The 57,671-nt window shown below is 74.5% G+C and carries 30 protein-coding genes and 1 pseudogene (1 of these 31 running past the window's edge); 6 read left to right on the top strand and 25 right to left on the bottom strand.

Annotation, left to right across the window (positions count from 1 at the left end):
* Nucleotides 1-572 precede the first annotated feature (572 nt).
* Both ACFWP2_RS25465 and ACFWP2_RS25470 read left to right on the top strand, forming a co-directional pair.
* Nucleotides 573-4,643, top strand: a complete 4,071-nt coding sequence (locus tag ACFWP2_RS25465; RefSeq protein WP_380455294.1) for a polymorphic toxin-type HINT domain-containing protein — start codon at nucleotides 573-575, stop codon at nucleotides 4,641-4,643.
* A 78-nt stretch (nucleotides 4,644-4,721) separates the two neighbouring features.
* Nucleotides 4,722-5,141, top strand: a complete 420-nt coding sequence (locus ACFWP2_RS25470; RefSeq protein WP_380455296.1) for a hypothetical protein — start codon at nucleotides 4,722-4,724, stop codon at nucleotides 5,139-5,141.
* 221 nt (nucleotides 5,142-5,362) lie between these two features.
* Here ACFWP2_RS25470 and ACFWP2_RS25475 read toward each other — a convergent pair whose 3' ends face one another.
* From ACFWP2_RS25475 to ACFWP2_RS25570, 20 genes and pseudogenes are all read right to left on the bottom strand, one after another.
* Nucleotides 5,363-6,265 (bottom strand): phosphotransferase family protein, encoded by a 903-nt coding sequence (locus ACFWP2_RS25475; protein WP_380455298.1) that lies wholly within the window; start codon nucleotides 6,263-6,265, stop codon nucleotides 5,363-5,365.
* Nucleotides 6,262-7,572 carry an MFS transporter gene (locus ACFWP2_RS25480; protein WP_380455300.1) on the bottom strand — a complete coding sequence of 437 codons (1,311 nt, stop codon included), beginning with the start codon at nucleotides 7,570-7,572 and terminating at the stop codon, nucleotides 6,262-6,264. The genes ACFWP2_RS25475 and ACFWP2_RS25480 overlap by 4 nt, the downstream gene beginning before the upstream one ends.
* Nucleotides 7,569-10,220, bottom strand: coding sequence for a lantibiotic dehydratase (locus ACFWP2_RS25485; RefSeq protein WP_380455303.1), 2,652 nt, complete (start codon nucleotides 10,218-10,220; stop codon nucleotides 7,569-7,571). Before ACFWP2_RS25485 ends, ACFWP2_RS25480 begins: the two co-directional genes overlap by 4 nt.
* A complete protein-coding gene (locus tag ACFWP2_RS25490) occupies nucleotides 10,217-11,161 on the bottom strand; it encodes a PHP domain-containing protein (RefSeq protein ID WP_380455305.1) in 945 nt (314 codons plus the stop codon). Before ACFWP2_RS25490 ends, ACFWP2_RS25485 begins: the two co-directional genes overlap by 4 nt.
* Nucleotides 11,161-12,213: a hypothetical protein gene (locus ACFWP2_RS25495; protein WP_380455307.1), complete on the bottom strand. Its 1,053-nt coding sequence runs from the start codon at nucleotides 12,211-12,213 to the stop codon at nucleotides 11,161-11,163. The genes ACFWP2_RS25490 and ACFWP2_RS25495 overlap by 1 nt, the downstream gene beginning before the upstream one ends.
* Nucleotides 12,210-13,307: an arginase family protein gene (locus ACFWP2_RS25500; RefSeq protein WP_380455309.1), complete on the bottom strand. Its 1,098-nt coding sequence runs from the start codon at nucleotides 13,305-13,307 to the stop codon at nucleotides 12,210-12,212. Before ACFWP2_RS25500 ends, ACFWP2_RS25495 begins: the two co-directional genes overlap by 4 nt.
* Nucleotide 13,308: 1 nt before the next feature.
* Nucleotides 13,309-14,649, bottom strand: a complete 1,341-nt coding sequence (locus ACFWP2_RS25505; RefSeq protein ID WP_380455311.1) for a B12-binding domain-containing radical SAM protein — start codon at nucleotides 14,647-14,649, stop codon at nucleotides 13,309-13,311.
* A gap of 49 nt (nucleotides 14,650-14,698) precedes the next feature.
* Nucleotides 14,699-17,299 (bottom strand): lantibiotic dehydratase, encoded by a 2,601-nt coding sequence (locus ACFWP2_RS25510; RefSeq protein ID WP_380455314.1) that lies wholly within the window; start codon nucleotides 17,297-17,299, stop codon nucleotides 14,699-14,701.
* Between the two features lie 203 nt (nucleotides 17,300-17,502).
* On the bottom strand, nucleotides 17,503-18,558 hold the full coding sequence (locus tag ACFWP2_RS25515; protein ID WP_380455316.1) for a methyltransferase: 1,056 nt from the start codon (nucleotides 18,556-18,558) through the stop codon (nucleotides 17,503-17,505).
* Nucleotides 18,559-18,728: 170 nt separating this feature from the next.
* Nucleotides 18,729-19,958, bottom strand: coding sequence for an aminotransferase class I/II-fold pyridoxal phosphate-dependent enzyme (locus tag ACFWP2_RS25520; protein ID WP_380455451.1), 1,230 nt, complete (start codon nucleotides 19,956-19,958; stop codon nucleotides 18,729-18,731).
* 65 nt (nucleotides 19,959-20,023) lie between these two features.
* Nucleotides 20,024-21,175, bottom strand: coding sequence for an alpha-hydroxy acid oxidase (locus ACFWP2_RS25525; protein ID WP_380455318.1), 1,152 nt, complete (start codon nucleotides 21,173-21,175; stop codon nucleotides 20,024-20,026).
* Nucleotides 21,172-22,269, bottom strand: a complete 1,098-nt coding sequence (hppD, locus tag ACFWP2_RS25530) for a 4-hydroxyphenylpyruvate dioxygenase (protein ID WP_380455320.1) — start codon at nucleotides 22,267-22,269, stop codon at nucleotides 21,172-21,174. The genes ACFWP2_RS25525 and hppD overlap by 4 nt, the downstream gene beginning before the upstream one ends.
* 160 nt (nucleotides 22,270-22,429) lie before the next feature.
* Nucleotides 22,430-23,695: an MFS transporter gene (locus tag ACFWP2_RS25535; RefSeq protein ID WP_380455322.1), complete on the bottom strand. Its 1,266-nt coding sequence runs from the start codon at nucleotides 23,693-23,695 to the stop codon at nucleotides 22,430-22,432.
* Between the two features lie 210 nt (nucleotides 23,696-23,905).
* A complete protein-coding gene (locus tag ACFWP2_RS25540; protein WP_380455325.1) occupies nucleotides 23,906-24,937 on the bottom strand; it encodes a pyridoxal phosphate-dependent aminotransferase in 1,032 nt (343 codons plus the stop codon).
* Complete coding sequence (locus ACFWP2_RS25545; protein ID WP_380455327.1) at nucleotides 24,937-25,983, bottom strand: SAM-dependent methyltransferase; 1,047 nt, start codon at nucleotides 25,981-25,983, stop codon at nucleotides 24,937-24,939. Before ACFWP2_RS25545 ends, ACFWP2_RS25540 begins: the two co-directional genes overlap by 1 nt.
* Nucleotides 25,984-26,089: 106 nt before the next feature.
* Nucleotides 26,090-33,160: pseudogene (locus tag ACFWP2_RS25550) on the bottom strand (amino acid adenylation domain-containing protein); the annotation flags it as partial.
* 139 nt (nucleotides 33,161-33,299) lie between these two features.
* Entirely contained in the window at nucleotides 33,300-43,061 is a 9,762-nt protein-coding gene (locus ACFWP2_RS25555; RefSeq protein ID WP_380455329.1) for an amino acid adenylation domain-containing protein, read from the bottom strand.
* Nucleotides 43,062-43,780: 719 nt separating this feature from the next.
* Nucleotides 43,781-43,993, bottom strand: a complete 213-nt coding sequence (locus ACFWP2_RS25560) for an MbtH family protein (protein ID WP_360353986.1) — start codon at nucleotides 43,991-43,993, stop codon at nucleotides 43,781-43,783.
* Nucleotides 43,994-44,092: 99 nt separating this feature from the next.
* Nucleotides 44,093-44,251, bottom strand: a complete 159-nt coding sequence (locus ACFWP2_RS25565; RefSeq protein WP_380455331.1) for a hypothetical protein — start codon at nucleotides 44,249-44,251, stop codon at nucleotides 44,093-44,095.
* 180 nt (nucleotides 44,252-44,431) lie between these two features.
* Nucleotides 44,432-45,745 (bottom strand): IS256 family transposase, encoded by a 1,314-nt coding sequence (locus tag ACFWP2_RS25570; RefSeq protein WP_380455333.1) that lies wholly within the window; start codon nucleotides 45,743-45,745, stop codon nucleotides 44,432-44,434.
* A 337-nt stretch (nucleotides 45,746-46,082) separates the two neighbouring features.
* On the opposite strand from ACFWP2_RS25570, the gene ACFWP2_RS25575 reads away from it, so the two are divergent.
* From ACFWP2_RS25575 to ACFWP2_RS25585, 3 genes are all read left to right on the top strand, one after another.
* Nucleotides 46,083-47,066 carry a LuxR C-terminal-related transcriptional regulator gene (locus ACFWP2_RS25575; protein ID WP_380455335.1) on the top strand — a complete coding sequence of 328 codons (984 nt, stop codon included), beginning with the start codon at nucleotides 46,083-46,085 and terminating at the stop codon, nucleotides 47,064-47,066.
* 346 nt (nucleotides 47,067-47,412) lie between these two features.
* Nucleotides 47,413-48,840 (top strand): APC family permease, encoded by a 1,428-nt coding sequence (locus ACFWP2_RS25580; RefSeq protein WP_380455338.1) that lies wholly within the window; start codon nucleotides 47,413-47,415, stop codon nucleotides 48,838-48,840.
* Between the two features lie 52 nt (nucleotides 48,841-48,892).
* Nucleotides 48,893-50,530 (top strand): amidohydrolase, encoded by a 1,638-nt coding sequence (locus ACFWP2_RS25585; protein ID WP_380455340.1) that lies wholly within the window; start codon nucleotides 48,893-48,895, stop codon nucleotides 50,528-50,530.
* Nucleotides 50,531-50,642: 112 nt separating this feature from the next.
* Here ACFWP2_RS25585 and ACFWP2_RS25590 read toward each other — a convergent pair whose 3' ends face one another.
* From ACFWP2_RS25590 to ACFWP2_RS25600, 3 genes are all read right to left on the bottom strand, one after another.
* Complete coding sequence (locus ACFWP2_RS25590; RefSeq protein WP_380455342.1) at nucleotides 50,643-51,368, bottom strand: TetR/AcrR family transcriptional regulator; 726 nt, start codon at nucleotides 51,366-51,368, stop codon at nucleotides 50,643-50,645.
* Between the two features lie 74 nt (nucleotides 51,369-51,442).
* Complete coding sequence (locus ACFWP2_RS25595) at nucleotides 51,443-52,822, bottom strand: helix-turn-helix domain-containing protein (RefSeq protein ID WP_380455344.1); 1,380 nt, start codon at nucleotides 52,820-52,822, stop codon at nucleotides 51,443-51,445.
* Nucleotides 52,823-52,930: 108 nt separating this feature from the next.
* On the bottom strand, nucleotides 52,931-53,695 hold the full coding sequence (locus tag ACFWP2_RS25600) for a hypothetical protein (RefSeq protein ID WP_380455346.1): 765 nt from the start codon (nucleotides 53,693-53,695) through the stop codon (nucleotides 52,931-52,933).
* A gap of 316 nt (nucleotides 53,696-54,011) precedes the next feature.
* On the opposite strand from ACFWP2_RS25600, the gene ACFWP2_RS25605 reads away from it, so the two are divergent.
* The gene (locus tag ACFWP2_RS25605) at nucleotides 54,012-54,434 is read left to right on the top strand and encodes an ArsR/SmtB family transcription factor (RefSeq protein WP_380455348.1); all 423 of its coding nucleotides are present in this window, start codon (nucleotides 54,012-54,014) and stop codon (nucleotides 54,432-54,434) included.
* A 196-nt stretch (nucleotides 54,435-54,630) separates the two neighbouring features.
* Here ACFWP2_RS25605 and ACFWP2_RS25610 read toward each other — a convergent pair whose 3' ends face one another.
* Both ACFWP2_RS25610 and ACFWP2_RS25615 read right to left on the bottom strand, forming a co-directional pair.
* A complete protein-coding gene (locus ACFWP2_RS25610) occupies nucleotides 54,631-56,034 on the bottom strand; it encodes a nitrate/sulfonate/bicarbonate ABC transporter ATP-binding protein (protein WP_380455350.1) in 1,404 nt (467 codons plus the stop codon).
* Nucleotides 56,035-56,048: 14 nt separating this feature from the next.
* On the bottom strand, nucleotides 56,049-57,671 hold the 3' portion of the coding sequence (locus tag ACFWP2_RS25615) for an ABC transporter permease (protein WP_380455352.1). 159 nt of this gene lie beyond the right edge of the window; the window shows 1,623 of its 1,782 coding nt (coding positions 160-1,782); its start codon lies beyond the right edge, outside the window; it ends in the stop codon at nucleotides 56,049-56,051.

A 57,671-nucleotide genomic window follows, 5' to 3' on the forward strand; every position in this document is an offset into this window, starting at 1 on the left:
GGGGTGCCGTCGGCGGAGGCGATCGCGGAGACGCCGAGCGTGGCGGCCGCGGCGACGGCGCCGCCAACGAGCCAGCGGGACATGCGCTTTGCCATGCCTAATCCTTTTCGTTCATCTGGTGTTGCCCTGATGGGCAGATCTTCGGAATCGGGTGACCGGCCTGAATGGCGGGCGAACCAACCGTCCGTGACATGGCGTCATTCCGCGTGCGAATGACCCGAAGTGACTGCACGGCAGACACCGATGTCGCGAGCCGGAATCCGGCCCATCGAACCAGATCGGCAGGTGTCCGGACAACCGCTTTCGGCTGCTGGCCAGGCAGGATGTCACGCTTTCAAGGTCATTGGGTGCTTGTTGGCGATGCGGCTGTTTTGCTTGGCTATGCTCGCCGTCGGGCGTTTCATTGCGTTTGCTTGGCCTGGCAACTTTCGGAATTCGTAGACGCTCTGATGTGACGTCACTTATCGTTGGGCCCCGCTACGGCCGGGATTCGGCCGATGTCGACAGTGGAGGTTCCGATGCGCCAACCGATATCCCGTTCACGACGGCGAGGGAGGGGAGGGCCGCCGCTGTTGGGCAGGCTCTCCCTGGGGCTGCTGCCCCTCGCCCTGACGGCCGGTCTGGTCGGGGCGGGCATTCCGAGCGCCGCTGCCGCCGGAACGGCTACCGTTCAGCCGCAGCTGAGCGCCCGCGACGTGGCGTTGCAGGCGTGGCTCAACAGCGGTCCCCGCACGCACGCTCTGGCCGAGACCGCGCTCGCGGGCTCCGACCAGGACGTGAAGCAGTTCGTCGACAACGTGCTCGCAGGGGCGCAGAGTGCGGACGATCTGCTCGCGGCCACGCAGATCTCCAGCGTGGGCGGGCCGAAGGTCCGGGAGGCCGCCGACAAGGCGATCGAGGGGACGGCCGCGGATCGGCGCGCCTTCCTGGAGAGTGGCTGGCAGGCGGCCCTCGACGCCGACCGGCGGCTGTGGATCACCCGGATCACCGACCCCGCGATGGGCGCCGGGCGGAATCTCCGGGCAGCGGGTGATGCCGCGCTGCGCAGCAACACCGGTGACGACCTGCAGCGGTTCCTGACGGAGACCCAGTTCACCGCGAAGGACAGCGACGACCGGGTCAAGCTGGTCCAGATCCTGAGTTCCGGTGGACCCAACGTCCAGGCGGCGGCGCGGATCGCGCTGAACGGGTCGATCCAGGACGTGCGGGACTTCCTCGCGACCGGCCAGTACATCGCGCAGAGCCGTGACCAGGAGCGCGCGAGCATCGCGCAGCTGGCGCAGCAGGCGAAGGACGCGAGCGCGCAGGCGGCCCAGGAGACGGCCGCGGCGATCGAGGCCAAGGACGCTGCGGTCCACAACTCGGAGCTGGCCAAGGCGGACGCCGCGCGGGCGGCGATCGAGACGCAGCAGGCCGGCAATGACACGGCCAAGGCCACCGAGGCCGCGAACAGGGCCGCCAGCGCGGCCGAGCGCGCGGGTGCGGCGGCACAGACCGCGATGACGGCCGCGCGTGCGGCCAACGCCTCCGCGCGGGCCGCCGCCGTCGCGGCGTCGAACGCGGCGGCCGCCGCGGCCGGTGCCCAGCGGGCCGCCGCCAACGCGCGGACGGCGGCCGCCGCGGCGGCCGGTGACGCGACCAAGGCGCACGAGGCGCGGGTGGCGGCGGACGCCGCCGACGCCGCAGCCAAGATCGCCGCGGACGCGAACGCCACGCTGGTGAAGGCCAACGAGGCCGCGGCGCGGAGCAAGGACGCGGCCGGTGCCGCGCTCAGCGCCAAGGGCAACGCCGACTCCGCGGCGGGTTCGGCCGAGCAGGCCGGCGCCTACGCGGACAGCGCGGGCGGTCAGTCGGCGAAGGCCAGGCAGGCCGCCGCGGCGACGCGTCGCTCGGCCGCCGAGGCCGGCCGTGCCGCCGCCGCCTCGCAGCAGCTGGCCGGCGAGGCCGCCACGCAGGCCGAGGCCGCCAAGACGCTGCTGGCGTCCGCGGCCTCCCACGCGGCGGCCGCGGCGCAGGCCGCCCGGGACGCCGCCGACCACGCCGGACAGAGCGCCAACGCCGCGCAGGAGTCGACCGACCACGCGAACGCCGCCTCCGGCTTCGCCACGGACGCCCAGACCGCGGTCGACAAGGCCAACGCCGTCCAGGACCTGACCCGTCGCACCGAGGCCGAGGACCTGGCCAACCGCACCGCCGCAGCCGTGGAGAAGGCCCGCAAGGCCAAGGCCGACCAGGCGGACAAGCAGGCGCAGACCGACCAGGCGGCCCAGGAGGTCCAGAAGGCGAAGTCCGAGGCCGACCGCCTCGCCGCCCTGGCCAACCAGCCCGGCGCCACCCCGGCACAGGTCGCCACCGACGGCCGCAAGCTCGCCCTCATCTCCCGCAAGATCTCCGGGGAATGGGGAGCCGCGGCAGCTGAAGCCGCTCTCACGGGCTCGGACACGGCCGTCTTCTCCTATCTCAAGACCAGCCGACAGCACGCTGAGGAACAGGACGCCCGCGCCCACGCCACCGCGGTCTACACGAACACGGAAAACGGCGCGGTCCGCGACGCTGCCTACACGGCGCTCCAGGGCGGCGGCGCGCAGATCAGCGCCTTCCTGGTCAGCGGTCAGGACGATGCTCAGGCGCCGGACAACCGGCTGACGATCACCCGTATCAGCGACACTGCCGGCCCGGCCGTCAAGGCCGCCGCGGATGCCGCGCTGCGGACCAACACCCCCGCCGCGCTGCGGGACTTCCTCGGCAAGGGCCTGTCGGACGCGCAGGCGGCCGACGACCGGCTGACCGCGGTCCGGCTGGAGGACGCCCAGGACACCGAGCCCGAGCTCAAGGCCGCGGCGAAGGTCGCCCTCGAAGGCCCCGTACAGGACCTGCGTGCCTTCGTGGCCGAGGGCCAGTACACCGCGCAGCAGCGCGACCGGCTCACCGCTGTCCACGTCGCCGACGTCAAGGGCCTGATCGCCGAGGCCACCGCCGCCGCCGCGACCGCGCAGAAGAACGCGGCCACCGCCCAGGCCGCCGCCGCCATCGCCCGCAGTGCCGCCGAGGAGGCCAAGGGCTACGAGGCCTCCGCCCAGGCCTCGGCCAACACCGCCGCCGACCAGGTCGCCAAGGCCCAGGCCGCCGCCGACGCCGCCCAGGCCTCCGCCACCAAGGCAGCCGCCTCGGCGAAGAGCGCCAACGCCGCCAAGGCCTCCGCCAACCGCGACGCAGCCAGCGCTGTTTACTCCGCCAACCGGGCCGAGCGGTCCGCGCGGGAGGCGCGGTGGGCAGCAAGCGACGCCAACAACTCCGCTGCCGAGGCCCGCGCTTCCGCAGAGGCGGCTGGTAAGGACGCGACTGCCGCGCAGGCGGCCTCTGACGATGCCCATGCGAACTACCAGGCCAAGTACGAGGCCGAGGAGAAGGCCCGGGTCGCCCAGGTCGAGGCAGATCGCGTGGCAGCTCAGAAGGAGTTGGAGGAGCAAGCCGCGAAGGCGAAGCAGGATGCGATCGCGGCCATGGAAGAGGAGATCAAGAAGCAGAAGGCGGACAACGACAACGCCAACGCCTTCTACCACATCATTTCCGAGAGCATCCACTTCACGCTCGACATCATCGGTGGTGCCGGCGGGGTCATAGCCCCCGGACTCGCCGACATCGCCGACCTCGTCAACTGCGCCTACTACGCCGTCGAGGGCCGCACCACCGACGCAGTCACCTCCTGCATCGGCGCGATCCCGTTCATCGGTGATGGCGCTGCGGTGGCCAAGTTCGCCCAGTGGGCCAAGAAGTTCGGTTCCTGGGGCGAGAAGGCCGTTGAGTTCATCAAGAAGCTCGTCGGGCGTCTCCCGTCGTCGTGCCCGGGTCTGAACAGCTTCCCGGCCGGCACCCGCGTCCTGATGTCCGACGGCTCTACTCGGGCGATCGAGACCGTGCGGATCGGTGACGAGGTCCTCGCCACCGACCCCACCACCGGAGTGACCGGCCCTCGCAAGGTCTCGGCCACCATCTACACGCCGGATGACCGTGATTTCACGGACATCTCCCTGGGCGCCGGGCAGTCCGTGACCAGCACGGATCACCACCCCTTCTGGTCCGAGAGCCGGCAGCAGTGGGTCGACGCCGCCGACCTCCAGACGGGCGACGAACTGCGCAACTCGACCGGACAGCCCCAGCGCATCGCCGGCGTCCGGCACTGGAACACCCTCCAGCCCGCCTACAACCTCACCGTCGACGACCTCCACACGTACTATGTACTGGCCGGCTCGACCCCGGTCCTGGTCCACAATGCCAGTGGATGCGGAACGGGAACGGTCTGGGATCAGATCAAGGCCACTCAGCCCAATTATGTGGGAAGTCAGCTCCCCCGGTCGTTCGAGTTCTCCGCGGGTGACGTTCAGGTGTGGGTGCATGGAAATGCGACAGAGCACATTGCGGAGTACCTCTCCGGGATGGCCGGGCGTGGTGCGACGAAGGCTCAGATAGACATGGCTGCGCAGGCCCAGCTTGCGAGCCTGCAGTCTGCGGTGCGTGAGGCGGGGAAGGGAGGACTCCCCTACGAGACCCTGGTGGTTGTGGGGGGTTGGGAGCTGAAATTCAGCGCACCGCGCCAATCTGGGCAGCTTCCCGCTCTGATTCATGCCCTCTATACGGAGTGATTGGTAAGTCGTGTGATATCTGTACTTGGCGCAGCAGGCTGCGAAGGTGCGTATTTCGAGAGCGATCCTTGGATCGCCATGAAGGTTGCCTGGGAGCCTAGGATTCAGGGGCGGCCTTTGTATCTCAGGGTTTCTGGGATCAACGGCGGCGAGGTCGAGATGAAGATCGACCCGGTTTCCGGAATGCTCGGCCAAGTGGTCGTCATCGATGTCCCTCCGCGGGTCGAAGTGAAAAATAGGATCCCCCTCGATGGCGTGGATCAGAATCTGACCCCGATTCTTGACCGATCCATTTGGGGTTGGAAGGAGACTCCGGACGGCGCGACGCTCGACGGTTCCGTTGCGTCCTCGGTTGAGGAGCTGGGATTCATTCAGTCGGAGGAGCGGATCGGTCTGGTGTTTTCCGATCGAGAGCCTGTCCGGTACTTGCGCTGTGAAGACATTGCAGTCGCAGTCTCGGATGACGGTGCTCTGGTGGAGATCTCGGCCTTCCTGTAGCCCGCTGCGCCTGTGATCACGGCGCACCGGGACTGGAAGGGTCTCTGAGATTTCCGCGGTAGCCCCACCGAAGAACTTCGGTGGGGCTACCGGCGTTTTGACAGGAGGGCCCATGAGGACGTCGGCGACGGTGCGGTGACGTGAGGGCGACAGCTGAGGAACAGACGCGAGTCACGGCGGTAAGACCGCGTCGTTTCAAGTGCGGCAGGGGCCCCGGGCGGCTACGGGCGGGTGAGGCGCTGGGCGAGGTCGCGGGCGTGGGTGGCGGCGGTGGGGCCGCGGGTGGGGTCGGGGGCTTCGGAGAGGAAGACCAGGGCGAGCATCAGGGCGGCGTCCAGGCGGCAGGCGAGGAGGCAGGGGTCGTCCTCGTCGGGGACGGGGGCGACGGTGGCGTAGCCGGCGCGCAGGGCGGCCAGGTCGAGGTCGTTCTCCGGGTAGCGGGCGTACTCGGCGAGGCGGCCGAACTCCAGGGCGGAGGTGCCGAGCAGGGCGTTGGACCAGTCCAGGAGGGCGGTGGTGCGGCCCTGGTGGCGGCGGATGTTGGAGCTGCGGACGTCGAGGTGGAGCAGGCTGGTCCCGGTGAGGGGAGCGAGGTGCCGGGCGAGGACGTCGGCGGCCGGGGGCTCGGGCAGGTCGTCGGTGCGGCGGGCGAGTTCGGCCCAGCGGCGGCCTATCCGGGTGGCGATCGCCTCGGCGGTGGTGCCGCCCTCGGCGGCGACGGGGCGCAGCCGCGGCGGGGGCACCTCGTGGAGGCGGGCGAGGAGTTGTCCGAGGGCGTGGGAGTCGAGCGGGGAGCCGTCGTCGTCGACGTAGTCGGAGAGCAGCACGTCGGGGGAGTTGGGGTCGTCGGCGAGGACCAGCTCCCGGGCCCGGGCGACGGGCAGGCCGTGCCCGGCCAGGTGCCGGGCGATGGCGTGCTCCTGGACGAGCAGGGAGCGGGTGTCCACGTGCGGGTCGTTGGCGTTGGAGTCGAACCGCCGGTGCGCGAGCCGGACGGCGACCGGTCCGCCGTCCCGGTCCAGGGCCCGGAAGACGGTGAACTCCAGTCCCTTGCCGACGAGTTCGAGGCCGCTGAGGCCCCACTGCTCGGCCAGTCGGTCCAGTACGGCGAAACGCTCGCTCATGGGGCATCCTCGGTGGTCTTGGGACGGTCGGTCGCCCTGCTGTCCCTCAGCAGGGCGTAGGCGATCGGCAGGCAGGTCAGCAGGGTGACCACGCCGCCGAGGGCGAAGGCGGCGCCCGGTCCGGCCGCGGTGCTCACCCGGCCGAAGACCAGCGCGCCGAGGGGCATCGTGCCCCAGGCGAACAGCCGGTAGACGCCGGTGGCCCGGCCGAGCATCCGGTCCGGGATGATCGTCTGGCGCAGCGAGACGGCGACGACGTTCCAGACCATCAGGGCGAAGCCGGTGGCGCAGTAGGCGGCGGACACCACCCACACCCGGTCGGTCGCCCCCACCGCCAGGCCGGCGAGGCCCATCAGGCCCAGGCCGCCGACCAGCGCGGGGACCCGGCCGATCGCCGTGGACAGCCGGCTCGCGACCGTGCTGCCGACCACGCCGCCGACCGCCCCGGCGGCCAGCAGCGCCCCGTACGCGGAGTCCGGAAGCCCCAGCACGTCGTGCACCAGGATGACGAAGACGGCGATCTGGCCCAGGTAGACGGCGTTGATGACGCCGGCGGAGACGGTCAGGGCGCGCAGCAGCGGATCGCGCAGGACGAAGGCGACGCCCTCGCGGATGTCCGCAAGCAGGCGGGGGCGGGGCTTCTCCGCGGGCGATCCGGGTTCGGGCTCGGACACGGGCTCGGGCTCGGACACGGGCTCGGGCTCGGACACGGGGTCGGGGTCGGGGGCGGGTCCGCGGATGCCGCGCAGCAGGACCGCGGAGACCAGGAAGGAGACCGCGTCGATCAGCAGCGGAACGGCCCGGCCCACGGTGAACAGCACGCCGCCCACCACCTGCCCGAGCAGGTCGCGGCCGACCGTCTGGACGGCGAAGAGCCGGCCGTTCGCCGACTCCAGCCGCTCCGCGGGGACGACACTCGGCAGCAGCGCGAAGGACGCGCAGTCGAACAGCACTTCGCCGACGCCCAGCAGGAACGCGGCGGTCAGCAGCGGCCAGAAGGTCAGCCGGTCGGTGGCGAGCAGCACGACGGCGAGGAGCAGCACCACGGCGCGCAGCAGGTCGGCGAGGACCATCAGCAGGCGCCGCTCGAAGCGGTCGGCGTACGCCCCGGCGGGCAGGGCGAACAGCAGCCAGGGCACCGTGGTGGCGGCGGTGACGGCGGACACCTGGAAGGCGTCGTGCAGCACCGCGGCGGACAGCAGCGGCAGCGCCGCGAAGCGCATGCCGTCGCCGACCGCGGAGGAGGCCGCGGCGCCGACGACCCGGTGGTAGCCGGACGCGGGGCGGACGGTGGTGTCGTTGCTCACCCGCGCGGCTCCGGGAGGGACTCCGGGCCGGCCGAAGTGCCAAGCCCGGCCGAAGCACCGCGGCCGGTCGAAGCACCGCCGCCGGCCGAGAAGACGGCGCAGCGCAGTTCGCTGGTGTACCGGTGGCCGTCCACCTCCAGCCAGCGCTGGTCGGGCGCGGGCAGCATCTCGGAGATCTCCAGCGTGCCGTCGGTCTTGGCGGCGAGCCGGCCCAACTGCCGTACCAGCAGCGGGGACTCCCAGTCGACGTAGACCGGTTTCGGTTCGCCCGGGACCTTGACGAAGACGTGCCGGGGCAGCCGGTGCTCGGCGCGCAGCCGGCAGGCGGCGACGAACAGGGCGGCGTCGTCCCGGCCCCTGGGCCGTCCGAGGGCGGTGGTGTCGCGCAGCCGGGAGGCGGGGATGCGCCAGGTCTCGCGCTGCAGCACGACGCGGCCGCAGCGGATGCGCGGGATGTGCGCCAGGCCGGGGGCGTTCAGTCCGGCGCCGCCGAAGTGGCGGGGGAAGGCGAACGGGGAGAGCGGGTCCTGGCGGATGCTCGGGCCGCCGGCCGGGGGCGCCATCAGCCGCAGCCGGCCGTCGACGCCGTGGGCGCGCAGCTCCAGCCGGTCGCCGCGCAGCACCAGGTACAGCTGGGAGGGTTGCAGCACCCGGTCGCGGGTCTGTGCGGAGCGGCCGTAGACCTCCAGGTCGTGGCAGGGGTAGACGAGTTGGGTGGAGGACTTGTCGGGGTGGCCGCGGGACAGGTTGGCGAGCACCTCGTCGTCCGCGAGCAGGGACCGGTAGCCGCGGTACACCTCGGGGAGCAGTTCGGGGGTGTGCTCCTGGATCAGCGGGCCGAAGCTGGTGTGGGTGATGACCTCCCGCACCGCGTGGCAGTCGCCGATGACGGCGGTGAACCGGCCCGCGGCCAGGTCCTCGCGGCTGCGGGCGGCGAACAGCACGTCCGGGTCGCAGACCGCGGGCGGGCTGCTCGGCCGGCCGGCGAGTACGGCCTCGATCCGTTCCCGGGCGACCACGACCTCGGAGCGGTCCGGGTCGGTCGCGGCTCCGCCGAGCAGGGCCGCGCCGATCTCCCGGTCCAGCTCGGCGAGTTCGGCCTCGACGGCGAGGCACTCGCGGGCGATGGCGTCCCGGTCGCGGAAGAACTCGGCGTAGAGCACGTCCAGCGGGATCTCCACCCTGGGGCCGAACCGCTCGGCCACCCACCGGGTGAGGACGACCAGTTCGCGCCGCATCCGCAGGCGCGGGCCGGCCAGCACGGTCTCGTAGACGACGGACAGCTCGTCCGTGATGAAGCGGGCGAGGTCCGGGCCGACGGTCAGGTCGGCGGGCCGGCCGCGGGCCTCCTCGAACAGGATGCTGCGGTCGGCGTAGTGCAGGCCGCTGTTGCGGTTCGCGGGGCCGCCGGTGAGCTGCTCGAACCGGGCCTTGCTGTCGGCGAGCGCGGCGGCGCGCTCGGGCAGCGGCAGTCGGGCGAAGCGGGTCAGGTCCGCCTCGAAGCCGTCGATCGCGTCGAGCAGCGGGGCGGCCAGGTCGGCGGGGGCGGCGAGGAGTTGCCCGCGCAGGGCGGCCAGCGGCCGGTGGTCGCCGATCGGGATCTCGAACTCGACGACCACCCATTCGCGTTCGGCGAGTCCGGCGATGGCCTGGTCGAAGGGGACGGGGCAGCGCAGCTCGTCCTGCCAGGCCCGCCGCAGTTCGCGCAGGGTGCGTTCGCCGTCGCAGTGCTGCCACAGCCAGGCCTCGTACGGTTCCACCGGCCGCCCGCCGAGGTGCCGGAAGTCCCAGTCGGTGTCCAGGCCGTCGCGGGTGGTGAAGGCGTACAGGTCGATCCGGCCGTCGCGCAGGAAGGACAGCGGGCGGCGCCGGGGGCGGGCGTGGTCGAGCAGGCCGGGGACGGCGGCGGCGCTCTGGGCGAGCTTCTCGGCGGCCCAGTGGCTGAACAGCGCCCGCCGTTCCAGCTCCCGCTCGCCGGACCAGGTGATGCCGGGGGCGGTGCCGGTCCGGCCGGGGGTGAAGGGGCCGAAGTGCGAGTGGGTCTCGTTCTTGGTGGTGACCCGCTGGAGGTACATGGTGAGCAGGTCGGTCATCTTGCGGGTGCGCCGGCCCGTGCCGCCGTCGTGGCCGTCGAGCCAGGCGGCGAAGGTGGGGTAGGCGGAGTCGTTGGAGAGCAGCAGGACCTGCCGCAGCCGTTCGTCGCCGAAGGCCTCGACCACGGCGGCCCCGGCCCGGTCGAGGCGGTCCTGGTGCCGGGCGGCGAACCGGTCCTGCTCCTCGGCGAAGTGCCGGGCGGCGTCCTGGTAGCCGCGCAGGGCGGCGGCCGCCTCGGAGGGCACGGCCGCTGCCGCGGCGGCCAGTTCGGGCTCGGGGACGGGCAGCAGGAAGCCGGCGGGGGAGGAGAGCCGGGCGGCGCCGGGCACCGGGTGCCGGCGCAGGGCGGCCTTGAACTCCTCGGCCAGCGCCTTCAACCGCTGCCCGTGGGCGACGAGTTCGCGGGCCTCCTCGGCGGCGGCCGGGTCCGCCAGGGGCGCGAGCAGCTCCATCGGGAAGCCGGCCTGGCGGAGCACGACGACCGGCGCGAGCTGCCAGGCGACGCGCGCACCGGGCTCGGCGGTGGTGGTCCGGGGGTCGTTGACGGTGGTCACAGCCTCACCTGCGGAGTCGAGTGGACGGGCGGACGCCGGTCGTGCAGGGCGTCCAGGACGGCGAGCGGGTCGGCGGGGAGCGCGGGCAGCAGGCCGGGGCGCGGCGCCCAGGGCTTGACCCGCAGCCCGTGGTAGTCGGACCCGGCGGTGGCGACCAGGCCGAGCCGGGCGGCCGTCTCGGCGAGCCGGGCGCTGTCGGCCGGGGTGTGCCAGCTGGTCCACACCTCCAGCCCGGCCAGGCCGGCCGCGCGCAGCGGCTCCAGCAGCGCCGCGCACCGCCGGGCGTCCAGGCCGGCCGTGAGCCGGCCGGGGTGGGCGAGGACGGCGACCCCGCCCGCCTGCTCGATCCAGGCCAGCACCTCCACCAGGTCGGGGTTGACCGGGTGTTCGACGTGCAGCGGCCGGCCGGGCCGGCACCAGTCGGCGATCAGGCGGGCGAAGCGGTCCTCGCCCTCGCCGTACGGGGCGAACCGGGGGTCGCCCTCGGCCGCCTCCAGCAGCAGGGCCAGGTAGTCGTCGACGTAGGCGACCCGGCCGCCGCCGAGGCGCCGCTCGACCTCGGCCGGGTCGAGCGGCACGCCGAGGGCCCGCGCCCGGTCGGTCCAGGTGCGCCACCAGGCCAGTTCGGCGTCGTGGACGCGCCCGACCCGCCGCCGGAACGGTTCGTCGCCGGGGTCGACGAAGTAGGCCAGGCAGTGGGTCTCCTCGCCGCGCCAGTCGGTGGTGATCTCGCAGGCCGGTACCGCGGTGAGGCGCCCGCCGGCGGCCCGCTCGAAGGCGGCGACGCCCGCGAGGGTGTTGTGGTCCGTCACGGCGGCCACCCGCAGTCCGGCCGCGACGCACCGCCGGGCCAGCTCGGCCGGGGCCTCGTCCCCGTCCGAGTGCCGGGTGTGCAGGTGCAGGTCGACGGGGGTGGCCAGGGTGGCGGGCGCCCCCCGCATCAGCGGGCCCCGGGCAGGGTGCGCCGCCAGGAGGCGGCCAGCCAGTGCTCGTACGCGGGGCCGGACGGGTCGTCCACGACCAGGCAGAGCGGTTCGATGACCCGCCCGGCGCCGCCGGCCAGGCCGCCGTGCAGCATGGTCAGGTTGTGGCCGAGCAGCAGGTCGCACTGCTCGCCCGGGGCGAGCACCTCCCAGCGGCGGCGGAACCCCGCCCAGGTCAGGCCGGTGGCCGTGAGCAGCTGGTGGCAGAAGAGCCGGGCCGCGTCGCCCCGGCACTCGCCGCAGGCGCAGGCGCGGGCCAGCAGCGCGGCGGCGGGGAAGCGCCGGCGCTCCTCCTTGGTCAGCTCCGCCTCGCCGTGGTGGAAGGACAGGCCGTGCCAGAACGGCTCCTCCAGGCCGAGCATGGCGCCCACCGAGGGGTAGGCGCAGCCGTGTTCGGGCTGGCGCGCCAGGCCGCGGGTCAGGTTGCCGCCGAGCCAGCGGGCCGCGCCGGCCGCGGTGTCCGGCCCCCGGTCGACGCCGCGCCGCTCCAGCACGTCGTCGATCACGCCGAGCCAGTCGTAGTACGTGGTGACGCTCAGCCCCTCGCCGACCTCGGGCAGGAAGATGCCCTGGTACATCTTGTGCGCGGGGGTGGTGGTGTACCCGGAGGCGCCGTAGGTGCGCCGGGCCGGGTCCCAGTCGGGGGCGTCCCGGAGGCTGGGCGTCAGGTAGGAGCAGTGCTGGCCGTCGTGGTGGGGCAGCAGGGTCCGGGTGGGGTGGCCCTCGGGCACGTAGGTCTGCTGCGCCCGGTCGACCTCCAGCCGCATCCGTCCGGGGGCGCCGCGGGCGATCAGCGCGGTGCGGACGCGCTCGACGATTCCGGTGGACAGCCGGCGGCTGTCCTCGACCCCGAGCCGCAGCCGACCGATCCGGAAGACCGCGTAGCCGACCCGGTGGATGACCTCGACGGCCGTGGCGGCGAGCGCGTCCAGCGCGCGCTCGCGTTCGGCGGGGACCCCGGAGACCAGCGGGGTGCAGTCGAACTGCGCTTCGTGGGGCGTGAATCTCACCGGTGCTCCTGGGGTGCGGAGGGAGTGCTGCCGGGGGCCCAGGGCGCGAGTTCGGCCGGGGCCACCTCGGTGCGGAACAGGAACTCGAACAGCAGTCGGGCGGCGATCTGCGCGGTGCCGCCGGAGGGGTCGTAGCGGGGCGCGATCTCGGCGATGTCGACGGCGCCGACGGGCAGCGCCCGCAGCTCCTCGTAGACGTCGAGGAGGTCGCCGATGCCGATGCCGCCCATGGTGACGTGCCCGGTGCCGGTCGCCGCGGCGCTGTCGAGCACGTCGATGTCGAGGGAGACGTAGACGGTGTCGCAGCGCGAGCCGAGCTCCTCGATCACCGGGCGCAGGGCCGCGGCGGCGCCGTCCCGGGTGATCGCGGAGCCGGGCACGACGTGGAAGCCGCGGTCGAGCAGGCCGCGGAACTGGTCGTACTTGGTGACGTCCCCGACGCCGACGAAGGCGATGTCCTCCGGGCGCATCCGCGGGATCTCGCTGATCCGGCGGGAGTTGGAGCCGTGGTAGAGCGGCCCGTGCAGGGTGCTCCAGTTGCCGAAGTCGAAGTGGTGGTCGATGTTGACGAACCCCACCCGCTCGGCGCCGCGGTCGAGCCGTCCGGCGCGGAAGCCCGCGAAGGTGGGGAAGGTGCAGGAGTGGTCGCCGTTGAGGAAGATCAGGCGCGGGGAGTTCCGGCTCAGCCGACGGCTCTCGGCGGCGACGGCCTGGAAGGTCTTCACCGTGTCCGTCGGGTAGATGTGCAGGTCGCCGGCGTCCGCGACGCGGGGCGCGTGGTAGCGGAAGGTCTGCCCGGTGCGGGTGTCCAGCATCCGCCACTGGCCGAGGCTGGTGAGGTAGCTGGAGAAGACCAGGCTGGCCTGGCGGACCGCCCGCGGCCCCTCGGCGGCGCCCGGCCGGGAGCTGGCGGTGGCGTCGAAGGGCACGCCGGACACCACCCAGCCGCTCTCGCCCACGTCCACCTGGTCGGCGGTGGTGGTGGGGGCGCCGAACAGGGTGCCGACGCCGGCCCAGCCCGGCAGCGGGTCCTGCTCGAAGTCCTCGGGCTCGACGCTGGTGCGGAGCGCCTCGAAGTCGGGAAGCTCGGTCATGTCAGTCCTCCTGCGCGGCGGGCGTGGTGGCGGGCAGCGGGGCGCGGATGACGTCGTGCGCGGCGGCGATCTTCTCCTGGAAGAGGTCCCAGCTGTCCTCGGGGGACAGGTGCCGGGGCCGGTAGACGACCGGGGCGTCCTCCCGCCAGTCGGCGAAGTCCCAGTTGAAGATGCGCTCGCGCAGCCGGGGGAAGTCCGGGGTGAGCGGGTACGGGACGAAGTTGTAGAGGTTGAAGAGCCACAGCGCCGATTCGTTCTCCCGCATCCAGGCGACGGTCTGGCCGTGCGCGGCCTCCGTCTCCTCGTCGAGACCGCCCATCATGTTGAGGACGATCTTCAGCCCGGCGTCGCTGAGTTGACGGATCTTCGAAGTGTAGTCGTCCAGGCCGCGGGAGAGCTTGTTGAGGCGCTTGAGCATCTGCGAGTCGGCCGACTCGAAGCCGAGCTCCACGACGACGACGCCGAGTTCGAGCATGGCCTCGACGATCCACTCCTTCACCTGCATCACGTGGGTCTGCACGATGAAGCGGTAGCCGGGGCGGTCGCGGAAGACGTCCAGCAGGTTGCCGACGGCCTCGCGGGACTGGCCGAAGGTCTTGTCGCCGATGTAGAAGAGCCGGGTGTCGGGGAACCGGGCGGTCAGCTCGTCCACCTCCCGGGCGAGCGCGTCCTTGGCGACCAGGGTGAGCTGCTTGCTCCAGGCGTCGCCGCAGAACGAGCACTGGTACAGGCAGCCGTGGCTGGCGTTGAGCCGCAGCAGCGGGACCCTGCCGTGGTAGCCGCCGAGGTGGCGGTAGTCCGGCGCCCAGGTGATCCGGTCGGAGACCAGGCCGGGCAGCAGGGGCTTCTCCAGGCTGCCGCCGGAGCCGGAGGCGAGCTGGACGAGCCTGCTGACGAAGGCGGCGTCGAGCTGTCCGCGGTGCACGGCGTGCACGGCGCCGTCGGGGGCGAGCGGGGCCATGTTCCCGCCGAGGACGACGCGCCGGCCGGCGCGCTCCAGCCGCTCGGCCACCTCCAGCGCGAGGCGGAGGTTCTGGGCGAGCGGGGACATCAGGACCAGGTCGCCGGGGGCGGCCGCGGCCAGCAGCGGTTCGGCGCAGCGCTCGGGCTCGGCCGGGGTCCTGGAGAGGTCGCGGAAGACGGAGTCGAGGCCCGCGGTGTTCAGCAGGGCGGTCAGGTGGGCGACCCACAGCGGCATCTCCCACAGGCCGTCGGTCGGGATGAAGTACTCCGGCAGCAGGGCCCGGAAGCGCCGGTCGTAGTCGTCGTAGTAGCGCGCCAGTTTCGGGTCGGGGTCGTGGCTGGAGGGGAAGGGCAACTGGACGATGCAGCTCTTGGTCATGAGCGGTGCCTTCGGTCGGTGAGGGCGCGGGGTCCTCGCCGTGGAGCACTCAGTGGGGACGGCGGGAGAAGACCGCGCAGCGCAGCTCGCTGGTGTGGCGTTCTCCGTCGATGTCGAGCCAGAGGTGCTCCGGGGCGGGGAGCATTTCGCTGAATTCCAGGGGGGCGGCGGTCCGCCGGGCGAGCCGGACGACCTGCCGGACGATGAGGGGGGACTCCCAGTCGACGTAGACCGGTTTCGGCTCGCCGGGGATCTTCAGGAAGCCGTGGCGCGGCAGGCCGAGCTCGCGGCGCAGTTTCCGGGCGGCGGCGAACTCGGCGGCGTCGCCCTTGGACCGGTGGACGCCGGGGCTCCAGCCGCGCAGGGCCTCGGCGGGGACGCGCCAGCGCTCCCGGTGCAGCACGATCCGGCCGCAGCGGATGCGGGGCAGGTGGTCGCGGTCCCGGTCGCGGACGCCGACGCCGCCGAAGTGCCGGGGGAAGGCGAACGGGGAGAGCGGGTCCTGGCGGATGCTCGGGCCGCCGGCCAGCGGGGCGAGCAGCTTCAGCCGGCCCGGCAGGCCGTGGGCGCGCAGCTCCACCCGGTCGGCGGTGGCCACCAGGTACAGCCGGTCGGGCCGCAGGACGTCGCCGCGGGCCTTCGGGGAGAGCCCGTACACCTCCAGGTCCGGGCAGGGGTAGGTGAGTTGGGCGCCGGTCTTGTCGGGGTGCGAGCGGGAGAGGTCGACCAGCACCTCGTCCTCGTCGAGCAGCCCCCGGTAGCGGGCGTGGACCTCGTCCAGCAGCTCCGGCGCCTCGGCCTGGAGCATCGGGGCGAAGCTGGAGTGGGTGAGCGCCTCGCGCACGGCGTGGCAGTCGCCGACGACGGCGAGGAAGTCGCCGCGCGCGATCGCGGCGGCGTCCGGTGCGGCGAGCATCACGTCCGGGTTGCACAGCGCGGGCGGGGTGTCCGGGTGGCGGGCGAGCAGCTCCTCCAGCCGGGCCCGGTCGACGACGCTCTCGGGCCGGCCGTCCTCGGCGCCGTCCAGCAGCAGGGCGACGACCTCGCGGTCCAGTGCCGCGATCTCCCGGTCCACCTCCTCGCACTCCACGGCCAGCCGCGGCTTGTCGGCGAAGAAGGCGGCGTAGAAGTCCGGCAGCGGTACGGGCGTGCCGAGGCCGAAGCGCCGGGCCGTCCAGCGTCGCAGGACCGCCAGTTCGCGGCGCACGCGCAGCCGGGGGACGAGCAGCGTCAGGTCGTAGACCGCGGACAGCTCGCGGCCGATCAGCGCGGTGACGTCGGGGCCGAGGACGACGTCCCGGACCGGGCTGTACGCCTCCTCGTAGAGGATGGCGCGGTCGGCGTAGTGCCGGCCCTCGGAGCGGTTGGCCGCCGTCCCGGTGACCTCCTCGAAGGCCTCCTTGAGCTCGCCGAGCAGGGCCGCGCGCCCGGCCGCCGGGCCCTCGGCGAAGCGGCGCAGCCCGTCCTCGAAGCGGCGCACCACGGCGAGGTCGGGGGAGCCCTCGGGCAGGTGCCCGGCGAGCGAGCGCAGCACGTCGGTGGAGCCGACCGGGATCTCCCAGCGCCCGATCAGCCAGTCCTGGCCGACGAGTTCGGCGAGCACCCGGTCGAAGTCGCGGTCGGCCGGGCGGTCCGGGCGCTCGGCCCAGGCGGCGCGCAGCCGCGCCACCGTGCGCTCCCCGTCGCAGCGCTCCCAGAGCCAGCGGCGGTCGGCGTCGAAGGTGTCGGACTTCACCGCGACGAAGCGCCAGCCGTCCGGCATGCCGGTGGTGCTCTCGAAGGCGTACAGCCGGACCACGGGGCCCTCGGCGAAGGCGAGCGGGCGCCGGCGGGGGCGCACCGTCTCGAAGGCCTCCGGCCGGGCGCTGAAGACCCCGGCCATCGCCTCGCCCGCCCAGTGGCTGAGCAGGGCGATCCGGCGCAGCGGGCCGGTGGACCAGGTGACGCCGGTGGCGGCGGAGCCCGGCTGCGCCGCCCGGGCGACGGCGAGGGGGCCGAAGTGCGCGTGGGTCTCGTTCTTGGTGGTGACCCGCTGGAGGTACAGGGCGAGCAGGTCGGTCATCCGCCTGACGTGCCCGTCGGAGCCGGCGCCGCCGGCGGCGATCCAGGTGGTGAACTCCTCGAAGCGGGCGTCGTTGGAGAGCAGCAGGACCTGCTGGAGGGAGGGTTCGCGGAACAGGTCCACGACGGTCCGGCGGGCGCGGGCCAGGGCGGCGCCGTGCTCCCGCTCGAAGGCCGTCCAGCGGGCGTCCAGGGCCAGCACCGCGTCCTGGTAGCGCTTGGCCGAGTCCAGGGCGGCGGGGCCGAGTCCGGCTTCGAGCCGGGCGAGGTCGGCGGGTGGGAAGGGGCGGAGCATGCCGACGCCGGAGGCGAGGTCGCCCCGGGTGCCGGCCTGCTCGGCGCGCAGGGCGGCCTTCAACTCCCGCCCCAGCTCGACGGCTTCGTCGCGCAGGGCGAGGACGGTGTCGGCGGACCGGGCGGTCGGGCCGTCGACGACGCGGTCCAGCAGCGAGAGCGGGTAGCCCGCGTGGCGCAGCATCGCGACCGGGGCGAGCGACCACCCGGTGCCGTCCTGTGCCGTGGCCCGCGGGGTGCGGTCGCCGCTCCCCGCGGGCCCGCCGTCGTCCGGGTGCTGCCGTGGCTCGTCCATGATCGCCCCTTTTGTGCTGACTTGATCACGACAGTTCGTGACCATAGCAACCTGTCGAGGGGTCTTTCAATAACAATGCGGTCAACACGCCGTTTTCCGGCCAGGATTGACCGGTCATCAGCCGAAAACCCGAGGTGGTGCTGGAGGGCCCGGACGTTGGGATGGGCGCAATGGCCCTGATTAGGCCTGAACTTGACGGTCGATCAGGCCTGGATGGCCTCGACCGCCGACAGCACCGTCGACGTGGGCAGGATCCGGGACAGCCGCAGGCCGGCCCGGTCGAGCAGCTCCGTGAAGTCCGCCTCGGTGCGCTCGCGACCGGTGAGCGAGGCCATCATCATCAGGTCCAGCGTCTTGGCCTGGTGCGGCGCGTTGTCCCGGGGGACCACCGCGTCCAGGACCAGGATCCGCCCGCCCGGGCGCAGGGCGCGCCGGCAGTTCCCCAGCAGGGTGACGCACTGCTCGTCGTCCCAGTCGTGGGTGATCCGCTTGACCAGCAGGACGTCACCGGCGGGCACGGCGGTGAAGAAGTCGCCCTCCGCCGTGCTCCAGCGGCCCGCGACCTCCTTGTCCCCCTCCAGCCGGTGGCCCGCCAGGACGTGGGCGCGGTCGTGGAGCACGCCCTCCAGACCGGGGTTGCGGCGCAGCACCTCCAGCAGCAGACCGCCGTGGCCGCCGCCGACGTCCACCACCGTGCCGGTGTCCGGGAAGTCGTAGGCGGCCGCGATGACGGCGTTCTCCGCGTCGGACATCGCCGCCATGCCGACGTGGAAGACGGCGGCGGTCTCCTCGTCCTGGGCGAAGTGGTCGAAGAACGGCATGCCGAAGACGGCGTCGAAGGCCGTGGTGCCCTCGGTGAGGCAGTGCGCCATCCGCTCCGCCGGCCGCCAGAAGGTGCGGTCGGTGAGCATCCGCACCGCGCTGCGCGCCGAGTACGGGACGTCGCCGCGCAGCGCCTGCCCGGCCTCGGTCAGCGCGAAGCGGCCGTGCTCGTCCTCGGCCACCACGTTCCGGGTGGCGAGCAGGCGCAGCACCCGGTACAGGTTGCGGGCGTCCGTGCCGGTGGCCGCGGCGAGTTCGGCGGGGGTGGCCGGGCCCTGCGCGAGGGCGTCGGCCACCCCGACGTCGGCGGCGGCGCGCAGGGCCGCGGGGAAGACGAAGCCGAGGGCCTCGTCGACGAGGAAGGCGGCCGAGCGGCGCAGCCCCTCCTCCGCGGCCGCCGACCGGTCGCCGGCGGGCTGGTTCTCGTCGTGCGGCATGTGTCCTCCTCGGTGGGGCTCCGGTGTGCTTGCGCCGGGATGCTGCCCCAGCGTCGCCGGGTCGAAGCACACCGTCACCGGCCGGGGTGGACACGGACGCCGGAGGGGGCGCCCCGAACGGGACGCCCCCTCCGGGCGGGCCGGGACCGCTCGGGGCGGCCCGGTGGAGGTCAGGACTGCGCGGCGAGCAGCGCGGCCAGCCCGTCCAGCCCCCGGTCGAGCGTGGCCGGGTCGACCTGGCTGACGGAGAGCCGCAGCTGGTGCTCCCCGCCCGCTCCCGGGTAGAAGTGCGACATCGGGGTCCAGATCACGCCGTACTCCGAGGCCGAGCGCTCCAGCAGCGCGTCGTCCACCAGGCACGGCACCGAGAGCACCAGGAAGAACCCGCCGCGCGGCTCGTTCCAGGTCACCCCGCTGCCGGGCGGGAAGCGCCTGGCCAGGCCCTCCAGCACCAGCGAGAGGTTGCGCCGGTAGAGCGCGGCCACCTCGGTGTTGGCGGCCCGCAGGCTGTGGCCGTGCTCCAGCAGCGCGCCGCCGATCACGGCCTGGGCGATCGGCGAGGTGTTCACCGTGGTCATGCTCTTGATCATGCCGAGCAGGTCGGCGAACAGCGCGGTGCCGCCCTGCCCGTCCGCCACCAGCTGGTCCGCCACCACGTACCCGACCCGGGCGCCCGGCAGGGCCGTCTTGGCGAAGGAACCGAGGTGGACCACCCGCCGCCCGGTGTCCAGCGCCTTGAGCGACGGCAGCCGCTCGGCACCGGCGAAGACGCAGTACGGGTTGTCCTCCAGCAGCAGGAAGTCCTCCTCGCCGGCCAGCGCCAGCAGCTCCCGGCGCAGCTCCAGCGGCAGGCTGGCCCCGCTCGGGTTGGCCACGTCCGGCACCAGGTACAGCGCCCGCGGGCGCAGCCCCTCGGCCCGGGCGGCGGCCAACTGGCGGCGCAGGTCGGCGAGGTCGACGCCGTCCGGGCCGTCGGCCACCGCCCGCACCGGCAGGTCGGCCAGCAGCGCCGCGCCGGTCAGCCCCACGTAGGTGGGGGAGACGGCCAGCACCACGTCCTCGGGGCCGCGGCGCAGCGCCCGCAGCACCAGGAACATCGCCTCCTGGCAGCCCACCGTCACCACGATCGACTCGGCGGGCACCTCGATGCCCTCGTCGGTCGCGAGGTGGGTGGCGATCAGGTCGTGGATGATGCCCTTGGTCCGCCCGTACTGGAGCACCTGCCGGCGGGCCGCCTCCTCGCTCAGCCCGCGCTCGGTGCGCAGGTGGTCGAGGTAGCGGTCCAGGTGGCGGTGGACGGCGTCCAGCTCGAAGAACTGCTCGGCCGGGCGTCCGGCCGCGAAGGAGACCGCCTCCGGGTAGCGGATGGAGATCTCGTTGAGCAGGTTCATCGAGGTCATCGCCGGGTCGGCGAGGGACGTGTGCAGGCCCGCCAGCAGCAGGTCGTGCGGTGCGGCGATGGTGGTCACGGGGTGCTCCAGGTGGTGCGGGGCAGGGTGGTGGTGCGCAGTTCGGCGGCGGCCCGCAGGTCGGCGCAGCCCGCGAGGCCGAGCGCGTGCCGCAGCTCGGCGGCGAGCAGGTCGAGGACCTCGGTGCAGCCCGCCTCGCCGCCGGCCGCCAGGCCCCAGATCAGCGGGCGCCCGAGCAGCACCCCGGAGGCGCCGAGGGCCAGCGCGGTGAGCACGTCCGAGCCGCCGCGCACCCCGCTGTCCATCAGCACCTGGCAGTCCTCGCCGGCCAGCGCCTCGGCGACGGCAGGCAGGACCGTCACCGCGGGCACGGCCCGGTCCAGCTGGCGGCCGCCGTGGTTGGAGACCACCACGGCCGCGGCGCCGATCCCGGCGGCCCGCCGCGCGTCCGCCGGGTCGAGCACGCCCTTGACCACCAGCGGCAGTTCGGTCCGCCCGCGCAGCCACTCCAGGTCGGCCCAGGTGACGCCGGGGGAGAGCAGTTCGGCGGTGTGCGCGGCCACCGCCGAGACGGCGGCGGTGGACTCGTGCGCCCGCCCGGCGGCGCCGCCCTCCAGCAGCGCCGCGCGGACGTCGGCGGGCAGCGCGAAGGCGTTCCTGGCGTCGCGCAGCCGGCGGCCCATGTACGGCACGTCGGCGGTGACCACCAGGGCCTCGCTGCCGGCCTCCTCGGCGGCCCTGACCAGGTCGAGCAGCCGGTCGCGGTCGCGCAGCCAGTACAGCTGGAACCAGAGCGTGGCACCGGTCTTCGCCAGCTCCTCGAAGCCCACGCTGCTGAGCGTGCCGACGGTGAACGGCACGCCCGCGGCGGCGCAGGCGCGGGCCGAGGCCAGCTCGCCCTCGGGGTGGAACAGCCGGTGGTAGGCGACGGGCGCCACCGCCACCGGCAGGGCCGCCCGGCTGCGCACCAGGGTGGCGCCGGTGTCCCGGGTGCTGACGTCGGTCAGCACCCGGGGAACCAGGCCCACCTGGTCGAAGGCGGCCCGGTTGGCGGCGAGGGTCAGCTCGCGCTCGGCGCCGCCCTCCAGCCACTCCCAGACCTCGGGCGCGAGCACGGCCCGGGCCCGGTCGGCGTACTCCGCGACGGACAGCGCCGGGCGGCGGCCGGCCGGGTCGGCCGGTGGAACGCTTCGGACGGACGCGCTCATCCGGCCACTTCGCTGGCGTTGCGCTGGAGCTCCACGGCCTCGTAGAGGGCGCGGATGTTGTTGCTGCCGAAGTTGCGGGCCCGGATGCGCTCGATCACCTCGAAGAAGTAGGTGTTCCGCGGGTGCTGGGAGCGGGTGAAGATCTGGAACAGCTGGCCGTCGTGGTCCTGGTCGACCAGCAGGTTCAGCTCGCGCAGCTGCTCGAAGGAGTGCCGCAGCGGCGTCAGGCGAGCGGGCAGCGCGTCGTAGTAGGTCTGCGGGGTGCGCAGGAACGGCACGCCGCGCTCGGCCATGGTGGAGACGGAGTGCACCGCGTCCTCGGCGGCGAAGGCGACGTGCTGCACCCCGGCGCCGCCGTGGCCGGCCAGGAAGGAGGCGATCTGGCCGCCCGCGTCGGCGGTGAGCGGCTCGATCAGGGTGAGGGTGACGCTGCGGTCGGCGCTCTGCACGACGGCCGAGTCCATGCCGAGCGCGCCGACCTCGACCCGCTCCTCGAAGATCGTCCGGAAGCCGAAGACCTCGCGGTAGCGGTGCTCGGTCTTGCGCAGCTCGCCGAACGGGACCAGGACGGCGAAGTGGTCGACGGAGCGCAGGCCGACCTCGCCCTCGCCGGTCAGCGGGGCCGGGTCCGGCAGGCCGGGGATGCGGCCGGCGGGAACCCCGGGGCCGCGCTCGACCAGGGTGTGCACCACGTCGCCGAAGGCGTCGACCACCGCGGTGACGCAGCCGTCCGCGGCGTGCGGCTCGCGCAGGGCGGCGGCGCCGCGGGCGGTCAGGGTGCGGAACGCGTCGGTGGCGTCCGGCACCAACAGGCCGAGGGCGCCCACGCCGTCGCCGTGGCGCTCCAGGTACGCGGTGGCCGGGTGGCCGGCCGCCAGCGGCTGGGTGATCAGCAGCCGGATGCCGGACTGGCCGACCAGCGCGGAGAGGCAGCGCTCGGCGCTCTCGCCGTGCTCGGTCGGCGCGATGAGCAGCTCGAAGCCGTACTCGGTGGTCAGCTTGGCGGTCTCGGCGGCCAGGTCGGCCACGTAGAACTCGACGTGGTCCAGCTCGACGGGGATCGGGGTGACGACGGGAGAGGAACGGTCGGTCATCGGAAGAACTCTCTCGTGAGGAGGAACGGGAGGGTGCTGCGGGGCGATCGGACGTGCGGTGGTGCGGACGTGCGGTGGTGCGGACGTTCGTGTGGAGCGGAGTCCAGGGCGGAGCGGAGCTCGGGGCGGCGTCGGGGCGGAGCGGGTCCGCCGGTGCCGGTCAGGTGGACTGGAGGTCCTTGGCGTCCTCCGGCTCGGCCGGGCCCTCGCCCTCGCCCTCGCCCTGCTCCTCGGCCCCCGGCGGCTCCGTCGGGGCCTCCGGCTTGCCGATCAGGTGGGCGGCCGCGAGCAGCGCGCCGACCACCATCACGCCCAGCACCACCCGGAAGTCCAGGGCGGCCACCAGGCCGGAGCCGACGCCGACGGCCAGCGCCTGCGGTGCGGTGAGCGAGAGGTTGACGGCCGCCTGGGCGCGCCCCATCAGCTGCGGCGGGGTGGACGCCTGGGCGGCGGTGGCGAGCCCGACCAGGGCGGCCGGGATGCCCGCGCCCGCGATCACCAGGCCGGCCGACACCACGTACAGCGACGGGGCGAGCAGCAGGACGGTCCCGAGGCCGAAGACCGCCGACCCCGCCATGACCGTCCGGCGCGGTCCGAGCCGGCCGATCAGCAGGCCGCCGACCACCGAGCCGCCCAGCGCGCCGATCGCCTCGGTGGTCTCCAGCACGCCGAGGAACTGCGGCGAGCGGTGCAGCCCGTGCTGGGTCAGCGCGAACAGCACCGGCTGGAGCAGGCTCAGCACGAAGCCGGAGGCGGCGGTGGCCACCACCAGCGGCCGCAGCCCGACCGAGGTGCGCAGGTGGACGAAGCCCGCCAGCACCTCGGTGCGCCACCGCAGGCCCGAGGGCTCCGGCTTGACCTCCCGCACCCGCAGGGTGAGGAAGCTCAGCGCCGCCAGCAGCAGCACGCCGAGGTCGGCCACGGCCACCACGTGCCCGCCGAACCAGCCGTAGAGCCCGGAGCCGAGCAGCGGTGCCACCAGCGTGGTGCCGGCCCGGGCGCTCTGGGTCAGTCCGGCCGCCGCGCCGAAGTCCTGACGCTCCGTCAGGATGCTGCGCAGCAGCGCGCTCTGGGCCGGGGCCAGGACGGCCCCGGCCAGACCGCAGACCGTGGCGGTGCAGTAGATGATCCAGACCGTGTCCCGGCCGTCGACCAGCAGCAGCGGCAGCAGCGACACCGCCACCGCCAGGTTGACCCCGACCAGCAGCGGCCTGCGCCGGACCCGGTCGGCGAGCAGGCCGCCGAGCGGCAGCAGCAGCAGCGGCGCGGAGAAGCAGAACAGCACCAGGCCGGCGGCCGAGTTGCTGCCGGTCAGCACCTTGGCCCAGATGCCGAGGGCGATGGAGAGGGCGCTGTCACCGAGGACGGACAGGGTCTGCCCGACCAGGTAGCGCCGGAACTCCGGGCGGGCCAACAGCGGGTGCATGGCGGTTCCTTCGCTGCGCCGACGGCGCTTCGGGGTGTGCGGGGGTGTGCGGTGGAACGGGCGGTGCGGTGGAGCGGGGTCGCGCGGTGGTGTGCGGCCGCGCGGAGTTGCGGGGCGGCGCGGTGCTGCGGGGCCGCCCGGGGTGCGCCCTGACGCACGCGGGGTGCTCAGGGCGCCGGGCGGTCGGGTGTGACGGTCAGGTCGCGGCGGTCAGGTCGCGACGGGGTGGGCCGGGGCGAGCGGTGCGACGGCGGCGAAGCCCTCGATCACCGCGTCGTTGGCGTCCTTCTCGCCGATGGCGACCCGGATGCCCTGGCCGGGGTAGTAGCGGACGGCCACGCCCAGGCGCTCCAGCTCCGCGCGCAGCGGGAGCTGGTCGCCGGGGGCGTCGACCCACAGGAAGTTGGTGACGCTGGGCGCCAACGTCCAGCCGAGCCGCAGCAGTTCGGCCTCGGTGCGGTCCCGCTCCGCGGTGATCTCGGCGATCCGCCGCACCATCTCGTCCTCGGCGGCGACGGACGCGACCAGTGCGGCCTCCTGGAGCCGGTTCACCGCGTACGGCACCTGGTGGTCCCGCACCCGCTGGGCCACGGACTCCTCCGCCAGCGCGTAGCCGATCCGCAGCGCGGCGATGCCGTGCGACTTGGACAGCGTGCGCAGCACCACCAGGTTGGGCCACTCGGCGATCCGGGCCGGCACGTCCGGGGCCTGCCAGTCCCGGGCGAAGTCGACGTAGGCCTCGTCGAGCAGGATCAGCGCGGTGGACGGCACCCGGCGGAAGAACTCCGTCAGCTCGGCCCAGGAGTAGACCGTGCCGGTCGGGTTGTGCGGGTTGCACAGCACGACGATCCGGGTGCGCTCGTCCATCCGCTCGGCCATCGCCGCCAGGTCGTGCCGGGCGTCGGGGCCGAGCGGGACCGGCCGGGCCTCGGCCCGGGCGATCTCGCAGAACAGCGGGTACGCGTCGAAGCAGGGCTCCGAGTGCACCACGTTGTCGCCGGGCTCGACCACCGAGTGGAAGAGGTCCAGCGCGACCCCCGCCGAGCCGTGGCCGACCACGACCTGGCCGGCCGGGACGCCCTGCCAGTCGGCGACGATCCCGGCGATCCGCTCCGGCCGGAAGGCCGGGTAGCGGTGCAGGTCGGCACTGGCCTCGGCCAGCGCGGCCAGCACCGACGGCAGCGGCGGGTACGGGTGCTCGTTCTGTGCCAGCAGGTATCTGGCGGTCGACGGGGCGGCCATCAGTCGGCCTGGAGGACGTAGAGCCAGGAGTGCGGGGTGGCCAGCGCCTCGACGCGCTCGATCCGCAGGCCGGCGTCGGTGAAGAGGGTCTCGTAGGTGGCCTTGGTGTGCAGCGGGACGCCCATCATCGCGTGCGCCAGCTCGAAGCCGACCGAGAAGACCGGCTGGGCGCCGTCGGAGGTGCCCGGGTCGCGCAGCATGGTGTCGCCGAGGACGAAGGTGCGGGCCTTCGGGAAGGCCTCCCGCATCCGGGTGAAGATCGAGGAGCGGGTGGCCGGGTCGGCCAGCAGGTCGTGCAGCAGGAAGAAGCTCATCACGGTGTCGACCTCGGCCACCTCGGCGGCCTCGGCGTCGTTGTCGATCTGGGTGCCGAGCAGGCCCAGGACGTCCGCGCGGACGGCGGTGACCCGGTCCTGCATGCCGGCCTCGGCGATGTCGCGCTTGGCGATGTCGGTGGCCGGACGGCTGATGTCGATGCCCAGGCCCCGGGTGCCCTCGCGCTGCGAGACCACGCGGCGCACCCGGGCGGAGGTGCCGGAGCCCAGGTCGGCGATGTGGCGGAAGTCGATGCCGTTCAGCACGTCGGTCAGCTGCGCGGCGAACATCGACTGGTCGCACTGGGCGGAGCCGAGGGCGACCATCGCCTCGTCGCGGAAGACGTCCTCGTTGTAGCGGTGGGTGCCGGCGCTCAGGTGGCCGGCGCGGCCGAACACGTCGTGGTAGCCGCCGACGGCCCAGGTGAAGTAACCGCGCGCGGCGGCGATCTCCAGGCCCGCCTCGGTGGGCAGGTAGGCGTCGCCGTCGGCCTTGAGGTAGCCGTAGTCGGCGGCGGCGCGCAGCACGGCCTCGGTGCGGAGGGCGTCGCCGGCCTGCGGAGTGGCCTCGGCGGACGAGAGGGCCTCGCCGCGCCCGATCTGCTCCAGCAGGCCGATCCGGTCCAGGGCGAAGATCACGTTGGCGGCGATGAAGCCGTTGTAGGCGTCGGTCGAGGTGATCGGTGACGGGGTGATGCCGCGCCAGGCGTCGGGGATGGCCGCAGTGGTCATGGTGGTGTCCGTTTCTCCGTGGGCGGGCCGGGTGCGGCCCGCGTGGTGTGCGCAGGTCGGTCGCCTGCGGTCGGTAGGGATCGGAAGTCGGTGCGTCAGGGAGGGGTCAGGGAGTCAGGCGGGCGGCGAGCACCGGGCCGATGACGGCGAGCGCCTCGGAGCTCGTCATCGCGCCGTGGGTGCTCGGCACCTCGTGGACGTCGAGCCGTCCGCCCAGGTACGGGCGCCAGCTCTCCGGATCGGGGGCGTCGGCCGGCCGGTCCTTGGCGGCGGTGAAGAACACCGCGTCGCCGTCGTAGCCGGGCAGCGGGAGCGCGTGGGACAGCTCGGCGTTGGACTGGAAGACCGAGACCACCCGGGCCACCCCGGCGCCGCTGAGGCCGGCGAGCGGGCCCTCCTCGCCCCGGACGAGCGCGGCGTAGCCGTCCTCGTCCGCGGGCCAGGCGGTGATCTCCCCGGCCGGGTGGCCGAGCGAGTCGAGGATCACGGCGAGCTGCGCCGGGTCGTCGCGCCACTGCTCGGGCCCCGGCTCGCCGGTGCCCGGGTAGGCGTCCAGCAGGGCCAGCAGCCGGACCTCCTCGCCCTGTTCGCGCAGCAGCGCGGCGATCGCGTGGGCGACGGCCCCGCCGAAGGACCAGCCGAGCAGGGCGTACGGGCCCTCGGGGCGGACGGTGCGGATCCGCGCGAGGTAGGTCCGGGCCAGCTCCTCCACCGAGGCCGGGTGCGCGTCCGGGTCGGCCAGGCCGGGGGCTTGGAGGCCGTAGATCGGCTGCTCGGCGTCGAGGTGGCGCAGCAGGCCGGTGTAGACCCAGCTGATGCCGGCGGCCGGGTGGACGCAGAACAGCGGCGGGCGCGAGCCGCGGGTGCGGATCGGCAGCAGGACGGGGAAGCTCTCGGCGGCCGGGCCCCGGGCGAGCCGCTCGGCCAGCCGGGCGACGGTCGGCGCCTCGAACAGCGTGCGGACGCCGATCCCCTCGTCCTCGCCGACCAGTTCGCGCAGGCCCGCGACCAGGCGGCTGGCCAGCAGCGAGTGGCCGCCCAGCTCGAAGAAGTTGTCGTCCACGCCGACCTTCTCCAGCCCGAGCAGATCGGCGAACAGGCCGCAGAGCAGCTCCTCCTGGGGCGTCGCGGGCGCCCGCCCGGAGCCGAGCCAGGTGGTGTCGGGGGCCGGCAGGGCCTTGCGGTCGACCTTGCCGTTGGCGGTCAGCGGCAGGGCGTCCAGGGCGACGATCGCCGAGGGCACCATGTAGTCCGGCAGGGACGCGCCGACGTGGGCCCGCAGCGCGGCCTGGTCGACGGCCTGCCCGGGGTGGGCGACGGCGTAGCCGACCAGCCGGCGGTCGCCCGGGCGGTCCTCCCGGACCAGCACGAACGCCTGGGCCAGGGAGGGGTGTCCGGCGAGCACGGCCTCGATCTCGCCGGGCTCGATCCGGAAGCCGCGGATCTTGACCTGGTGGTCGGTGCGGCCCAGGTACTCCAGGGTGCCGTCGGCCTGGCGGCGGACCAGGTCGCCGGAGCGGTACATCCGGCTGCCGGGGGTGCCGTACGGGTCGGCGACGAAGCGCTCGGCGCTCTGCCCGGGCCGGTTGAGGTAGCCGCGGGCCAGGCCGGCGCCCGCGATGTACAGCTCGCCCTCGACCCCGGCCGGGACGGGCTGGAGGGCCGCGTCCAGGACGTAGAGCCGGGTGTCCAGCACCGGCCGGCCCATCGGCGGGGCGATCCGGCCGCCGAGCGGGGCGCTCATGCTGGCGCAGACGGTCGACTCGGTCGGGCCGTAGGCGTTGACCATCCGCATCCGGGCCGACCAGTGCTCCACCAGGTCGGGCGGGCAGGCCTCGCCGGCGACCACCAGGGTGCCGCCGCGCGGCAGCGCGTCCGGGGCCAGCACGGCGAGCGCGGTCGGCGGCAGCGTCAGGTGGGTGACGCCCTGTTCGGCGATCAGGGCGGTCAGCGAGGGGCCGGGCAGCAGCTGGTCGGCGTCGCCGAGGACGGCCCGGGCGCCGGTGAGCAGCGCCATGCCCAGCTCCCAGACGGCCGCGTCGAAGGACGGCGAGGCGAACAGCAGCACCCGGCTGTCGGGGGTGACGGCCAGGCCCCGGCGCTGGCTCTCCACCATGGCGGCGAGGCCGGTGTGGGTGACCACCACGCCCTTGGGGCGGCCGGTGGAGCCGGAGGTGTAGATGACGTACGCGGCCGAGTGCGGGGTGATCGCGACGCCGGTGAGGTCGTGCGCCGGGTGGCCGGAGGCGTCCAGCTCCTCGATCAGCAGCCGCGGGACGGTGCTCTCGGCGAGCAGGCCGTCGGCCAGTGCCTTGCTGGTGAGGACGAGCGCGGGCGCGGCGTCGTCCAGCATGTAGGCGATCCGGTCGGCCGGGTAGCGCGGGTCCAGCGGCTGGAAGACCGCGCCGGCCTTGAGCACGGCCAGCTGGGCGACGATCAGCTCGATCGAGCGCTCCAGGGCGATCGCGACGAACCGCTCGGGCCCCGCGCCGTGCTCGACCAGCAGCCGGGCGAAGCGGTTGGCGCGCTCGTTCAGCTCGCCGTACGTGACCTGCTCGGAGCCGAAGGAGAGCGCGACGGCCTCCGGGCGGGCGGCGGCCCGCGCCTCGAAGAGCGCCGGGAAGGTGGCGAGCGGGAGGTCCTCCCGGGTGTCGTTCCAGCCGGTGAGCAGCTGCTCGCGCTCCTCGGGGGCCAGCACCTCGACCCGGCTCACGCACTGGTCCGGGTCGGCCAGCACCGCGCGCAGGGCGCGCTCGAAGCGGGCGGCCGTCGCCTCGGTGGTGGACCGGTCGAACAGGTCGACGGCGTACTCCAGCGTCAGGCCGATCCCGGCGGGAGCGCCGGCCGCGTCGAAGCTCTCGCTGAAGGCGAAGGTCAGGTCGAACTTGGCGAGGTCCGAGTCCAGTTGCTCGACCCGGCCGGGCAGGCCGCCGAGGCTGACCTCCCCGGCCTCGCCGCCGGAGGTCAGCATCACCTGGCAGAGCGGGTGGCGGGCGGTGGAGCGCACCGGGTTGAGCAGCTCGACCAGCCGCTCGAAGGGCACGTCCTGGTGCTCGAAGGCGTCCAGGGTGGCGACCCGGACGCGCTCCACCAGCTCCCGGAAGCTCGGGTCGCCGCTCGTGTCGGTGCGCAGCACCAGGGTGTTGACGAAGAAGCCGACCAGGTCCTCCAGCGCCTCGTCGGTGCGGCCGGCCACCACGGTGCCGATCGGCAGGTCGGTGCCCGCGCCGATCCGGCTCAGCGTGGTGGCCAGCGCGGCCTGCATCACCATGAACACGCTGGCCCGGCCGCGCTGCGCCGACTCGATGAGGGAGGCGTGGAGTCCGGCGTCCATCCGGAGCTCCACCGCGGCGCCCCGGCGGCTCGGGGCGGCGGTGCGGTGGCGGTCGAAGGGGAGCGTCAGCTCCTCCGGGAGGTCGGCCAGGGTGCGCTGCCAGTAGGCGAGTTGGTCGGTCAGCAGGGCGCTGGGCCGCTCGTCGGTGCCGAGCAGTTCGTGCTGCCAGAGGGTGTAGTCGGCGTACTGGACCGGCAGCGGCTCCCACTGCGGCCCGGTGCCGGCCAGGCGGGCCCGGTACGCCTCGGCGAGGTCGCTCAGCAGCGGGGCCACGGACCAGCCGTCGGTGGCGATGTGGTGCATGAGCACCAGCAGGACGTGCTCCTCGTCGGGCAGCGAGAGCAGGGTGGCGCGCACCGGCAGCTCGCGGGCGAGGTCGAAGACGTGCGCCCCGGCCTCGTCCAGCGCCGCGGCGAGCTCCGCCTCGGTGGCCACCGGGGCGGTGTGCAGCGGGAGTTCGGGGTTCTCCAGGAGCAGCTGGTGCGGCCGGCCGCCGGTGGTCGGGTAGACGGTGCGCAGCACCTCGTGGCGGTCGAGCACGTCCGCCAGGGCCGCCCGGAGGGCGGGGGCGTCGACCGGGCCGGTGAGCCGGATCGCGCACGGGGTGTTGTAGAGCGCGCTCGGGCCCTCGAACTGGTCGATGAACCAGAGGCGTTGCTGGGCGGGGGAGAGCGGCACGCGCTCGGGCCGCTCGACCGGCCGCAGGGCCGGACGGGCGGCGCCCGGGGCGGGCAGGACGGCGGCCAGCGCGGCCACGCTGGGGGCGTCGAACAGGGCCCGGACGGGCAGTTCGGCGCCGAGGGCGGTGCGGACGCGGCTGACCAGCTTGGTGGCGAGCAGCGAGTGGCCGCCCAGGTCGAAGAAGCTGTCGTCGATCCCGATCCGGTCCAACCCGAGGACGTCGGTGAAGAGTTCGCACAGCGCCCGTTCGGTGTCGGTGCGCGGGGCGCGGCCCTCGGCGGCCCCGGCCCAGTCGGGGGCGGGCAGGGCGCGGCGGTCGACCTTGCCGTTGGCGGTCACCGGGAGGGCGTCGAGGACGACCACGGCGGCCGGGAGCATGTAGCTGGGCAGGCTGTCGGCGACGGCGGCGCGCAGCTCGGCGGGATCTCCCTCGCCGGTGGCGTAGACCACCAGGCGCTTGTCGCCGGGCTGGTCCTCGCGGACCACGGCGAAGGCCTGGCCGACGGCCGGCAGGGCGGTGAACGCGCCCTCCACCTCGCCGAGTTCGATCCGGAAGCCGCGGATCTTGACCTGGTCGTCGGCCCGGCCGAGGAACTCCAGGACGCCGTCGGCGGTCCAGCGGACGAGGTCGCCGGTGCGGTACATCCGGCCGCCGGGCTCGCCGAACGGGCAGGCCACGAAGCGCTCGGAGGTCAGGCCGGGGCGCCCGACGTAGCCGCGGGCCAGACCGGCGCCGGCGAGGTACAGCTCGCCGGCCACGCCGACCGGCACCGGCCGCAGCGCGGTGTCCAGCACGTACGGGCGGGTGTTGTCCAGCGCCCGCCCGATCGGGACCACGGCGGGGACGGGCTCGCCCGGGCGCATGGTGAAGGTGGTCTTGATGGCGGTGGTCTCGGTGGGGGCGTACACCGCGACCACGTCGGTGTCCGGGCAGGCCCGGTGGATCCGGCGGACGGACTCCGGCGGGACGACGTCGCCGCCGGTCCACACCTGCCGGACGTCGCGGAAGGCGGCCGGGTCCTCGTCGGCCATCAGCCGCAGCAGACCGGACGGGGCCTGGACCAGGGTCACCCGGTGGGTGGTGATCGTCTCGGCGAGGCGGCGGATGTCCAGCTCGCCGGGCTCGGCGAGCACGATCGCCCCGCCGGTGACCAGCGGCGCCCAGATCTCGGTGGTGGAGGCGTCGAAGGCGGTGGGCGAGTGCAGCAGCACGCGCTCGTGGTGGCCGGCCCGGAAGTGCGGGTTGCCCAGCAGGTCCACCACGTTGCGGTGGGTGACGGCGACGCCCTTGGGCACCCCGGTCGAGCCCGAGGTGTACATCACGTAGACCAGCTGGCCGGGCAGGACCGGCACGGCCGGGTCGCCCGCCGGGGGAGCCTGGTCGAGCAGTTCCCCGGTGACCTCGAGGGTGGCGAAGCCCTCGGTGGCGAGCACCGGGTGGTCCCGGTGGGCCGGGTCGACGAGCAGCAGGCCGGTGCGGGTGTCGGCCAGGATGTGCTGGAGGCGGTCCAGCGGGTAGCGGTCGTCCAGCGGGACGTAGGTGCCGCCCGCCTTGGCGATCGCGAGGACGGCGGTGAGCAGCCCGGCGGAGCGCTCCATCAGGACGGCGACCGGCTGTTCGGTGGTCAGGCCGCGCTCCAGCAGCAGGGCGGCGAGGCGGTTGGCGCGGTCGTTCAGCTCGGCGTAGTCGAGCCGCTCGGTGCCGGAGACCAGGGCGAGGGCGTCGGGGGTGGCGGCGGCCTGGGCCTCGAACAGCCGGGGCAGGCTCTGCTCGGCGACGGGCACGGCCGGCCCGTTCCATCCGGTGAGCAGCTGCTCGCGCTCGGCCGGGGCGAGGATCTCGATGCCGCCGATGGGCGCGTCCGGGGCGGCCACGGCGGCGCGCAGCACGCGCACCAGCCGCTCGGCGAGGGAGACGGCGGTGGCGTGGTCGAAGAGGTCGGCCGCGTAGTCGACGGCGGCGCGCACACCCAGGCAGGTGCCGTCGGGCGCGAGCCGCTCGACGAAGTTGAAGTTGAGGTCGAACTGGGCCTGGGCCTCGCCGACCTCGACCGGGGCGCCCACCGCGGCGCCGAAGGCGAGGTCGCCGGCCCGCTCCGCGTTCAGGGTGACGACGGTCTGGAAGAGCGGGTGGCGGGCGGGGGTGCGGGTGGGGTTGAGGTGTTCGACCAGGCGCTCGAAGGGGATGTCCTGGTGATCGTAGGCGTCCAGGTCGGTGCGGCGGACCCGGTCCAGCAGCTCGTGGAAGCTCGGGTCGCCCGAGGTGTCGGTGCGCAGCAGCAGGGTGTTGACGAAGAAGCCGACCAGGTCGTCGAGGGCCTCGTCGGTGCGGCCGGCGACGGGGGTGCCGAGCGGCAGGTCGGTGCCGGCGCCGAGGCGGGTGTAGAGGGCGGCGACCGCGGCCTGCAGCGCCATGAACAGGCTGGCGTGCCGGACGGAGGACAACTCGGTGAGCGCGGCGTGCAGTTCGGCGTCCAGCTCGAAGTCGGCGGCGCCGCCGCGGCGGCTCGGCACGGCCGGGCGCGGACGGTCGTAGGGGAGCGCCAGCTCCTCCGGGAGGCCGGACAACTCCTGCCGCCAGTGGGTGAGTTGCAGGGAGACGACGCTCTCCGGGTCGTCCTCCTCGCCGAGCAGCTCGCGCTGCCAGAGGGTGTAGTCGGCGTACTGGACCGGCAGCGGCTCCCACTGCGGCCCGGTGCCGGCCAGCCGGGCCCGGTACGCCTCGGCGAGGTCGCGGAAGAGCGGGGCGAGGGACCAGCCGTCGCTGGCGATGTGGTGCGTCAGCAGCAGCAGGACGTGCTCGTCCGGCGTGGGCAGGTCGTACAGCCAGGCCCGGACGGGCAGGTCGGCCGCGAGGTCGAAGACCTGCCCGGCGGCCTCGTGCATCAGCGGGTGCAGCTCGGCCTCGTCGGCCACCGTGACCAGGTGCAGCGGCGGGCGCCCCTCGGCGAGGATGTGCTGGTGGGGCTGGCCGTCGGTGGTGGGGAAGACGGTGCGCAGCACCTCGTGGCGGTCCACCACGTCGCCGAGCGCGCCTTCGAGGGCGGCGGCGTCGAGCTCGCCGGTCAGCCGGAGGGCGAACGGAGTGTTGTAGAGGGAGCTCGGTCCCTCGAACTGTTCGATGAACCAGAGCCGCTGCTGGGCGAACGACAACGGGATCAAGGTCTGCCTCCGACTGGCGACGTACGGCGGTTGTGGCTGGTGGGGCTGGACTGTGCGGTGGGGCAGGTGGTCGTGCGGCGGGGCGGTCGTGCGGCGGGTGCGGGCCGCGCCACCGGTGCGGCCCGCCTCCTGTCGTGGATCAGGCCTGGCCGTTCGGGCGGCGCATCGGCCGCAGGGCCGGGCGGGCCTTCTTCGGTGCCGGCGCCGCGTCGCCGCCGGGCAGGGCGGCGGCGAGGGCCACCACCGTGGGTGCGTCGAACAGCGTGCGGATCGGCAGCTCCACGCCGAGGGTGGCGCGGATGCGGCTGACCAGCCGGGTGGCGAGCAGGGAGTGGCCGCCGAGGTCGAAGAACCGGTCGTCGATGCTGACCTTCGGTACGCCCAGCACCTCGGCGAACAGGGCACAGAGCTCCCGCTCGCGCTCGGTGCGCGGGGCGCGGCCCTCGGCCGCCCCGGCGTACTCGGGCGCGGGCAGGGCCCGGCGGTCGACCTTGCCGTTGGCCGTGACCGGCAGGCTGTCCAGGACGACCACGGCGGCCGGGAGCATGTAGCCGGCGAGGCGGTCCGCGACGAAGGCGCGCAGCTCGCTGTCGGTGGCCTTGCCGGTGGCGTACACCACCAGTCGCTTGTCGCCCGGCTGGTCCTCGCGGACCACCGCGAGCGCCTGGCCGACGCCCTCGTGGGCGGTGAACGCGGCCTCCACCTCGCCGAGTTCGATCCGGAAGCCGCGGATCTTGACCTGGTCGTCGGCCCGGCCGAGGAACTCCAGAACTCCGTCGGCGGTCCACCGGGCGAGGTCGCCGGTGCGGTACATCCGGCTGCCGGGGCCGCCGTACGGGTCGGCGACGAAGCGCTCGGCGCTGAGCGCCGGGCGGCCGATGTAGCCGCGGGCCAGGCCGGCCCCGGCGATGTACAGCTCGCCCGCCACTCCGGCCGGCACCGGCTGGAGGCCGGCGTCCAGCACGTACAGCCGGGTGTTGGCCAGCGGGCGCCCGATCGGCACCGTGCTCGGCACCGCGGCGGCGTCGGGCATCGGGTACTGGGTGGCGCACAGGGTGGTCTCGGTCGGCCCGTACAGCGCTCGCACCGCGATGCCCGGGACGGCCTCCAGCACCCGGCGCACGGCCGGGGCGGAGACCACGTCGCCGCCGGTCAGCACCTCGCGCACACCGGCGAAGATGCCCGGGTCCTCCTCCGCGATGACCCGGAAGAGACCGGCCGTGACGTGCACGTGGGTGAGCGCGTGGACCCTCACCAGCTCGCGGATGGCGGCCGCGTCCAGGTCCCCCTGGGGCGCGACGACCACCTGGCCGCCGGAGAGCAGCGGCACCCAGATCTCGTAGGTCGAGGCGTCGAAGGCGTGCGGCGCGTGGAACAGCACCCGCAGGCCCTCGTCGTGCCGCCAGCACGGGTCGGTGGCGAGCTGCACCACGTCCCGGTGGCTGATCGCGATGCCCTTGGGCTCCCCGGTGGAGCCGGAGGTGAACATCACGTACGCGAGCTGCTCCGGGTGCGGCGCGGCCGGGTGGGCGCGGCGCTCGCGCGGACCGTCGAACCAGCCCTCGGTGAGCGGCAGGACGGGGCAGGGGGCGTCGGCGGCCAGCGGGTGCTCGAGGTGGGCCGGGTCGACCACGACGAGGGCCGCGGCCGTCTCGGCGGTGATCCTGCGCAGCCGCTCGGCCGGGTGGCGGTCGTCCAGCGGGACGTAGGTGCCGCCCGCCTTGGCCACCGCGAGGATCGCGGTCAGCAGGTCGGCGGAGCGGTCCATCAGCAGGACCACCGGCGTCTCGGCGCCGACCCCGGCGCCGGCCAGGTGGGCCGCCAGATGCTCGGCCCGGGAGTCCAGTTCGGCGTAGCTGAGGGTGCCGTCCTGCGAGACCACGGCCGGGGCGTCGGGGGTGGCGGCGGCCCGCGCCTCGAACAGCTCCGGCAGGGTCGCGTCCGGGACGGGCGCGGCGTTGTCGTTCCAGCCGGTGAGCAGCTGCTCGCGCTCGGCCGGGTCGAGGATGCCGATGGCGCCGATGGGCGCGTCCGGGGCGGCCGCGGCGGCGCGCAGCACGCGCAGCAGCCGCTCGCCGAGGGCGGCCACGGTGGCGTGGTCGAAGAGGTCGACGGCGTACTCGACCGCCACCGTCAGGCCCGCCTGCGGGCCCTGCTCGGTGAACCGGAAGGACAGGTCGAACTTGGCCACGTCCAGCTCGAAGGGGTGCTCCGCGCAGCCCAGGTCGCCGAAGGCGGCCGGCACCGTGACCCGGCTCTCCAGTGCCACCAGGGTCTGGAAGAGCGGGTGGCGGGCGGGGGTGCGGGTGGGGTTGAGGTGTTCGACCAGGCGCTCGAAGGGGATGTCCTGGTGGTCGTAGGCGTCCAGGTCGGTGCGCCGGACCCGGTCGAGCAGCTGCCGGAAGGTCGGGTCGCCGCTGGTGTCGGTGCGCAGCAGCAGGGTGTTGACGAAGAAGCCGACCAGGTCGTCGAGGGCCTCGTCGGTGCGGCCGGCGACGGGGGTGCCGAGCGGCAGGTCGGTGCCGGCGCCGAGGCGGGTGTAGAGGGCGGCGACCGCGGCCTGCAGCGCCATGAACAGGCTGGCGTTCTGCGCCACCGCCAACTCGCCGAGCGCGCGGTGCAGTTCGGCGTCGACGGCGACCTCCACCAGGCCGCCCCGGTGCCCCGGCACGGCCGGGCGCGGACGGTCGTAGGGGAGCGCCAGCTCCTCCGGGGCGTCGGCCAGGGCCTGCTGCCAGTAGGAGAGCTGGTCCTTCAGCAGGGTGCTGGGCTGCTCGTCGGTGCCGAGCAGCTCGCGCTGCCAGAGGGTGTAGTCGGCGTACTGCACCGGCAGCGGTGCCCGGGTGGGCTCGGCGCCGGCCAGCCTGGCCTCGTACGCCTCGGCGAGGTCGCGGAAGAGCGGGGCGACCGACCAGCCGTCGCTGGCGATGTGGTGCATCAGCACCAGCAGGACGTGCTCGTCGTGCGGCAGCGACAGCAGGGTGGCGCGCACCGGCAGGTCGTGGGCGAGGTCGAAGACCTCCTCGCCGGCCGCGGACAGCGCGGTCCGCAGCTCCTCCTCGTCGGCCACCGTGACGTGTCGCAGGGCGAGTTCGCCGGCCTCGGTGACGAGCTGGTGCGGCCGGCCGTCGACGGTCGGGAAGACGGTGCGCAGGACCTCGTGCCGCCGCACCACGTCCCGGACGGCCCGCTCCAGGGCGGGCAGGTCGACGGCGCCGGTGAGCCGGACCGCGACGGGCGTGTTGTAGAGCGCGCTCGGGCCCTCGAACTGCTCGATGAACCACAGGCGTTGCTGGGCGGAGGAGAGCGGCACGCGCTCGGGCCGCTCGGCCGGCCGCAGGGCCGGACGGGCCGCGGCGGAGTCCGGCAGCGCGGCGGCCAGCAGGGCCACCGTCGGGTTGTCGAAGAGCGTGCGGATCGGCAGCTCGGCGCCGAGGCCGGCGCGGATGCGGCTGACCAGCTTGGTGGCGAGCAGCGAGTGCCCGCCGCGGTCGAAGAAGTTGTCGTCGATGCTGATCCGGGCCAGACCGAGGACCTCGGCGAACAGCTGGCACAGGGCCTGCTCGGTGGCGTCGCGCGGCTCGCGCCCGCCGTCGGCGCCGTTGTAGTCGGGCGCGGGCAGGGCCTTGCGGTCCACCTTGCCGTTGGGGTTCACCGGCAGCTCGTCGAGGACGACGATCGCGGCCGGGAGCATGTAGCCGGGCAGCCGCTCGGTGACGAAGTCGCGCAGCTCGTCGGCCCGCACCTCGCCGGTGACGTACGCGACCAGGCGCTTGTCGCCCGGCTGGTCCTGGCGCACCGCCACGCAGACCTGGCCGACCGCCGGGTGGGCGGTGAACGCCGCCTCCACCTCGCCGAGTTCGATCCGGAAGCCGCGCAGCTTGACCTGGTCGTCCGCTCGGCCGACGAACTCCAGTTCACCCGCGGGCGTCCAGCGCACCACGTCGCCGGTGCGGTACATCCGGCCGCCGGGCTCGCCGAACGGGCAGGCCACGAAGCGCTCGGAGGTCAGGCCGGGGCGGCGGACGTAGCCGCGGGCCAGGCCGTTGCCGCCGATGTACAGCTCGCCGGCCACGCCGACCGGCACCGGGCGCAGCCCGGCGTCCAGCACGTACAGCCGGTTGTTGGGCAGCGGGCGGCCGATCGGGACGACGTCGGGAACCTCGGCGGCCGAGGTCATCGGGAAGTGCGTCGCGAAGGTGGTCGTCTCGGTCGGTCCGTAGACGTTGATCAGGCGCAGTCCGGGGCAGGTGTCCAGCACCCGCCGCATGGCGACCGGCGAGGCGATGTCCCCGCCCGTCCACACCTCGTGCAGCCCGGTGAAGGTCTCCGGGGCCTCGGCGGCCAGCACGTTGAAGAGGCCGACGCTGATCCAGGCCGAGGTGGTCCGCTCGTGGCCGATCACGGCCGCCAGCTCGGCGATGCCGAGCCGGCCGGGCGGGGCGATCACCAGCTGGCCGCCGGAGAGCAGCGGGGTCCAGATCTCGTAGGTGGAGGCGTCGAAGGCGGAGGGCGCGTGCACCGGCAGCCGCTCGTGGCCGCCGCCGGTGAACTGGCCGCCGAGCGCGAGGTCGACCACACCGCGGTGGGTGATGGCGATGCCCTTGGGTACGCCGGTCGAGCCGGAGGTGTGCATCACGTACACCAACTGGTCGGCGCGCTGCGGCAGTCCGAGGTTCTCGGGGTGCTCCTCGGCGTGCGGGTCGAGCACCGTCAGGCCGGTCAGCGCGGGGTGCTCGCGGTGCGCGGCGTCGGCCAGCACCAGCCCGGCCCCGGCGTCGGCGAGGACGGTCCGCAGCCGGTCGTTCGGCTGGGCGTCGTCCAGCGGCACGTACAGGCCGCCGGCCTTGAGCACCGCCAGGATCGCGACCACCTGGGCGGCCGAGCGGTCGATCATCAGTGCGACCGGTGTCTCCCGGACGACCCCGGCCTCGACCAGCCGCAGCGCCAGGCCGTTGGCCCGGGCGTTGAGCTGGGCGTAGGTCAGCTCGGCGTCGTCGGCGGTGAGCGCGATCGCGTCCGGGGTCGCGGCGGCCCGCGCCTCGAACAGCTCGGGCAGCGAGCCCTCGGGCAGCGGGGTGCCGGTGCCGCTCCACTCGGTGACCAGCTCGGCGCGCTCGGCCGCGGTCAACACCTCGACGGTGCCGACGAGTTCGGCCGGGTCGGCGACGATCCGGTCGAGCAGGGCGAGGAAGCGGTCCAACAGGGCGCGGGCCTGCTCGGAGGTGAAGGCGTCCGGCTGGTGGTCCAGTCGGAGCTGGAGGCCGTCGCCGGGGGTGAGGGCCAGCACCAGCGGGTAGTGGGCGCTGTCGACGTCCTCGACGAGGGTGACGCGGGTGGCGCCGCTCGGGTCGGCGTCGTCCAGGGCGGACGGGTCCGGGTAGTTGCCGTACACCGTGACGGTGTCGAACAGGCTGCCCATCCCGGCGAGTTGCTGGATCTCGGTGAGGCTGAGGTGCTGGTGGTCCAGCAGCGCGGACTGCTCGTGCTGGAGCCGCAGCAGCAGCTGGCCCCAGCTCTCCGCCTGGTCCAGGCGCACCCGCACCGGCACGGTGTTGATGAGCAGGCCCATCATCCGCTCCACGCCCGGCAGGTCGTGCGGCCGGCCGGAGACGGTGGTGCCGAACAGCACGTCCTCGCGCCCGGTGAGCCGGGCCAGCAGTACGCCCCAGGCCGCCTGCACCAGGGTGTTGAGGGTGACGCCGTAGCGGCGGGCGGTGCGGGCGAGGGCCTCGGTGGTCTCCGGGGTGAGCCCGGTGTGCAGGCGCAGCGGCAGCTGCGGGGTGGCGGCGGAGCGGCCGGGGGCGAGCAGGGTGGGCTCGTCGGCGCCGGCCAGGGCCTGGGCCCAGGCGGTGCGGGCGGCCGAGCCGTCGCGCCGGGTGATCCAGCGCAGGTACTCGCGGTACGGGGCCGCCGGGGCCGGCGGCTGCTCGAAGTACAGGCCCCACAGCTCCTCGGCGAACAGCGGGGTGGACCAGCCGTCCAGCAGGATGTGGTGCGCGGAGGCGATCAGCTGGTGCTGCTCGGGGGCGAGTCTGATCAGGGTGTAGCGCAGCAGCGGAGGGCGGTCGAGGTCGAAGCGGCGGCCGTACTCGGCGGCGGCGATCCGGGCGGCCTCCGCCCGCGGGTCGGCGTGGCCGGTCAAGTCGACGACGCTGAAGGGCAGTTCGACGCTGTCCGGGACGACCTGAACCGGCGGGCCGTCGTGCCGCTGGTGGAACGCGGCCTTGAGGTTCGGCTGGCGGGTCAGCAGCGCCTCGGCGGCGGTGCGCAGGCGCTCGGCGTCCACCGGGCCGGTGAGGTCGAAGGTCACGACCGAGGTGTAGACGTCCGCGCCGTCGGCGTCGTACGCCGAGTGGAAGGCCATGCCCTGCTGGAGCGGCGAGGTGGGCCAGACGTCCACCAGGCGGGCGGGGGCGTGGTGGGCGGCGAGGGAGTCCAGCTCGTCCTGGGTGACGGCCACCAGCGGGAAGTCGGAGGGGGTGTGCCCGCCCGCGTCCGGCCGCTCGGCGTGCGCGGCGAGCGCGGCCAGTGCGGCGAACCAGGCCTCGGCGAAGGCGCGCACCCGCTCCTCGGAGAGCAGTCCGGTGGCGTACGACCACTGGGCGACCAGCAGCGGGCCCTGCGGGGTGTCCACGGTGGTGGCGTCCAGGCCGAGCACCCGGCCGAGCGCGAGGCCGGTCGCGGCGCCCTCGGACATCGCCTCGGTGCCGGCCAGCACGTCCTCGGCGGTGACGCCCTCGGGCGCGAAGCGGCCCAGGTAGTTGAACTCGATCTGCGGGTCGGCGCAGCCTTCGAGGGCGGCGGCGGTCTCCGGGTTGAGGTGGCGCAGCAGGCCGAAGCCGATGCCGTTGTCCGGGACGGCGCGCAGCTGCTCCTTCACCCGGCCGAGGGCCCGGCCGAGCTCGGGGCCGGCCGCGGTGACCTCGGACCAGTCCAGTGCCCCGGGGGCGAGCCGGACGGGGTAGACGGAGGTGAACCAGCCGGCGGTGCGGTGCAGGTCGACGCCGTCGACGATCTCCTCGCGGCCGTGGCCCTCCACGGTGACCAGCACGGCGCCGTCGGGCCCGGTGGTCTCCCGGCCGCGCCAGTGGCCGAGGGCCAGCGCCAGCCCGGTCAGCAGCACGTCGTTGACCTGGGCGTGGTAGGCGGCGGTGACCTTGGTGAGCAGCGCCTGGGTGGTCCCGGCGGGCAGCACGAGCCGCAGCAGGCCCTCGGTGGCGTAGGTGTCCCGGGCCGGGTCCAGCGGGCGCTCGCCGAGCAGTGGGTCCGGAGTGGCCAACGCGGCCTGCCAGAGCGGGAGTTCGGCGGCACGGCGGTCGGTCCGCGCCTCGGCGGTGAGCCGCTGGGCCCAGCGGCGGAAGGAGGTGGGCACCGGGGCGAGCTCGACGGCGCGGCCCTCGCGCAGCGCGGCGAGCGCGCCGAGCAGGTCCTCCTCGACGATGCGCCAGGTGACGCCGTCCACCACCAGGTGGTGGATCACCAGCAGCAGCTGCGAGGGCGCCTGCGGGCCGGCGTCGAAGCGCACGGCCTGGACCATCCGCCCGTCCTCGGGGGACAGCCGCCCGCGGGCGGCCTCGGTCTCGGCGCGCAGCGTCTCGGCGGTGGCCGGGCCCTCGACCCGGCGCAGCACGGCGTCGGCGGGGACGGCGCCGGCCTCGGGCACGTGCAGCGTCCAGGGGCGCTCGGCGAGCGGGGACGTGCGGGCGCGGAACAGGTCGTGGTGGTCGAGCAGGGCCTGGACGGCGGTGGTCAGGTGCTCCTGCCCGGTGCCGGCGGGCAGGGTGAGCAGGGTGGACTGGTAGAAGCTCTCGACCGCGCCGTGCTGGGCGGCCAGCCAGTGCACGATGGGCGTGGGCGGCACCTCGCCGAGGCCGGCGCCGGCCGGCTCGACGACGACCGGGCCCTCCAGCGGACGGGCGATCCGCGCCAGCGCCTCGACGGTCGGGGCGAGGAACACCTCGCGCGGGGTGAGCTGGAGGCCCGCGTGCCGGGCCCGGGAGACCAGCTGGATGGCCACGATGGAGTCGCCGCCGAGCTCGAAGAAGGAGTCGCTGACGCCCACCCGGGGCAGGCCCAGGACCTCGCCGAACAGCCGGACCAGGGTGTGCTCCAGCTCCCCGGCGGGCGCGCGGCCCTCTTCCTCGCCGGCGCCGAACACCGGCGCGGGCAGGGCGCGCTTGTCGACCTTGCCGTTGGGCGTGAGCGGCAGCCGGTCGAGCACCACGACGGTGGGCACCATGTGGTCGGGCAGCCGCTCGGCGCAGTACGCCCGCAGCTCGGCCGGGTCGGCGGCGCCGACGGTGTAGCCGACCAGCCGGCGCTCGCCCGGGCGGTCCTCGCGGACCAGCACCACGGCCTGGCGCACCTCGGGGTGGGCGGAGAGGGTCTGCTCGATCTCGCCGAGCTCGACCCGGAAGCCGCGGATCTTCACCTGGTCGTCGGCCCGGCCGAGGAAGTCCAGCTGGCCGTCCGGGCGGTAGCTGCCGAGGTCGCCGGTGCGGTACATCCGCTCGCCGGGCGCGCCGTACGGGTCGGCCACGAAGCGCTCGGCGGTCAGGCCGGGGCGGTTCAGGTAGCCGCGGGCCAGGTGCGGGCCGGCCAGGTACAGCTCGCCCACGGTGCCCGGCTCGACCGGGCGCAGCCGCTCGTCCAGCACGTGGATGCGCACGTCCTGGCAGGGCCGGCCGATCGGGGGCAGCTCGTCGCCGGTCAGCGGCTCGCTCATGCTGACGATGACGGTGGCCTCGGTCGGCCCGTAGCTGTTGAGCATCAGCCGGCCGCGGCCGCAGCGGGCGGCGAGCTCGCGGGAGACCGCCTCGCCGCCGCCGATCAGGGTGCGCAGCGAGGGCATCGGCAGGTCGGGCAGGGTGGAGATCATCGCGGTGGCGATGTCGGCGTGGGTGACGCCGTACCGGTCGATCAGGGCGGCCAGCGACTCGCCGACCAGCTGGCTCTGCTCGCGCGGCAGCACCAGGGCGGCGCCGGTGGTGAGCGCCACGGACAGGTCGGAGACCGAGACGTCGAAGCTGAGCGAGGAGGCCTGGAGCACCCGGCTGCCGGGGCCGACCCCGGTGGCGGTGACCTGGGTGCCGATCATGCTGGGCAGCCCGGTGTGGGTGACGGCCACGCCCTTGGGCACGCCGGTGGAGCCGGAGGTGTAGATGACGTACGCGGTGTTCAGGGCGCTCACCGGGCGGACCCGCTCGGCGGCGGTGAAGGGGGTGCCGGCCCGGGCGTCGAGATCGGCCAGGTGCTCGGCGGAGTCGAGCAGCAGCCGGGGGGCGTCGGTCGCCGGCAGCTGTCCGGCGGCCTCGGCGGTGGTGAGCACCAGGGCGGCGCGGGAGTCGGTCAGCATGTGGCGCAGCCGCTCGGCGGGGTAGGCCGGGTCGGCGGGCAGCCAGGCGGCGCCGGTCTTGGCGACGGCGAGGATCGCGGCGATCGCCTCGGGGGACTTCGGCAGGGCCAGCGCGACGACGTCCTCGGTGCCCAGGCCGCGGGCGGCCAGCACCCGGGCCAGCCGGTTGGCGCGGGCGTCCAGCTCGGCGTAGCTGAGGGTGGTGTCCTCGGCGTACAGCGCGGGGGCGTCCGGGGTGCGGGCTACCTGGGCGTCGACCAGCTCGGTGAGGGTCGGACGGGCGGGTGCCCCCGCGGCCAGCCGGGCGGCCAGCGCGGCGGGGGTCGGGGCGTCCACCAGGACGGACGGCTCCAGGCGGACGCCGAACTCGGCGTGCACCCGGGCCAGCAGCCGCTCGGCGGCCGGCCGGTCGCCGCCCAGGTCGTAGAAGCCCGCCGCGGGGTCGACCGACTCCCGGCCGAGCACCTCCGCGAACAGTCGGCACAGGACCTCGGCCGCTTCCGGCCGCTGCTCGGCTCTGTGCGTCTGCTGGACCCCGGACATGTGACTCTCTCCCTTGTGCGGCTGGCTCCCGCGGTGGCGGGAGTGGCGAGCTGGGTTGACCTCGGGGCGCGGTCGGCCCGGGGGTCGGCGGAGCGATGCTGCGGTCGTCATGGGGCGCTGCGGTGTGCTTCGGGTGACGTCCGCGCGGTGCGGCGGTGCGGCTGTACGAAGGTGCGGAGGTGCGGCTGTACGAGGGTGCGGAGGGTGAGGGTGTGCCGGTGCCGTTTCCGATGCGCGTTCGATGCACGCGCGTAGATCTCGAACACGGGGCTGCGCCGGCGGCGTGACGGTGCGGCGCGCGGCGGTGGGGTGCTGCGGCGACGGGGTGCTGCGGTGCTGGGCGGGGCCGGGCTCGGGCGGTGCTGGGGCGGGGCGGTGTCGGCGGGTTCCGGCGGGGCGGTGGCGCCGACGGCCGGGTGAGCGGCCGGAGGGGGGAGCGGCCGGGCGGGCGGCGGCTCGGGCACCGTGACGCGCCGGGTGAGCGGCGGTCGGCTCCGTGCTCGCCGCCGAGGCGGTGTGGCCGGGTGAGCGGCTGCTCGGCGTGGTTCTCCGCACGGAGGGCGGGTGGTGTTCAGCCGTCCGACGGTCTGGTGCTCAGCCGTCCGCCGGTCGGCGCGTGGTGACCTCGGTGACCTCGGTGACCGCGGTCGGCGCGGTTCGTGCGGTCGGCGCGATCGGTGCCGGCGAGGCGGTCGGTGCCGGCCGGGCGGTCGGGGCCGTCAGTGCTCGGACAGGTGCGCGACCAGGCTCTTCGGCCGCAGGTCCTGCCAGTTCTGCTCGACGTAGTCGAGGCAGTCCTGTCGTCCGGCGGCGCCGAACACCTGCTGCCAGCCGGCGGGCACCGGGCTGAAGGCCGGCCACAGCGAGTGCTGGCCCTCGTCGTTCACCAGGACGAGGTAGCTGCCCTCGGCATCCTCGAACGGGTTCGCCATCGTCGGTTCCTCTCTGATCGGAGCTGGTCGGAGCTGTTGTGGAGCTGTTCAGCGCAGTACGAGAAGGGGAGGAGCGTGGTGATCGAACGGAGCCGCGGCTCAGGCGCCCCAGCCGGAGTCTTCGCTGGGGGCGTCGACGGCGGCGACGGAGACCGTGGACAGCTGCGGCTGGGCGTGGAGTTGGAGGCCCACCACGGCGAGCAGCAGAAGGGCGAGTGTCCCGAGCATCTTGTGGACGCGGACGGCAAGGCTAGGCATCGCGAATTCCTCTTCCTGAGGAGGGCGGTCTGCCCTCTTCGCTCTGAAACGCATCCTGCCGAAGCCCCAAACGTGCGTGGAAGCTCTGACTGTGATCGTGAACACGCAATGCGGGAACCGGAAGCCTGGGCAGATCGTGTCAAAAACAGACAGACATGATCCAAATCACGCCTGGCTCTGTCAGATCAGTGGTGGGAATCCTGACGGTCCGGGGGGACATCGCAGCGCCGGGGCGGACGCCCCGGCAGGCCCCAGCGAGCCCCGGCGCAACTCCTCCCGCACGGCCGGCCAGTCCTCGACCCACGGCCGGCCCGTCCCGGCCGGCGACTCCAGGGCGAGCGTCGCCAGGTAGGTCCGCTTGAGCGCGGCCCGTTCGTCCTGCACCCGGCCGGCCGACTGCTCGATCCGGCGCAGCCGGGCGTGCAGCCGCTCCAGCGCGCCCCCGCCCGTCAGCAGCCGCCGCGCCTCGGGCCCGAAACGGAAGCCGGGCGCCAGCAGCGGCCAGGCCGTCCGCCACACCTTGAACACCTCGCGGTGGCTCGGCCCCCACTCCCGCTCGGCCTGGGCCATCCGCTCCAGCGCGGCCGCCTCGGTCGGCGCCGTACAGGTCTCGCGCAGCGCCCGGGAGAGCGCACCCCAGTCCTCGCCGGGCGCGTGCCGCAACGCCCCGTGCAGCAGATGGGCCACCGAACCGTGCACCACCGTGCGGGGCCACTGCGCGGCCGCCGCCTCGGCCAGCACCGCGCCCGTGCCGCCCACCAGCACCCAGACCTCCCGCACCCCGCGCCCCGCCAGCCCGGCCAGCACCTGGGGCCACTGCTCCCCGTCCGCGGCCGGCCACAGGCCCAGCACCTCGCGCCGGCCCTCCACCGAGACCCCGAGCGCCAGGTGCACCAGCGGACCGCCCGAGCGGCCGCTGCGCACCGAGTCGACGAAGACCACCGGGTAGACCGGGTCGAGCCGCCGCCCGCGCCGCTCGGCGAGCTCGTCGAGCACCTGGTCGGTGATGGCGGAGACGGTCTCCCGGCTGAGCTCCACGCCGTACACCTCGGCCAGGTGCGCCACCAGTTCGCCCGAACTGAGGCCGCGCGCGGTCAGCGAGATCACCAGCCGGTCGAGCCCGGGCAGCCGCCGGGTCCGGGGCAGCACGGACTTGGGGGCGAAGCTGCCCTCGCGGTCCCGGGGCACCCGCACCTCCACCGGACCGATCTCGGTGAGCAGCCGTCTGGCCCGGGCGCCGTTGCGGCCGTTGGTTCCCGTACCGGTGCCGGTGCCGCGTCCGGAGCCGCGCAGGTGCTCCTGGAGCTCGAGCTCCAGGGCGCCCTCGATCAACTGCTTGGCGAAGGCCTGGAGGATCCCGCCGTCGCCCAGCAGCCGGACGGCGCCGGAGCCGACCTGTGCGGCGGCGGCCTCCGCCAACTGCCGCACCAGGCGCTGGTCCACCAGGCCGGCGAGGGGGGCGGGTGGTGCCGCCGGGTCGGAATCAGCTCGCAACTGGGGGTGCCTTCCGTCTGTAGGCCGTTCCGTGCACCGACCGCCCGCCCCGAGCGCCCGGACGGGGCGTCAGGTGCCATGCGCCGGCAATCCCCCGGTCACCGCCGCCGGGTACGGTCGTGCCCGTGACCGCGCCCGCGACTCCCCCACCTGCGTGCACGTTCGACTACCGTCAGCCGATGATTTCCGCGCCCTTTGGGCGTACACTCACGGCTGTCGGAGCCCGGGGGGCGGCTTCCGAACGGCAGTCACTCCTCATCTTGCCGGTTCTGATGCCTGGCGGAAGCCGGTACGGGCATTCGTGAAACCGCAATGTTGAAGCCGGAAGGATGCCCAGATGTGCCCAACCCAGGACAACAGCACGGAAAGGGGAACTCCCCAGCTCTGCGACCGGGGCATCGAGTTCTACCGGATGGCGCTGGCCGAGGGTGAGGCCACCGGCGAGGCGCCCGAGTGCCTGCTCGCGATGGGTCTGCTGCGCCCGCTGCCCGGTGCCGGTCAACGGCTGGTCCCCGTCCCGCCCGACATCGCCGCCAGCGGGCTGACCCGACCGCTCGAACTCGCCGTCCTGGCCCACCAGGAGCGGCTCGCCGAGCTGCACACCTCCTTCCACGCCGCCGAGCACACCTACCGGGACGTCATGCGGCGGGCCGAGCTACCGATCCGCTTACTGGCGGGCGACGAGATCAGTCCCGCGCTGGAGAAGGCCGTCGCCGCCTGCTCCGAGGAACTCCTCACCGCCCAGCCGGGCGGCGGCCGCGCCCCCGAGCAACTGGCCGACGCGCTCCCGCGCGACCTCGCCCTGGCCGGCCGCGGCGTGCGCCAGCGCACCCTCTACCAGCACACCGTGCGCTCGCACGGCCCGACGCTGGCCTACATCGAACAGGTCACCGCCCAGGGCGCCCAAGTGCGCACCCTGAACGAGGTCTTCGACCGGGTGATCATCTGCGACCGCTCCACCGCCTTCATCCCGGCCGGCGCCGACCGCGCGGCCGCGGCGATGCTCATCCAGCTCCCGCCGCTGGTCGAGTACCTGCTCAAGATCTTCGAGCTGATGTGGGAGCGCGCCGAACCCGTCACCTACCAGCAGGGCCACCACCGCCCCCGGCTGCTGACCGCCCGCACCCGGCAGAACGTCCTGCGCCTGATGGTCAACGGCTACACCGACGAGGCCATCGCCTCCCGCCTCGGCATGAGCACCCGCACCGTCTCCAGTCACATCCAGAAGGCCAGCGAACTCCTCGGCAGCCGCAGCCGCGGCCACCTCGGCTACATCATCGCCCGCCAGGGCGTCCTCGACGAACCCCTCGACGAACTCTGACGACCTCCGGCGGACCCCGGCGGACCCTGACGGGCGCGGCCTCCACCGCCGGTCCCCACCCCGGGGGCCGGCGGTGGAGGCCCGGTCGGGGCGGGTCATGGGCCATCGGCCACGGGTCGCGCGGGTCCGGCGCAGGCGGACGCCCGGCTGCTTATGACAACGGCATTGACGTGCGGGAGTGCCGCCGGTTTCATGGCTCGCACTTCCCGCCCGTGTCACCCCCTGCGACCGGTGCGGGTGTTCCCCCACACGCGCACCCCACGAACAAGGCGGTGATCCGTTGGCATCGACGGTGAAGGACACGGGCGGCGGCCCGAGAGCGGACGCGCGAGGCTCCCACGTCACGATGCGGAAGTCGCTCGGCCTGCTGGACGGAGCGGCGATCGCCGCCTCCAGTACGGCCGCCACCAGCAGCATCGGGATCGGCCTGGGCCTGATGGCCGGGGTGGTCGGTCTGCACCTGCCGGCGATCATGCTGCTGGCCTTCCTACCGGTGCTCGCCATCGCCGGCGGGTACGGGCGGCTGAACGCCGTCGAGCCGGACGCGGGCAGCAGCTACCGCTGGGTCGGGCGCACCCTCAGCCCCTGGCTGGGCTTCCTGACCGGATGGGTGAACACCGTGGGGACCGTGGTCTTCATGGCGTACACCACGACCGTCACCGGCTCCTCGATCGTCCAGCTGCTGGACCAGGCTCACGTCCGCAGCGTCGCCGGGCTGCGGCTCGACGCCGACTCGACCGTCCAGTGCACCCTGATCGGCCTGGTGGTGCTGGTGGGCGCCGCGTTGGTCGCGGTGCGCGGGCTGGACCTGGCGGCCCGGCTGCAGAAGGCGCTGCTGGTCTTCGAGTACGCCGTGCTGCTCGGCTTCTGCGGCTACGGGCTGTTCGCCGGCGACCAGCCGTTCTCGCTCCAGTGGTACAACCCCTTCGACATCCCCTCCTTCGATGCGGTCGCCCAGGGCATGGTGCTGGCGGTGTTCTGCTACTGGGGCTTCGAGTCGGTGTTCAGCGTCGGCGAGGAGGTGCGCGACCCCCGGGACGCCTCCCGGGGCGGTCTGCTGGCCCTGGTGGTGATGCTGGCGCTGTTCCTGCTCGCCGGAACGGCCTTCCAGCGGGTGCTGCCGATCGGCGAGCTGGCCGACAACGGCGCCCACGGACTGACCTACTTCGGCACCAAGCTCGCCCAGCAGCCCCTGGCCGCACTGCCGTTGATCGCGCTGATGTTCTCCGCCGTGGCCTCGCTGCAGTCCTCGGTGATCCCGACCGCGCGCGGGATGTACGCGATGGGGCGCGACCGGGTGCTCGGCCCGGTCTGGACCCGGCTGCACCCCCGGCACGCCACGCCCGCCCTCGGCACCCTGCTGATCACTGGCGTCGCGGTCGCGCTGGCGCTGGCCTCGATCGCCATCCCGACCGTCAACGACCTGATCTCGGCCGCGGTCAACGCGATCGGCATCGTCGTCGCGCTCTACTACGCGCTGACCGCCGTCGCCGCCGCCGTCCGGTTCCGCGGACTGCTGCGCACCGACCCGCTGGAGGGGCTGCGCGCGGTGGTCGGGCCGCTGTTGGGCGCGGCGGCACTGCTCGGCGTCGGCGGCTACCTGGCCTGGACCTTCTACGACTCCACGGACCACTTCGAACTCGCCGCCGACAACGGGTGGTTCGAGCTGTCCGTGGTGATCGCGATGATCGTCAGCGGACTGCCCGCGGCGGCCTGGGCCCGCTGGCGGCGGCGCTCGCCCTACTTCCTGCGGGAGGGTGCGGCGGCCGAGTGACCCCGCTGCCCGGCAGGACGATCCACGAGCACACGAGAACGGAGCACCACCCATGACCGAGGCCGATCTGGTCTTCACCCACGGCCCCGTCCACACCGGCGACGCGGCCCGCACCCGGGCGAGCAGCCTGGCGGTCGTCGGCGAGCGGATCGCCGCCGTCGGGCACGACGAGGTGCGGGAGCTGATCGGGCCGAGGACGGAGGTCGTCGACCTCACCGGCAAGCTGCTGCTGCCCGGCTTCCAGGACGCCCACATCCACGCGGTGTTCGGCGGCGCCGAACTGGCCTCCTGCGACCTCACCGGGACGGTCGGCGTCACCGACTACCTGGAGCGCATCCGGGCGTACGCCGAGGCCAACCCGGAGCAGGAGTGGATCACCGGCAGCGGGTGGTCGATGGAGAGCTTCGAGGGCGGCCTGCCCACCCGGCAGCTGCTCGACTCCGTCGTCCCCGACCGGCCGGTGTACCTGACCAACCGGGACCACCACGGCGCCTGGGCCAACACCAGGGCCCTGGAACTCGCCGGGCTCACCGCCGACACCCCCGACCCGGCCGACGGACGGATCGAGCGCGAGGCCGACGGTACCCCCGCCGGCACGCTCCAGGAGGGCGCCACCGCGCTGGTCGCCCGGCTGCTGCCGCCCGCGACCGCCGCCGACCGGCTCGACGGACTGCTGCGCGCCCAGCGGCTGCTGCACTCGCTCGGCATCACCGGCTGGCAGGACGCGCTGCTCGGCGAGTTCAACGGCCAGCCCGACCCGTCCGACGCCTACCTGGCCGCTGCCCGCTCCGGCGCGCTGACCGCCCGGGTGACCGGCGCACTCTGGTGGGAACGGGACCGGGGCGCCGAACAGATCCCCGAACTCGTCCGTCGACGCGAAGAGTTGAGCCACGGGCGGTTCCGGGCCGGCTCGGTGAAGATCATGCAGGACGGCATCGCGGAGAACTTCACCGCCGCGATGACCAGCCCCTACCTGGACGGCTGCGGCTGCGCCACCGTCAACTCCGGCCTCAGCTTCGTCGATCCGGCGGCGCTGCGCGGCCACGTCACCGAACTGGACGCGCTCGACTTCCAGGTGCACTTCCACGCCCTCGGCGACCGGGCCGTGCGCGAGGCCCTGGACGCCATCGAGGCCGCCCGCACGGCCAACGGCCGGCGCGGCGCCCGGCACCACCTCGCCCACCTCCAGGTGGTCCACCCGGACGACGTCCCGCGCTTCGCCCGGCTCGGCGCCGTCGCCAACATCCAGCCGCTCTGGGCCGCGCACGAGCCGCAGATGGACGAACTGACCATCCCCTTCCTCGGGCCGGAACGGGCCGCCTGGCAGTACCCGTTCGGCGACCTCCAGCGGGCCGGCGCCACCCTGGCGGCGGGCAGCGACTGGCCGGTGAGCAGCCCGGACCCGCTGGCGGGGCTGCACGTGGCGGTCAACCGGATGGAACCGGAGGCCACCGACGGGCGGGTCTTCCTGCCCGAGCAGCGGCTCGACCTGGGCTCGGCCATCGCCGCGTACACGGCCGGCAGCGCCTACCTCAACGGGCACGACGACGCCGGCGTCCTGGCGGTCGGGCGGCTCGCGGACCTGGTGGTGCTCGACCGCGACATCCTCACCGGGCCGCCGGAGGAGATCGCCCAGGCCCGGGTGGAGCGGACGTACGTCGGCGGGGAGCTGGTGCACGCGGCGGGCTGACCCGGAGGGACGGACGGGCCGTCGGCGGTGGGCGCACAGGGCTCACCACCGACGGCCCGTCGCGTGCCCGGGCCCGGTCGGCGCCCTCAGCGGCCCCTCGGCCCGCTCGGCCTCAGCCGCCCGTCGGCCCGCCGCCCTCAGCCGCCCGCAGCCGGGCCTCGGCGGCTTCCAGGAGCAGGTCCAGGGCGTACGGGTAGCCGCTGCGGCGCATGTCGGCGGTGAGCAGGTGGGCGGTGGCCGCGATCTGGGGGTGGTCGGCGGCGTCGAGGCGGGCGTAGGAGGCCTGCCAGACCTGGAGGTCGGCGTTCTGGGCGGCGGCCGGGAGGGCGAGCGCGGCGGCGTCCAGGGCGGCGAAGCCGAGGCTCTGGTCGACGAAGGCGTGGTAGATCAGGACGGCCTCCGGGTCGGGGAAGCCCGCCGTGCGCAGGACGCCGAGGATCGCCTCGACGGCGGCGATCTCGTGGGTGCGGCCGGTGGTGCGGTGGGCGGCGAGTATGGCGGCCTGCGGGTGGGCCTGGTAGCTGGCGTGGATGCGCAGGCCGATGGCGCGCAGGTCGGCGCGCCAGTCGCCGGTGGGCTGCCAGCCGCGCTGGGCGCGGCCGATCAGCTCGTCGGCGATGGCGAGCAGCAGGTCGTCGGTGCTGTGGAAGTAGCGGTAGACCGCGCTCGGGTCGGCGCCGAGCGCGGCGCCGAGCCGTCGTACCGTGAGCGCCTCGGCGCCGTGGCTGCCGATCAGCCGGATCGCGGTCTCGACGATCAGCTCGGCGGACAGCACCACGCCCTGCTTGGTGGGGCGGCGCCGGCGTCGCTGCGGTTCGGGGACTACGCGGTCGGTCATCCCCCGAGGTTATGCCGACACCGTTGACGTAGGCCAGGGGTCGGACATCTCCCGTCTCCGGCCGCCTGCCGGACTCACTCCCCGGCGTGGGCCGGGGCCCAGGAGGTGCCGGTGTAGGCGTAGTTCGGCGCGCCGTGCATGCCCACGGTGCGGAACGGCTGGTTGTCGCCGAGGTCCACCCGCTTCGTGCCCTTGCGGCCGTCCTTGGCCGTCCACACCAGTTCGAGGAACCAGCTGACGTCCTGGGAACGGGTGGAGGCGTCCACGTCGATCACCTGCGGGTCGGTCGCGGAGATCCGGTACGGGAAGTCCGTCGTGGGGGTCGGCCGCATCCCCTCCCGGCCCGGGACGGGGACGACGTGCGGCGTGGGCGAGTCGAGGTCCACGGCGAAGGACGCCGGTTCGAGCCCGCCGCCGCAGCCGGACCCGGGCGTGTAGGCGTTCCACTTGGGGGCGGGCCGGGTGCTGACCACCTGCACGGACATGGCGTTCAGCACGACGGTGTCCGAGTTCGCGCCCAGGGCGGTCAGCTCGATCCGCAGGTGCCCGGCCGGGACCAGGCGCTGGGAGGCCGCCCAGCTGTCGATCCGGCCGGAGGACGACGGGGGCGGGGCCATCTGGGCGGGGGCGCGGGCGGAGAGGAACCACTGGTCGCAGGGGCTGCCCCAGCTGTTGTTGAGGACGCTGACGTTGAAGGGCGCGGGGAGGTCCTCGGGGGTCGCCGAGGCGGTCGCCGAGGCGCTCGTGGTGGCGGAGGCGGTCGCGGACGGGGTGTCCGCAGGAGTGGTGTTCGCGGGGGCCGGCGGCGCCGGGGCACCGGTGGGCGCGGTGCCGGCCCCCGGGGGCTCCGCCGCGGTGGCGGCGACGGACGGCCCGGACGCGCCCGTCGTCGAGGGGTTCGGCGTGCCGCCGGGGTGGCGCAGGAGGAGGACCGAGACCAGGGCGGCCACCGCGGCGACGGCGGTCGCGCTCAGCAGGATCCGGTTGCGGGCGCGGCGGCGCGGTTCGGCGGACGGCGGCACGGGGAGCACGGTGCTCACCTCCTCCTCCGGTGCGGTGACGGTCTCCGGCTCGGGTGGGGCCGCGGGTGCGGGTGCGGGCGCCGGTGCGGGCGCCGGCGCCGGCGCGGGAACGGTCGGCGTCACGGCCGGCGGCGCGCTCTGCGGCGCGGCGGTCGCGGCCGGGGTGCCCGCCGAGGACGCCTCCCGGCGGCGGGCCGCGTCGGCCAGGATCCAGCGGCGGTGCAGTTCGACCAGTTCCTCGGGGCCGGCTCCGCAGACCCGGGCCAGCCGCTCCACCGGTGCGTACTCGGTCGGTACGGCGGCGCCGTTGCAGTAGCGGTGCAGGGTGGAGGTGCTGACGTGCAACCGGGTGGCCAGGGCCCCGTAGCTGCGGCCCGAACGCTCCTTGAGTTCGCGCAGCATCGCCGCGAACTCCTCGGTCTCCACACTCATCAGCTGCCCTTCCCCCACCCCGGCCTGGCCCGGGATGCCGTCGGTGATCACCGTACCGGCAGGTAGGGGCGGGGTCCGGAGCAGGGGAGCGGGGTGCGGCACGGCGGGTCAGCTCCGGCCGGCGGTCTCCGTGGAGGCGGCCGCGTCGGCGACGTTCTCCCGGTACAGGCCGAGCTTCGGCTGCTTGCCGACCTTCGCGCCGGCGCCGAGCGGGAAGTTCCGGGTGTCGGCGTTGGGCAGCTGGTCGTCGGGCAGGACGTTCAGCTGGTCCACGTCGGCCACGCCGCCGCTGCCCGGGTTGAGGTCGACCACCGCGTAGGTGCTCTTGCCGGGAGCCAGCGGGTAGGCCGGCGGGCCGCCCAGCCCGCCCGGAACCAGCGGGCTGAGGTCGCCGCCGTGGTCGGGCGCCTTCGAGCTGCCGAGGCTGACGAGCGGGTAGTAGCTGAGGCCGCAGTAGGTGGCGGCCTGGTTGTGCACCTCGATCACCCGCTGGTCGGGCGACCCGGCCCGGGTGGTCACCTTGACCGTCAGCTTGTCGGCCTTGCAGGGGTGGGTGTAGGCGTACGCCTCATCGCCACCGGCCGTGGCCGCGCCGCCCGTGGCGGGCACCACGGGGGTCTTGGGGCGGGCGGAGCTGCCTCCGGCGGGCGTCGCGGCGGCCGGGGCCGCCGGGGCCGCCGGGGCCGGTGCGCCGGCGGTCGGCTGGGCGGCGGGGGCGGCGGGGGCGGCCGGGGTGGTCTGGGCGGGCTTCGCGGGCTGGGCCGGGTCGCCGCCGTCCGAGCCGCAGGCGGTCAGGGTGAGGGCGGCGCCCAGGGCGAGGGCGGCCGGGACGAACAGGGCGCGGCGAGCGGGCACGGCACGGCGAGCGGACATGGAGGTTCCCCCGTAAGAGACGCGGATGAAGGAGTGGACCGGGCGGCGGGCCATCGGCGCCGACCGCTGGGCAGAACTCTGGTCCGCCGTCCGAGCGGTGCGCCAGGCTTCCCGGCCAAGCCGGGACGCTGGAACGGTTCCACCCCTCTGACCTGCGGTTTCGCTGCGCCCTGGAACGGTCTGCGGGAACGTTCCAGGGCTCTCCAGGGCTCCCTTCGCGGCCCCGCCGTGCGCCCGCCGACCCTCCCGCCCAGCCTCCCCCGCACCCCCGGTCGCCCCGGGCCGGGCGCCGGGCGCACCTCGGTACGATCCCTGTATGGGTGGTGGTGCGCGGGAAGAGGCCTGGGACGCCGAGGCGGCGGAGCGGGCGGTGGCGGTGCTGAAGGCGGTGGCGGACCCCTCGCGCTACCGGCTGCTGTGGGCGCTGAGCTGCCGGGAGCTGCCGGTGAGCGAGCTGGCCGAACTGCTGGGGGCGCACGTGTCGGCGACCTCGCAGCACCTGGCGAAGCTGCGCGCGGCCGGGCTGGTGGTGGCGCGCCGGGAGGGGACGCGGATCTACTACCGGGCCACCGAGGTGCGGGGGCTGCTCACCGAGGCCGCGCTGATCGCCCACGACCTGCCCGCCCGCCGCGACGGCGACGACGACGGTGCCGCCCCGGCCGGCGCCACCGCGCCGCAGCCCTTCGCCCGCGCGGTCCGCGCGGTGCGCCGCCGCCCGGCGACCGGCCAGGCGGGCTGAACCGGCCGCGCGGGTTGGACCGGCCGTACGACAAGCCGCGCGGCGGGCCCGGCCCACCTGGCGTCAGGCCGTCCCGGTGCCGCTCCCGGTCCCGGTCCCGATCCCGGTCCCGGTGCCAGTTGAAGGTTGCCGGTTGTTGGATCGCATTCGGTGCGCGGCGGAGCGCCGCGCACCGGCGAACGGGCGATGTCGCCGGTCAGCGCCCGGGGCCCGGGGTGTGCGGCCGGTACTCCTGCCGGTCGGCGTCGAACGCGAAGAGCCCCGCGTAGCGGCCCCAGTCGGTCGCGGTCTCCAGCTGCCGGTCGGTCTGTTCGACGGTGTAGTGGCGGCCGAGCAGGTCGCGCAGGAAGCCGGTGCGGACGGTGGCGCCGGGCCGGTCGCCGAGGCTGTTGGCGATCAGCTTGATCAGCGGGACCTCCAGGGCCGCGGCGGCGAAGAGGGCGCGGGACTCCTGGGCGTCGGCCCCGGTGTAGGCGGTGCCCGTCCCGGTGAGCAGCAGGTCGTCGCCGTGGACCTCGGCGAAGCCGAGCAGGTCGAGGGCGTCGACCTGGGGGAGCAGGTCGTCGATGTCCAGGCCGAGTTCGTCGGCGAGGCCGGCCAGATCGCAGCCGCCGCCCCGGTGGGCGATCGTCTCGGCGAGACCGGAGAGGCCGTCGACGCCGGCGGTGGGCAGCGGGGTGCCGGCGACGGTGCGCCGTTCGGGGCCGGGGCCGGGGCCGGGGCCGGGTGCGGTGCGGCCGTGCGGGCGGGTGTCCTTGGGGCGGCCGGTCATGATCCGGTACACCCGGTCCACCAGCTCGTCGAAGGCGGCCGAGTCGCGGTCGCGCGGCCGTTCCAGGGCGACTTCGACGGTCTCCCGGATGGTCCCGTTCGGACGGGTGCCGAGGACGACGACGCGATCGGCCATCAGTACCGCCTCCTCGATGGTGTGGGTGACCAGGACGACGGCCCGGGTGGGGAACTGGCCGGACTCCCACAGTTCCAGCAGCTCGCCGCGCAGGTTCTCGGCGGTGAGCACGTCGAGGGCGGAGAACGGCTCGTCCATCATCAGCACGTCCGGTTCGACGACCAGCGCCCGGGCGAAGCCGACCCGCTGGCGCATGCCGCCGGAGAGCTCCTTGGGGTAGGCGGACGCGAAGCCGGTCAGGCCGATCAGGTCGATGGCCTGGCCGGCGGCCCGGGCGCGCTCCCGGGGCGGGACGCCGCGGGCCTCCAGGCCGAGTTCGACGTTCTGCCGGACGGTCAGCCAGGGCAGCAGCGCGAAGGTCTGGAAGACCAGCGCGGTGCCGGGGTTGGCGCCGGTGAGCGGGGTGCCGCGGTAGCGGACGGTGCCGGAGCTGGGCGGGATCAGGCCGGCCAGGCAGCGCAGCAGGGTGGACTTGCCGGAACCGGAGCGGCCGAGCACGGCGACGATCTCGCCGGCCCGCACGGTGAGGTCGATGCCGGAGAGCACCGGCAGTTCGCCGGCGGCCCCGGCGTAGGTCTTGGTCAGGCCGACGGCCTCCAGCAGCGCCTCCCCGTCCTCGTGGGGGGCGGGCGCGGGCGCGGGGGCGGGCGCGGGGGCGGGTTCGACGGCACGGTTGCGGAACGGGAAGCGCATCGGCGGACTCCGGACTACAGCGAGTAGCGGCGCTCGGCCAGCCGGTACAGCCGGCGCCAGAGCAGGCGGTTGAGGGCGACGACGTACAGGCTCATTACCGCGACCCCGGCGAGCAGGTGCGGGTGGTCGCCGCGTTCGGCGGCCCGGGCGATGTACGCGCCGAGGCCGGTCGCGGTCAGCGTGGTGCCGCCGAAGGTGACCACCTCGGCGACGATGGAGGCGTTCCAGGCGCCGCCGGAGGCGGTGATGCCGCCGGTGACGTACGCCGGGAAGACGCCGGGGATGATCAGCCGCCGCCAGCGCTGCCGACCGCGGACGCCGAGGTCGTCCATGGCCTCGCGCAGGTCGGCGGGGACGGCCATGGCGCCGGCGATGGCGTTGAACAGGATGTACCACTGGGAGCCGAGGGCCATCAGCAGGATGCCGCCGAGGTCGATCGACACCCCGGTGCGCAGCAGCAGCCAGATCACCAGGGGGAAGAGGAAGTTGGCGGGGAAGCCGGCCAGCACCTGGACGACGGGCTGGGCGATCCTGGTCAGCCGGGGCGAGAAGCCGATCCGCACGCCGATCGGCACCCAGACCACGGTGGCCACCGCGACCAGCACGACCACCCGGGCGAGGGTGGCGAGCCCGAGCAGCAGCGGCTCGCCGAAGACGCCGAGGCCGGTGCGGTCGGCGAGGTAGCGGCCGAGGTCGACGAGGCCCCACAGCACGATGCCGCCCGCGACGAGGGCGAAGGCCAGGTCCCCGGCCCGCCGCCGGCCGGGGTGGACGGCCGGCGGGCGGTCGGCGGTGCCGAACACCCGCCCGGCCCGGTTCAGGGCCCGTCCGGCGGGGCGCAGCGCGCGGCCGAGCGCGGCGGGCACCCGGGAGCGGCGCAGCAGGTCCAGCACGACCGAGCGCTGCACCTCGGTGGCCTCGGACTGCTCGTTCTTGAAGCGTTCGGCCCAGGCGGTGAGCGGCCGCCAGAACAGGAAGTTCACGCCGACGACCAGCACCACCATGGTGGCGATCGCCCAGCCGACCCGCCCGAGGTCCCCGGCGGCGACGGCCGCGCCCGCGTACGAGCCGACCCCAGGCAGTGCGTACCGCCGGCCGTCCACGGTGATCGCCTCGGAGGCGACCAGGAAGAACCAGCCGCCGCCGAAGCCGAGCATGCCGTTCCAGACCAGGCCGATCATGCCGGAGGGCAGCTCGACCTTCCAGAACCTCGTCCACCGGCTGAACCCGAACGAGCGGGACAGTTCGTCGAGTTCGCGGGGCAGCGAGACCAGCGCCTGGTAGAAGGCGAAGGTCATGTTCCACGCCTGGGAGGTGAAGACGGCGAACACGGCGGCGCATTCGAGGCCGAGCGCCGAGCCGGGGAAGAGGGCGAGGAATCCGGAGGCCGCGAGGCTCAGGAAGGCGAGCACCGGCACCGACTGGAGGATGTCGAGCGCCGGGATCAGCACCCGTTCCAGCCGGCGGCTGCGGGCCGCCGCGTAGGCGTAGCCGAAGGTGAAGACGACCGAGAGGACGAGCGCGGCGAACATCCGCAGCAGCGAGCGCGCCGCGTCGTACGGCAGCCGGGCCGGGTCGGTGTCGACGGCCGCGCCCGGGGCGGTGGAGAACCGGACGGCGCCGTCCCGGCCGAGCCG

Source organism: Kitasatospora sp. NPDC058444 (assembly GCF_042721415.1).
GTDB lineage: Bacteria > Actinomycetota > Actinomycetes > Streptomycetales > Streptomycetaceae > Kitasatospora.

Coding starts and splice junctions, on each gene's coding strand:
- ACFWP2_RS25505 (WP_380455311.1), bottom strand. CDS start 14,649: ATGACCAAGAGCTGCATCGTCCAGTTGCCCTTCCCCTCCAGCCACGAC.
- ACFWP2_RS25565 (WP_380455331.1), bottom strand. CDS start 44,251: ATGCCTAGCCTTGCCGTCCGCGTCCACAAGATGCTCGGGACACTCGCC.
- ACFWP2_RS25475 (WP_380455298.1), bottom strand. CDS start 6,265: ATGAGCGAGCGTTTCGCCGTACTGGACCGACTGGCCGAGCAGTGGGGC.
- ACFWP2_RS25515 (WP_380455316.1), bottom strand. CDS start 18,558: ATGCCGCACGACGAGAACCAGCCCGCCGGCGACCGGTCGGCGGCCGCG.
- ACFWP2_RS25490 (WP_380455305.1), bottom strand. CDS start 11,161: ATGCGGGGGGCGCCCGCCACCCTGGCCACCCCCGTCGACCTGCACCTG.
- ACFWP2_RS25535 (WP_380455322.1), bottom strand. CDS start 23,695: ATGCACCCGCTGTTGGCCCGCCCGGAGTTCCGGCGCTACCTGGTCGGG.
- ACFWP2_RS25510 (WP_380455314.1), bottom strand. CDS start 17,299: ATGGACGAGCCACGGCAGCACCCGGACGACGGCGGGCCCGCGGGGAGC.
- ACFWP2_RS25560 (WP_360353986.1), bottom strand. CDS start 43,993: ATGGCGAACCCGTTCGAGGATGCCGAGGGCAGCTACCTCGTCCTGGTG.
- ACFWP2_RS25605 (WP_380455348.1), top strand. CDS start 54,012: ATGGGTGGTGGTGCGCGGGAAGAGGCCTGGGACGCCGAGGCGGCGGAG.
- ACFWP2_RS25580 (WP_380455338.1), top strand. CDS start 47,413: ATGCGGAAGTCGCTCGGCCTGCTGGACGGAGCGGCGATCGCCGCCTCC.
- ACFWP2_RS25575 (WP_380455335.1), top strand. CDS start 46,083: ATGTGCCCAACCCAGGACAACAGCACGGAAAGGGGAACTCCCCAGCTC.
- ACFWP2_RS25600 (WP_380455346.1), bottom strand. CDS start 53,695: ATGTCCGCTCGCCGTGCCGTGCCCGCTCGCCGCGCCCTGTTCGTCCCG.
- ACFWP2_RS25500 (WP_380455309.1), bottom strand. CDS start 13,307: ATGACCGAGCTTCCCGACTTCGAGGCGCTCCGCACCAGCGTCGAGCCC.
- ACFWP2_RS25590 (WP_380455342.1), bottom strand. CDS start 51,368: ATGACCGACCGCGTAGTCCCCGAACCGCAGCGACGCCGGCGCCGCCCC.
- ACFWP2_RS25585 (WP_380455340.1), top strand. CDS start 48,893: ATGACCGAGGCCGATCTGGTCTTCACCCACGGCCCCGTCCACACCGGC.
- ACFWP2_RS25555 (WP_380455329.1), bottom strand. CDS start 43,061: ATGTCCGGGGTCCAGCAGACGCACAGAGCCGAGCAGCGGCCGGAAGCG.
- hppD (WP_380455320.1), bottom strand. CDS start 22,269: ATGACCGACCGTTCCTCTCCCGTCGTCACCCCGATCCCCGTCGAGCTG.
- ACFWP2_RS25610 (WP_380455350.1), bottom strand. CDS start 56,034: ATGCGCTTCCCGTTCCGCAACCGTGCCGTCGAACCCGCCCCCGCGCCC.
- ACFWP2_RS25540 (WP_380455325.1), bottom strand. CDS start 24,937: ATGGCCGCCCCGTCGACCGCCAGATACCTGCTGGCACAGAACGAGCAC.
- ACFWP2_RS25520 (WP_380455451.1), bottom strand. CDS start 19,958: ATGACCTCGATGAACCTGCTCAACGAGATCTCCATCCGCTACCCGGAG.
- ACFWP2_RS25470 (WP_380455296.1), top strand. CDS start 4,722: ATGAAGGTTGCCTGGGAGCCTAGGATTCAGGGGCGGCCTTTGTATCTC.
- ACFWP2_RS25545 (WP_380455327.1), bottom strand. CDS start 25,983: ATGACCACTGCGGCCATCCCCGACGCCTGGCGCGGCATCACCCCGTCA.
- ACFWP2_RS25595 (WP_380455344.1), bottom strand. CDS start 52,822: ATGAGTGTGGAGACCGAGGAGTTCGCGGCGATGCTGCGCGAACTCAAG.
- ACFWP2_RS25525 (WP_380455318.1), bottom strand. CDS start 21,175: ATGAGCGCGTCCGTCCGAAGCGTTCCACCGGCCGACCCGGCCGGCCGC.